This is a genomic window from Streptococcus canis, assembly GCF_900636575.1.
GTDB lineage: Bacteria > Bacillota > Bacilli > Lactobacillales > Streptococcaceae > Streptococcus > Streptococcus canis.
This window is the reverse complement of the sequence record NZ_LR134293.1, coordinates 954,795-1,012,465: the sequence shown is the minus strand read 5'-3', so window position 1 is coordinate 1,012,465 and position 57,671 is coordinate 954,795. Positions and strand designations below refer to the sequence as shown.

General features: G+C 41.5%; 54 protein-coding genes and 2 pseudogenes (2 of these 56 cut by a window edge). 8 read left to right on the top strand and 48 right to left on the bottom strand.

The window, feature by feature from the left end:
* From lytR to EL097_RS05240, 4 genes are all read right to left on the bottom strand, one after another.
* Positions 1 to 785, bottom strand: partial view of a glycopolymer--peptidoglycan transferase LytR gene (lytR, locus tag EL097_RS05255; RefSeq protein WP_003044969.1) — the 5' portion only. Its footprint begins 487 nt before the window's first position; only the first 785 of its 1,272 coding nucleotides appear in the window; its start codon is at positions 783 to 785; the stop codon falls past the left edge of the window.
* Positions 786 to 793: 8 nt separating this feature from the next.
* A complete protein-coding gene (locus EL097_RS05250; RefSeq protein ID WP_003044971.1) occupies positions 794 to 1,318 on the bottom strand; it encodes a GNAT family N-acetyltransferase in 525 nt (174 codons plus the stop codon).
* On the bottom strand, positions 1,311 to 1,754 hold the full coding sequence (tsaE, locus tag EL097_RS05245) for a tRNA (adenosine(37)-N6)-threonylcarbamoyltransferase complex ATPase subunit type 1 TsaE (protein WP_039994873.1): 444 nt from the start codon (positions 1,752 to 1,754) through the stop codon (positions 1,311 to 1,313). Before tsaE ends, EL097_RS05250 begins: the two co-directional genes overlap by 8 nt.
* A 186-nt stretch (positions 1,755 to 1,940) precedes the next feature.
* On the bottom strand, positions 1,941 to 3,401 hold the full coding sequence (locus EL097_RS05240) for an NCS2 family permease (RefSeq protein ID WP_003044979.1): 1,461 nt from the start codon (positions 3,399 to 3,401) through the stop codon (positions 1,941 to 1,943).
* Between the two features lie 252 nt (positions 3,402 to 3,653).
* Here EL097_RS05240 and EL097_RS05235 point away from each other — a divergent pair, with 252 nt between their 5' ends.
* From EL097_RS05235 to EL097_RS05215, 5 genes are all read left to right on the top strand, one after another.
* The gene (locus EL097_RS05235) at positions 3,654 to 4,466 is read left to right on the top strand and encodes a Cof-type HAD-IIB family hydrolase (protein ID WP_003044981.1); all 813 of its coding nucleotides are present in this window, start codon (positions 3,654 to 3,656) and stop codon (positions 4,464 to 4,466) included.
* A gap of 355 nt (positions 4,467 to 4,821) precedes the next feature.
* A complete protein-coding gene (locus EL097_RS05230; protein ID WP_003044984.1) occupies positions 4,822 to 5,814 on the top strand; it encodes a PTS sugar transporter subunit IIB in 993 nt (330 codons plus the stop codon).
* 88 nt (positions 5,815 to 5,902) lie between these two features.
* Positions 5,903 to 6,712: a PTS mannose/fructose/sorbose transporter subunit IIC gene (locus tag EL097_RS05225; protein WP_003044987.1), complete on the top strand. Its 810-nt coding sequence runs from the start codon at positions 5,903 to 5,905 to the stop codon at positions 6,710 to 6,712.
* 16 nt (positions 6,713 to 6,728) lie between these two features.
* The gene (locus EL097_RS05220; protein WP_003044991.1) at positions 6,729 to 7,640 is read left to right on the top strand and encodes a PTS system mannose/fructose/sorbose family transporter subunit IID; all 912 of its coding nucleotides are present in this window, start codon (positions 6,729 to 6,731) and stop codon (positions 7,638 to 7,640) included.
* Positions 7,641 to 7,753: 113 nt separating this feature from the next.
* Positions 7,754 to 8,128: a DUF956 family protein gene (locus EL097_RS05215; RefSeq protein WP_003044994.1), complete on the top strand. Its 375-nt coding sequence runs from the start codon at positions 7,754 to 7,756 to the stop codon at positions 8,126 to 8,128.
* Positions 8,129 to 8,235: 107 nt separating this feature from the next.
* On the opposite strand, the pseudogene EL097_RS05210 reads toward EL097_RS05215, so the two are convergent.
* Positions 8,236 to 9,299, bottom strand: a pseudogene (locus EL097_RS05210) (acyltransferase family protein).
* Between the two features lie 402 nt (positions 9,300 to 9,701).
* Here EL097_RS05210 and serS point away from each other — a divergent pair.
* The gene (serS, locus tag EL097_RS05205) at positions 9,702 to 10,979 is read left to right on the top strand and encodes a serine--tRNA ligase (RefSeq protein WP_003044997.1); all 1,278 of its coding nucleotides are present in this window, start codon (positions 9,702 to 9,704) and stop codon (positions 10,977 to 10,979) included.
* 223 nt (positions 10,980 to 11,202) lie between these two features.
* Here the strand turns inward: serS and EL097_RS05200 are convergent, their stop codons facing one another.
* The 33 genes from EL097_RS05200 to EL097_RS05035 all read right to left on the bottom strand — a co-directional run bounded on the left by EL097_RS05200 (position 11,203) and on the right by EL097_RS05035 (position 44,378).
* Positions 11,203 to 11,973, bottom strand: coding sequence for an acetyl-CoA carboxylase carboxyl transferase subunit alpha (locus EL097_RS05200; RefSeq protein ID WP_003044998.1), 771 nt, complete (start codon positions 11,971 to 11,973; stop codon positions 11,203 to 11,205).
* Positions 11,970 to 12,836, bottom strand: coding sequence for an acetyl-CoA carboxylase, carboxyltransferase subunit beta (accD, locus tag EL097_RS05195; protein WP_003045001.1), 867 nt, complete (start codon positions 12,834 to 12,836; stop codon positions 11,970 to 11,972). Before accD ends, EL097_RS05200 begins: the two co-directional genes overlap by 4 nt.
* Before the next feature lie 8 nt (positions 12,837 to 12,844).
* Positions 12,845 to 14,209 (bottom strand): acetyl-CoA carboxylase biotin carboxylase subunit, encoded by a 1,365-nt coding sequence (gene accC, locus EL097_RS05190; RefSeq protein ID WP_003045004.1) that lies wholly within the window; start codon positions 14,207 to 14,209, stop codon positions 12,845 to 12,847.
* A gap of 31 nt (positions 14,210 to 14,240) precedes the next feature.
* The gene (fabZ, locus tag EL097_RS05185) at positions 14,241 to 14,663 is read right to left on the bottom strand and encodes a 3-hydroxyacyl-ACP dehydratase FabZ (protein ID WP_003045007.1); all 423 of its coding nucleotides are present in this window, start codon (positions 14,661 to 14,663) and stop codon (positions 14,241 to 14,243) included.
* Positions 14,660 to 15,166 carry an acetyl-CoA carboxylase biotin carboxyl carrier protein gene (accB, locus tag EL097_RS05180; protein WP_003045009.1) on the bottom strand — a complete coding sequence of 169 codons (507 nt, stop codon included), beginning with the start codon at positions 15,164 to 15,166 and terminating at the stop codon, positions 14,660 to 14,662. Before accB ends, fabZ begins: the two co-directional genes overlap by 4 nt.
* A gap of 1 nt (position 15,167) precedes the next feature.
* Positions 15,168 to 16,400: a beta-ketoacyl-ACP synthase II gene (gene fabF / locus EL097_RS05175; RefSeq protein WP_003045011.1), complete on the bottom strand. Its 1,233-nt coding sequence runs from the start codon at positions 16,398 to 16,400 to the stop codon at positions 15,168 to 15,170.
* Between the two features lie 14 nt (positions 16,401 to 16,414).
* On the bottom strand, positions 16,415 to 17,149 hold the full coding sequence (fabG, locus tag EL097_RS05170; protein WP_003045015.1) for a 3-oxoacyl-[acyl-carrier-protein] reductase: 735 nt from the start codon (positions 17,147 to 17,149) through the stop codon (positions 16,415 to 16,417).
* 11 nt (positions 17,150 to 17,160) lie between these two features.
* Positions 17,161 to 18,081, bottom strand: coding sequence for an ACP S-malonyltransferase (fabD, locus tag EL097_RS05165; RefSeq protein WP_003045019.1), 921 nt, complete (start codon positions 18,079 to 18,081; stop codon positions 17,161 to 17,163).
* A gap of 25 nt (positions 18,082 to 18,106) precedes the next feature.
* Positions 18,107 to 19,078 carry an enoyl-[acyl-carrier-protein] reductase FabK gene (gene fabK, locus EL097_RS05160; RefSeq protein WP_003045021.1) on the bottom strand — a complete coding sequence of 324 codons (972 nt, stop codon included), beginning with the start codon at positions 19,076 to 19,078 and terminating at the stop codon, positions 18,107 to 18,109.
* Between the two features lie 197 nt (positions 19,079 to 19,275).
* Positions 19,276 to 19,500 carry an acyl carrier protein gene (locus EL097_RS05155; RefSeq protein WP_003045024.1) on the bottom strand — a complete coding sequence of 75 codons (225 nt, stop codon included), beginning with the start codon at positions 19,498 to 19,500 and terminating at the stop codon, positions 19,276 to 19,278.
* A 61-nt stretch (positions 19,501 to 19,561) separates the two neighbouring features.
* A complete protein-coding gene (locus EL097_RS05150; RefSeq protein WP_003045027.1) occupies positions 19,562 to 20,536 on the bottom strand; it encodes a beta-ketoacyl-ACP synthase III in 975 nt (324 codons plus the stop codon).
* On the bottom strand, positions 20,537 to 20,971 hold the full coding sequence (gene fabT, locus EL097_RS05145) for a fatty acid biosynthesis transcriptional regulator FabT (protein WP_003045030.1): 435 nt from the start codon (positions 20,969 to 20,971) through the stop codon (positions 20,537 to 20,539).
* Positions 20,972 to 21,046: 75 nt separating this feature from the next.
* Complete coding sequence (locus EL097_RS05140) at positions 21,047 to 21,838, bottom strand: enoyl-CoA hydratase (protein ID WP_093998803.1); 792 nt, start codon at positions 21,836 to 21,838, stop codon at positions 21,047 to 21,049.
* Positions 21,839 to 22,042: 204 nt separating this feature from the next.
* On the bottom strand, positions 22,043 to 23,179 hold the full coding sequence (dnaJ, locus tag EL097_RS05135) for a molecular chaperone DnaJ (RefSeq protein WP_003045038.1): 1,137 nt from the start codon (positions 23,177 to 23,179) through the stop codon (positions 22,043 to 22,045).
* A 781-nt stretch (positions 23,180 to 23,960) separates the two neighbouring features.
* Entirely contained in the window at positions 23,961 to 25,787 is a 1,827-nt protein-coding gene (gene dnaK / locus EL097_RS05130) for a molecular chaperone DnaK (RefSeq protein ID WP_003045041.1), read from the bottom strand.
* Between the two features lie 375 nt (positions 25,788 to 26,162).
* Positions 26,163 to 26,705 (bottom strand): nucleotide exchange factor GrpE, encoded by a 543-nt coding sequence (gene grpE / locus EL097_RS05125; protein ID WP_003045044.1) that lies wholly within the window; start codon positions 26,703 to 26,705, stop codon positions 26,163 to 26,165.
* Positions 26,706 to 26,746: 41 nt separating this feature from the next.
* Positions 26,747 to 27,781: a heat-inducible transcriptional repressor HrcA gene (gene hrcA, locus EL097_RS05120; protein ID WP_129545037.1), complete on the bottom strand. Its 1,035-nt coding sequence runs from the start codon at positions 27,779 to 27,781 to the stop codon at positions 26,747 to 26,749.
* 132 nt (positions 27,782 to 27,913) lie between these two features.
* Entirely contained in the window at positions 27,914 to 28,486 is a 573-nt protein-coding gene (locus EL097_RS05115; RefSeq protein ID WP_003045049.1) for a glucosaminidase domain-containing protein, read from the bottom strand.
* Positions 28,486 to 29,226 carry a M15 family metallopeptidase gene (locus tag EL097_RS05110; protein WP_003045052.1) on the bottom strand — a complete coding sequence of 247 codons (741 nt, stop codon included), beginning with the start codon at positions 29,224 to 29,226 and terminating at the stop codon, positions 28,486 to 28,488. Before EL097_RS05110 ends, EL097_RS05115 begins: the two co-directional genes overlap by 1 nt.
* Positions 29,216 to 29,923: a histidine phosphatase family protein gene (locus EL097_RS05105; protein ID WP_003045055.1), complete on the bottom strand. Its 708-nt coding sequence runs from the start codon at positions 29,921 to 29,923 to the stop codon at positions 29,216 to 29,218. The genes EL097_RS05110 and EL097_RS05105 overlap by 11 nt, the downstream gene beginning before the upstream one ends.
* A gap of 439 nt (positions 29,924 to 30,362) precedes the next feature.
* Entirely contained in the window at positions 30,363 to 31,091 is a 729-nt protein-coding gene (locus EL097_RS05095; RefSeq protein ID WP_129544987.1) for a KxYKxGKxW signal peptide domain-containing protein, read from the bottom strand.
* Positions 31,092 to 31,337: 246 nt separating this feature from the next.
* The gene (locus tag EL097_RS05090) at positions 31,338 to 31,574 is read right to left on the bottom strand and encodes a GlsB/YeaQ/YmgE family stress response membrane protein (RefSeq protein ID WP_003045062.1); all 237 of its coding nucleotides are present in this window, start codon (positions 31,572 to 31,574) and stop codon (positions 31,338 to 31,340) included.
* A gap of 35 nt (positions 31,575 to 31,609) precedes the next feature.
* Positions 31,610 to 32,578: a DMT family transporter gene (locus EL097_RS05085; RefSeq protein WP_003045067.1), complete on the bottom strand. Its 969-nt coding sequence runs from the start codon at positions 32,576 to 32,578 to the stop codon at positions 31,610 to 31,612.
* A gap of 268 nt (positions 32,579 to 32,846) precedes the next feature.
* Positions 32,847 to 34,286, bottom strand: a complete 1,440-nt coding sequence (gene gatB, locus EL097_RS05080; protein ID WP_003045071.1) for an Asp-tRNA(Asn)/Glu-tRNA(Gln) amidotransferase subunit GatB — start codon at positions 34,284 to 34,286, stop codon at positions 32,847 to 32,849.
* Positions 34,286 to 35,752: an Asp-tRNA(Asn)/Glu-tRNA(Gln) amidotransferase subunit GatA gene (gene gatA / locus EL097_RS05075; RefSeq protein WP_003045074.1), complete on the bottom strand. Its 1,467-nt coding sequence runs from the start codon at positions 35,750 to 35,752 to the stop codon at positions 34,286 to 34,288. Before gatA ends, gatB begins: the two co-directional genes overlap by 1 nt.
* Positions 35,752 to 36,054 (bottom strand): Asp-tRNA(Asn)/Glu-tRNA(Gln) amidotransferase subunit GatC, encoded by a 303-nt coding sequence (gene gatC, locus EL097_RS05070; protein ID WP_003045078.1) that lies wholly within the window; start codon positions 36,052 to 36,054, stop codon positions 35,752 to 35,754. Before gatC ends, gatA begins: the two co-directional genes overlap by 1 nt.
* 231 nt (positions 36,055 to 36,285) lie before the next feature.
* Positions 36,286 to 38,931, bottom strand: a complete 2,646-nt coding sequence (gene ppdK, locus EL097_RS05065) for a pyruvate, phosphate dikinase (RefSeq protein ID WP_003045080.1) — start codon at positions 38,929 to 38,931, stop codon at positions 36,286 to 36,288.
* A gap of 13 nt (positions 38,932 to 38,944) precedes the next feature.
* On the bottom strand, positions 38,945 to 39,784 hold the full coding sequence (locus tag EL097_RS05060) for a pyruvate, water dikinase regulatory protein (protein ID WP_003045083.1): 840 nt from the start codon (positions 39,782 to 39,784) through the stop codon (positions 38,945 to 38,947).
* 20 nt (positions 39,785 to 39,804) lie between these two features.
* The gene (locus tag EL097_RS05055; RefSeq protein ID WP_039994702.1) at positions 39,805 to 40,425 is read right to left on the bottom strand and encodes a helix-turn-helix transcriptional regulator; all 621 of its coding nucleotides are present in this window, start codon (positions 40,423 to 40,425) and stop codon (positions 39,805 to 39,807) included.
* Between the two features lie 437 nt (positions 40,426 to 40,862).
* Positions 40,863 to 41,174 (bottom strand): rhodanese-like domain-containing protein, encoded by a 312-nt coding sequence (locus EL097_RS05050; protein WP_003045089.1) that lies wholly within the window; start codon positions 41,172 to 41,174, stop codon positions 40,863 to 40,865.
* A gap of 275 nt (positions 41,175 to 41,449) precedes the next feature.
* Positions 41,450 to 42,001, bottom strand: a complete 552-nt coding sequence (locus tag EL097_RS05045) for a cysteine hydrolase family protein (protein ID WP_003045093.1) — start codon at positions 41,999 to 42,001, stop codon at positions 41,450 to 41,452.
* 126 nt (positions 42,002 to 42,127) lie between these two features.
* Entirely contained in the window at positions 42,128 to 42,910 is a 783-nt protein-coding gene (gene codY, locus EL097_RS05040; protein WP_003045096.1) for a GTP-sensing pleiotropic transcriptional regulator CodY, read from the bottom strand.
* Positions 42,911 to 43,163: 253 nt separating this feature from the next.
* The gene (locus tag EL097_RS05035; protein ID WP_003045099.1) at positions 43,164 to 44,378 is read right to left on the bottom strand and encodes a pyridoxal phosphate-dependent aminotransferase; all 1,215 of its coding nucleotides are present in this window, start codon (positions 44,376 to 44,378) and stop codon (positions 43,164 to 43,166) included.
* 327 nt (positions 44,379 to 44,705) lie between these two features.
* Between EL097_RS05035 and EL097_RS05030 the strand changes: the two genes are divergently transcribed.
* On the top strand, positions 44,706 to 45,158 hold the full coding sequence (locus EL097_RS05030; protein WP_003045102.1) for a universal stress protein: 453 nt from the start codon (positions 44,706 to 44,708) through the stop codon (positions 45,156 to 45,158).
* Positions 45,159 to 45,492: 334 nt separating this feature from the next.
* On the opposite strand, the gene EL097_RS05020 is transcribed toward EL097_RS05030, so the two are convergent.
* Positions 45,493 to 46,881: a Cof-type HAD-IIB family hydrolase gene (locus EL097_RS05020; RefSeq protein ID WP_003045103.1), complete on the bottom strand. Its 1,389-nt coding sequence runs from the start codon at positions 46,879 to 46,881 to the stop codon at positions 45,493 to 45,495.
* Positions 46,882 to 46,953: 72 nt separating this feature from the next.
* Between EL097_RS05020 and EL097_RS05015 the strand changes: the two genes are divergently transcribed.
* On the top strand, positions 46,954 to 47,919 hold the full coding sequence (locus EL097_RS05015) for an asparaginase (protein ID WP_003045108.1): 966 nt from the start codon (positions 46,954 to 46,956) through the stop codon (positions 47,917 to 47,919).
* Positions 47,920 to 48,081: 162 nt separating this feature from the next.
* Here EL097_RS05015 and EL097_RS10880 read toward each other — a convergent pair.
* The 9 genes and pseudogenes from EL097_RS10880 to EL097_RS04975 all read right to left on the bottom strand — a co-directional run.
* Positions 48,082 to 48,233, bottom strand: a pseudogene (locus tag EL097_RS10880) (aldo/keto reductase); the annotation flags it as partial.
* Between the two features lie 207 nt (positions 48,234 to 48,440).
* Positions 48,441 to 50,456, bottom strand: a complete 2,016-nt coding sequence (gene recG / locus EL097_RS05010) for an ATP-dependent DNA helicase RecG (protein ID WP_003045114.1) — start codon at positions 50,454 to 50,456, stop codon at positions 48,441 to 48,443.
* 100 nt (positions 50,457 to 50,556) lie between these two features.
* Positions 50,557 to 51,951 (bottom strand): ATP-binding cassette domain-containing protein, encoded by a 1,395-nt coding sequence (locus EL097_RS05005; protein ID WP_003045117.1) that lies wholly within the window; start codon positions 51,949 to 51,951, stop codon positions 50,557 to 50,559.
* On the bottom strand, positions 51,948 to 52,628 hold the full coding sequence (locus EL097_RS05000) for an energy-coupling factor transporter transmembrane component T (protein ID WP_003045122.1): 681 nt from the start codon (positions 52,626 to 52,628) through the stop codon (positions 51,948 to 51,950). The genes EL097_RS05005 and EL097_RS05000 overlap by 4 nt, the downstream gene beginning before the upstream one ends.
* On the bottom strand, positions 52,625 to 53,218 hold the full coding sequence (locus tag EL097_RS04995; RefSeq protein ID WP_003045124.1) for an MptD family putative ECF transporter S component: 594 nt from the start codon (positions 53,216 to 53,218) through the stop codon (positions 52,625 to 52,627). The genes EL097_RS05000 and EL097_RS04995 overlap by 4 nt, the downstream gene beginning before the upstream one ends.
* Positions 53,215 to 54,885, bottom strand: coding sequence for an amino acid ABC transporter ATP-binding/permease protein (locus tag EL097_RS04990; protein WP_003045127.1), 1,671 nt, complete (start codon positions 54,883 to 54,885; stop codon positions 53,215 to 53,217). Before EL097_RS04990 ends, EL097_RS04995 begins: the two co-directional genes overlap by 4 nt.
* Positions 54,878 to 56,641, bottom strand: coding sequence for an ABC transporter ATP-binding protein/permease (locus tag EL097_RS04985; RefSeq protein WP_003045128.1), 1,764 nt, complete (start codon positions 56,639 to 56,641; stop codon positions 54,878 to 54,880). The genes EL097_RS04990 and EL097_RS04985 overlap by 8 nt, the downstream gene beginning before the upstream one ends.
* Positions 56,638 to 57,474 (bottom strand): ABC transporter ATP-binding protein, encoded by an 837-nt coding sequence (locus EL097_RS04980; RefSeq protein ID WP_003045130.1) that lies wholly within the window; start codon positions 57,472 to 57,474, stop codon positions 56,638 to 56,640. Before EL097_RS04980 ends, EL097_RS04985 begins: the two co-directional genes overlap by 4 nt.
* Positions 57,471 to 57,671, bottom strand: partial view of a FecCD family ABC transporter permease gene (locus tag EL097_RS04975; protein WP_129544986.1) — the 3' portion only. 822 nt of this gene lie beyond the right edge of the window; the window shows 201 of its 1,023 coding nt (coding positions 823–1,023); its start codon lies beyond the right edge, outside the window — the gene reads right to left on this strand; the stop codon is at positions 57,471 to 57,473. The genes EL097_RS04980 and EL097_RS04975 overlap by 4 nt, the downstream gene beginning before the upstream one ends.

Below are 57,671 nucleotides of genomic sequence, written 5' to 3'. Positions count from 1 at the left end.
TCAATATTGGTTTGCATATTGTCACTAACAGCAGATAAAATCTTCCGATAAGAGCTAATGCTATCTAAAGCAAGGATTTTTTTCAATACCTTCTGAATCACTTCACGCTGGCGTTTTTGACGACCGTAGTCACCCTCAGGATCATCGTAACGCATACGGGCATAAACCAAGGCTTGTTCCCCATTAACCTTGTGAGTTCCAGGGGCAACAGTCGCTTGATATTCTGGTTCATTTTCTGCAATCGAGATTGGGAAATCAAACTCATTGGTCACAGTAATCCCACCAACAGCATCTACCAAGTCAATCAATCCCTGCATATTGATCTGAACGTAATTGTCAATGGTAATATTCAAAAGATCCTGAACAGTCATGATAGCCATCTGAGCACCTCCAGCTGCATAAGCAGCATTCAGTTTGGCTTCAGCACCATTCATGTCATTGTTTTTAGGGCCAGACAAGGTGATTAAAATATCTCGCTCTAAACTTGTCATGGTTGTTTTTTTAGTTTCAGGATTGACCGTCACCAAAATCATGGAATCGCTATTTCCTTCCCATTGAGACTGACGTTCTGAAGATCCTGTATCTACCCCCATTAAGAGAATAGAAAAAGATTTTGTCTGCTTGATAGCATCACTCTTCTTTGAAGATGTCGAAAAATCTTTAAAGGTTTTTGACAATTCTCCCGTTGAAAAAGTATAAGCACTCGTTAAATAAACACCTAGTGCCAAGACAGTTGTTAATACAATCGCCGTCAGCATTAAAATTATTTTTTTTCCAATTTTCATTAATTCACTTATTGACCTAGGAGCATACGCATAGCGTAAACATCCAAGTCATCTCCATCTTTTGATTTAACATCATTTTTCCTGATGCCGTCAATATAAAAGCCATATTTTTCGTAAAGGTGAATCGCTCTGCTATTCCTTACCTGAACATCCAACTTAAGGCTGTGAATGTAAGAGTTTTCTCTGGCCCAGTCAAGAGCAACCTCTAACAAAAGCTGGCCAATACCGTAACCACGATAAGGTGCCGCAACTAGCATAAATAAATCTGCCACAACCTCTTCTTGGGGTGTCACTTCCCCAGAAAGATTTAAAAGACCCACTATTTTATCATCTAACTTAGCCAGCAGGCAAAAATCAATAAAAGATTCCTGACTCCTTACTAAAAAAGTTGCCAATTCTTGAGGAGTGACCTCTAACATGTCCTCAACCCCTGTGATAAAATCTGTTTCGTCAGCAGCTGTTGTCACTAAGGAGAGTACTGCTTCTGCATCTTGGGGCAGACCTTCTTCGATCACAAGAGTTTGTTCAACCATGTGTCATTGCCTCTAGAAGCTGCTGAGAACGCTCACCATGCGCTAACAAGTCCAGTTGACGACCTTCATCTTGCTTGGTAATAATAATTTCCAAATAATCTTCCAATACGCCTTGGCCTAGTAGTTCTCCCCATTCAATAACAGTAACACCATTACCAAAAAGAAAATCATCGAGGTCGATAGAGTCAGGGTCATCACCAATGCGGTACACATCTAAATGGTAAAGAGGAAGGCATCCTTGATATTCTCTCACAATAGTATAGGTAGGACTCTTAATCATTTGATTAATGCCTAATCCTTTAGCAATCCCTTTTGTTAAAGTTGTCTTGCCTGCCCCTAGATCGCCTGTCAAAACAATCACATGACCAGCTGACAAATGACTGCCAATCATTTGCCCATAGGCAATAAGGGTATTCTCATTTTCACTATAAAACATAGCCATATTATATCAGAAAAGAAAGAGACTTCCAAGCGCCACCCTGAGATCAGTCAAATAAACAACTCAAAGAACCTCTTCCAATTCCTTTTTGGTAGAAAATTCAAGAAACTAAAAACACTCCTTCAAGTGGGAAACAAACCAACTAAAGAAGTGCTTGTATGATGAACACTTTATTTTTTGCGCCTAAAGAACAGCGAGAATAATAAAGTTCAAGATAAATAAGAAAGTTGCTCCCCACAGAATTGGGTGAATCTCTTTGGCATTTCCTTTAACGATTTTGACTAAACAGTAGAAGATAAAGGCCGCTGCGATACCGTATGAAATCGAATAGCAAAGCGCCATAAAGAAAGCTGCAAAGAAAGCTGGCAGGGCATCTTCAAAGTTACTCCAATCCACATCAAGGAAGGAAGAAACCATCATTACCCCAACAATAATCAAAGCCGGTGCCGTTGCTGCCGCTGGTACAATCCCAACAAGTGGCAATAATAGAGTTGATAAGAGGAAGCAAAGTGCAGTTGATACTGCTGTTAAACCTGTGCGACCACCTTCAGCAATCCCTGCTGCTGATTCGACATAAGTAGTGGTATTTGACGTTCCAAACAAGGCTCCAATGGAGGTACCAATAGCATCGGCAAAAAGGGCACGATCCATTTTAGAACTAAAGCCTGTGCTATTTTCTAGAGCTTCTTCATCTTCTGCTGAGAAAATCCCTGTACGACGCCCAGTACCAATAAAAGTACCAATGGTATCAAAGGTGTCAGAAAGACTAAAAGCAAAAATAGTCATTAAAACAAGTGGTAAACGACTAGAATCATTAAAGAGTGATAACATACCACCAAAAGCAGCTAAGAAGGTTGTTCCAAGTTCTGAAAAGGCAGATCCTATATGATTATCAGCAAAGTTAACAGTTGATAAATCAACTACTCCAAAAGGAATTCCTACAAGCGTTGTTACAACTATCCCAATCAAAATCGCACCACGAACATTTCGAATAACCAAAACAGCCGTCAGTAACAAGCCAAAAATAGCTAGTAAAACACTTGGATCAGTAAAGCTTGAAATGGCTGGTACGACACCACCATTAGCATTAACAGAGAAAATTCCTTCAGCAAAGGTCTTCGCGGTTGCCTTAGCGGGCTCCACACCATTTACAGTCACAATATTAGCTGCTGAAGCAGAAAAAGTGATGATGTTGGCAGTTTTAAATCCTAAATAAGCTACAAAGACCCCAATTCCTCCACCGATAGCATGTTGAAGGCTAACCGGAATAGCCTTGATAATACTCTTACGGAATTTGGTTACCGTAATGAAAATATTAAACAAGCCACAGATGAAAACCATTGCCAAAGCTTCCTGCCATGAAAATCCCAGTCCAAAAACAACTGTATAAGTGAAGAAGGCATTGAGCCCCATCCCTGGTGCCAACGCATAAGGCACATTGGCAAACAGACCCATGATTAAGGTTGAAATAGCCGCTGCGATAATGGTGGCCAAAAAGACAGCCTTAGAAGGCATCCCTGCAGCACTCAAAATACTTGGATTAACAAATAAGATATAGGACATGGCAAAGAAAGTCGTTAAACCAGCCATAATCTCAGTTGAGACACTTGTTCCATTTTCTTTTAACTTAAAAAACTTTTCCATTTGAATGGAGTCTCCTTAACTAGTATATAGGTAAAATCAAAAAAGCCCTTATCTAAACCATAGATAAGCTTTTTAGCAATTATTGTTCGTATTTTTCGAACTATATAAATATAGTATCATTTTATTGTTCTTATTTCAATGTTTTTTCTTATTTTTTTGATTAAAAAGTTAAATTCCAACGGAATTTCCTAATGACTGCGCTTAATCTATCTTTTCTCTTTATCTTGGGGCAAAATTTGCTATAATCTAACTATGATAAAAAAAATGATTGCTATTGATTTAGATGGAACTTTATTACACCATGACAACACCATCTCTACCTATACTCAAAAAACCATCAAAGCTGTCCAAGACAAGGGCCACCACGTCATTATTTCAACTGGTCGTCCTTACCGTATGGCACTAGACTACTATCTGCAGCTCAATTTAAAGACTCCAATCATTACTTTTAATGGGGCCTTGACCCACCTTCCTGAACAAAAATGGGCCTATGAACATAATGTCACTTTGGACAAAGACTACCTATTAAAATTACTAAAACATCAGGATGATTTCCAGATGGATTTTATTGCCAGTGAGTATCGAAAAAATTTCTACATCACCATGACCAATCCAGAAAGCATCGATCCGCAACTCTTTGGTGTAGACGAAATCACACAAGACATGGCTTTAGAGATCACTAAAATCACACGAAATCCAAATGCCTTATTGATGCAAACTCACCACGAAGACAAGTATGCCTTAGCTAAAAGTATGCGGGCCTTCTTCAAAGATGAGATTGAAATTGACTCTTGGGGAGGTCCTCTCAACATTCTTGAGATTTCCTCAAAAAATATTAATAAGGCTTACGCTTTAAATTACCTGCTTGGGATTTTCAATATGGATAAAAATGATTTGATTGCCTTTGGAGATGAACATAACGACACAGAGATGTTAGCCTATGCAGGAACGGGTTATGCCATGAAAAATGCTAGCCCTGTGCTACTTCCTTATGCTGATCAACAGCTTGATTTTTCAAACGAAGAAGACGGTGTCGCCAAAAAATTGGAAGAACTTTTTTTATGATAGCAAACGAAACCGCTATTTTTCAGAAAATGGTGGTTTTTCTTCTGTCAATAGCTGTCAAAAAATGAAAATCATTCTAATGATTTCAACATTTTTCAGTATATTTTCTGTTTTATACAGCATGAAAATACCTTTAATATCAATAATCTGTCTATTTAATCCTAAATTCTGAAAATTTTTTCATGTTTTGTAATATTTTTCCGAAAGGGCTTGATTTTTTAGTGAAAACGTTTTAAAATAGAGACGTTCTTGAATTTCGTTTAAGTGAAAAAGAATTGCCAAAATTTATCGTTTTGGAAGGAGATTATTCTTCTTCATTTCAACGAAAAATATTTTATAAGGAGGAAGAACAAGAATGGGTATCGGTATTATTATTGCCAGCCATGGTAAATTTGCTGAAGGTATTCATCAATCTGGTTCTATGATTTTTGGTGAACAAGAGAAAGTTCAAGTTGTTACTTTCATGCCAAACGAAGGACCAGATGATTTATACGGACACTTCAACAATGCTATCGCACAATTTGATGCTGATGATGAAATCCTTGTACTAGCTGACCTTTGGAGCGGATCTCCATTTAACCAAGCTAGTCGTGTGGCAGGAGAAAATCCTGACCGCAAAATGGCAATCATCACTGGTCTCAACTTGCCTATGCTTATTCAAGCTTACACTGAACGTCTTATGGATGCTAGTGCAGGTGTTGAACAAGTTGCCGCAAACATCATCAAGGAATCTAAGGACGGTATCAAAGCCCTTCCTGAAGACCTTAATCCAGTTGAAGAAACTGCTGCGACTGAAAAAGTTGTTAACACACTTCAAGGAGCTATTCCTGCTGGAACTGTCATCGGAGATGGCAAATTGAAAATCAATCTTGCTCGTGTTGACACTCGTCTTCTACATGGTCAAGTTGCAACAGCGTGGACTCCAGCTTCTAAGGCTAACCGTATCATTGTTGTTTCTGATGAGGTTGCTCAAGATGACCTTCGCAAACAATTAATCAAACAAGCTGCACCTGGTGGTGTTAAAGCTAACGTTGTTCCAATCAGCAAATTGATTGAAGCTTCTAAAGATCCTCGTTTTGGTAACACACACGCACTTATTCTTTTCCAAACCCCTCAAGACGCCCTTCGTGCGGTTGAAGGTGGTGTTGAAATCAAAGAATTGAACGTTGGTTCAATGGCTCATTCAACTGGTAAAACAATGGTTAACAACGTTTTATCAATGGACAAAGAAGACGTTGCTACTTTTGAAAAATTACGCGACCTAGGTGTTACATTCGACGTCCGTAAAGTTCCTAACGATTCTAAGAAAAACTTATTTGAGCTTATCCAAAAAGCTAACGTTAAATAAGTTTCAAACACTATAAGTTTTTAAAACGATGGCTAGTTAACCTGTTAGCAGAAAGTCCTCGTTTACTATACTTTGAAAGGATTACAAAATGTCAGATATTTCAATTATTTCTGCAATTTTGGTCGTTGTTGTTGCCTTCTTCGCTGGTCTTGAAGGTATCCTCGACCAATTCCAATTCCATCAACCACTTGTTGCATGTACCTTAATCGGTCTTGTAACTGGTCACCTCGAAGCTGGTATCATCCTTGGTGGTACACTTCAAATGCTTGCTCTTGGTTGGGCAAACATCGGTGCTGCCGTTGCCCCCGATGCTGCGCTTGCTTCTGTAGCGGCTGCTATCATCATGGTTAAAGGTGGCGACTTCACTCAAAAAGGAATTACCTTTGCTTACTCAACAGCTATCCCACTTGCAGTTGCGGGTCTTTTCCTTACAATGATCGTTCGTACTTTGTCAACTGCCCTTGTACACGCTGGTGACAAAGCTGCCTCTGAAGGTAACTTCGCAGGAGTTGAACGTTTCCACTTTGTTGCTCTTCTCCTTCAAGGATTGCGTATCGCTATCCCTGCTGCTCTTCTTGTTGCTGTTCCTACTTCAGTAGTACAATCTGTTTTGAATGCTATGCCAAACTGGTTGAACGAAGGTATGCAAATCGGTGGTGCGATGGTTGTTGCTGTAGGTTACGCTATGGTTATCAACATGATGGCTACTCGTGAAGTATGGCCTTTCTTTGCCCTTGGTTTTGCTCTTGCAGCTATCAGCCAGTTAACCCTTATCGCTATGGGTGTTATCGGTGTTGCAATCGCCTTCATCTACCTTAACCTTTCTAAAAAAGGTGGCAACGGTGGTGGCTCAGCAGGTTCAGCTGACCCAATCGGCGACATCTTAGAAGACTACTAGAAAGGGGTAAGACCAAATGACTGAACAAATCAAATTAACTAAATCAGACCGTCAACGTGTTTGGTGGCGTTCACAATTCTTACAAGGTTCTTGGAACTACGAACGTATGCAAAACATGGGGTGGGCTTATGCACTTATCCCTGCTCTTAAAAAATTGTATGCCTCTCCTGAAGACCGTGCTGCTGCTCTTGAGCGTCACATGGAATTCTTTAATACTCACCCATACGTTGCTGCTCCAATCATCGGTGTAACTCTTGCCCTTGAAGAAGAACGCGCAAACGGCACTCCAATCGATGACAAAGCTATCCAAGGGGTTAAAATCGGTATGATGGGACCTCTTGCTGGTATCGGTGACCCAGTATTCTGGTTTACAGTACGCCCTATCCTTGGTGCTCTTGGGGCTTCATTAGCCCAATCTGGCAACATCGTTGGTCCACTTCTCTTCTTCTTTGGATGGAACATCATCCGTATGGCCTTCTTATGGTATACCCAAGAATTTGGTTACAAAGCTGGTTCTGAAATTACTAAAGACATGTCAGGTGGTATCCTTCAAGACATCACTAAAGGGGCTTCAATCCTTGGTATGTTTATCCTTGCCGTACTTGTTCAACGTTGGGTATCCATCAACTTCACTATCGATCTTCCTGGTAAACAATTATCAGAAGGGGCTTATGTGGTCTTCCCAGACGGCGCTGTTAAAGGTGCTGAGTTGAAAACAATCCTTGGCCAAGCAATTAGTGGTATGAGTCTTGATAAAGTTCAAGCTCAAACCCTTCAAGGTCAGTTGAACTCACTTATCCCAGGTTTAGCTGGACTATTGCTTACATTCCTTTGCATGTGGTTATTGAAGAAAAAAGTTTCTCCAATCGCAATCATCATCGGCTTGTTTGCATTTGGTATCCTTGCTCACCTTGCAGGTATTATGTAATCAACCAATGGAAGTCTGAGATGAACTCAGGCTTCTTTTTTATTGACCACACAGGTTAAAAGCCGCTTAAAATATGATATAATAACTACAACTAAGCAGTGAAAGGAACTCAAATGGCTCAATCTTTAAACACAAGTGTCGAATACAAGACAAAGGCCGTCTCCTACCTTGGAATGGGAGGTAAAGTCGGTCACATCTTACTTGGTGACAAGGCCCTTGAATTTTACAACGATAAAAACGTGAATGATTATATTCAAATCCCTTGGACAGCTATTAATCAAATTGGTGCCAATGTGTCAGGAAAAAAAATCAGTCGCCACTTTGAAATTTTTACCGACCAAGGCAAGTTTTTATTTGCTTCCAAAGAATCTGGAAAAATCTTAAAAATCACCCGCCAGCATATTGGCAATGAGAAAGTGATCAAATTACCAACCTTGATTCAGACACTTATCAAGAAAATCTTTCGCAAATCAAAAAAATCAGAGTAGCCTAGCTAGCTCTGATTTTTTAATAGAAACTCTTAACTTTGTTTGAAAAATAGCAGAGCTGAACTCTTTTTTTCCAAAAGTTGTCACTCAGACATATTCTTCATCTTTTATTCTTCAAATGGAAAGGTAGTATCACCCCAAGCTAAGTCCCTATGAAAACCAAGGCATTTGAAGAGGAGGATTCGTCCCTTTTCAAGGACAAAAGCAAGGACGTAAATTAGAAAACTGACACCAAAAGATAAAGGAGGATAGGAGCATTAACAAGAGGTTCGGCACCCCCCCGAATAAGAACCTTCACTAGCAAGGGAGGAAGATACTCCAAATAGACTCCCAAGGTAGTGGGTGACACCATAAGAATAAAGGACAAAAGCAAACTATTAGGTTTAAACGTCATTTTAGCAAAAAGAATAAAGAGAGCAATAGATCCCAAAGTTAAGGTTGGTGAAACCTACCAGTACCAAATATCCCCTACCATAAATGTCATGGTATAGGTTGCGACTAAGGACAATACATAAGTTAGCATCAAATAGTTTATTTTTAAGGCATCTAGATTAATCCTTCTCAGGTAAACTCCAATAATATAGAAAATCATTAACCAAGTCATTTCAAAACTCTTGCTCAGTGAGAACTCTGCTACTCTGTTATTCATGTGAGAGCAGGCACCAGTGAAAAAACCAGTAACATTAAAATCACTAAATGCTTTAATTGGTGATTAGACATGGCTCTTAGACCGCCATCGATTATTGGCATAACAGTTAAGAAACCAAAATAGGTAGTCATATACCAATAGTTACCACTGACAATTGGGAACAAGGCTTGACACCAGTTACTTGCTGTAACAGGAAATCCGAGTAAGGCAAAAACCAAAGTCGTCCCAAATGTATAAAAAAAAACTTGAATCCAAATGGCTAATAATTGGAATACCTCTAATAAGACTACAAACCCATATAACCACTAATAAGAGCATAACAAGTAACCGCACCATAGACAAAAATCTGAATAGCCCAAATCGTGATAAAATAAGCATCTGTTTGCCCTTCAACGGTCGATCTTAAATCACCCTACCCTTTCCTAGGACATGCGTAATCACGATCATAAACGTGGAAATAATACATAAGAGATTCAAGCCGTAATGGTGTTTTTGAGAGGATACTTCTTTCTTCTGTAACATCATTTTAGTGTACCATAAGTTTTTTTCTAAAAAACCACTAATAAGTTATCTTACCTTTTTTCTTACCTGATGGATTTTTAGGAGAAAAGATAAGCTGATTTGAGTTTACTTTTTCCTAATTTTTGTTATAATAGTGCTAACGGATAAGTAATATCCTTTTTCCTTACAGAAAGTCTGTGGTCGCTGTGAACAGATAGGAAATCTGATATGAAATTCTACCGTGTTGCAAACAGAATAAGGATTAAGTGCACAGATTGTGAAGCTGGATGGAACCGCGCCAAAGCGCTCCAGCATCTTCATAAGCTGTGCTTTTTCTATCGTCAGAGAATCACAAGGTCCAACGGTCTCACTCAGCCTTGCTTCACTGACAGCTACTAATAACGATCTTAAAGGAGTTTATTTATGCTAGATCTTAAACGTATCCGTACCGATTTTGACGCTGTCGCTGCCAAATTAAAAACTCGCGGTGTTTCTGAAAACACCCTGACCCATCTCAAAGAACTTGATGAAAAACGCCGTGCCCTGTTGGTCCAATCAGAAGAATTAAAAGCTGAGCGTAATATTGCTTCTGCTGCGATTGCGCAAGCTAAACGTCAAAAAGAAGATGCCAGCCAACAAATTGCTGACATGCAAAAAGTCTCTGCTGACATCAAAGCCATTGACAATCAACTAGCTGATATTGACCAACAAGTGACTGAGATTATCACAGTCTTACCTAATACTCCTCATGATTCTGTTCCCCTAGGAGCTGATGAAGAGGATAATGTGGAAGTTCGCCGTTGGGGAACGCCTCGTGATTTTGATTTTGACATCAAGGCTCATTGGGATATTGGTGAGGACCTTGATCTTTTAGACTGGGAACGTGGGGCAAAGGTAACCGGTGCTCGTTTCTTATTCTATAAAAATCTTGGTGCTCGTTTGGAGCGTGCCCTTTACAACTTCATGCTTGATGAGCATATCAAAGAAGGTTATCAAGAAATCATCACGCCATACATGGTCAATCATGATTCCATGTTTGGAACTGGACAATATCCAAAATTCAAAGAAGACACCTTTGAACTAGCAGACACCAACTTTGTCCTTATTCCAACTGCCGAAGTGCCTTTGACTAATTATTACCGTGGAGAAATTCTAGAAGGCAAAGAATTACCAATTTACTTTACTGCAATGAGCCCATCTTTCCGTTCTGAAGCGGGATCTGCTGGTCGTGACACACGTGGTCTTATTCGCCTTCACCAATTCCATAAGGTTGAAATGGTTAAATTTGCTAAGCCAGAAGAATCTTACCAAGAATTAGAAAAAATGACAACTAATGCTGAAAATATTTTGCAAAAACTTGGCTTGCCATACCGTGTCATTACCCTTTGCACTGGTGACATGGGCTTCTCAGCTGCTAAAACCTATGACTTGGAAGTTTGGATTCCTGCACAAAACACCTACCGTGAAATTTCATCCTGTTCAAATACAGAAGACTTCCAAGCACGACGCGCTCAAATCCGTTACCGTGATGAAGCCGATGGCAAAGTCAAACTTCTTCATACCCTCAATGGTTCTGGACTTGCGGTTGGACGTACCGTTGCTGCCATTTTAGAAAACTACCAAAATGAAGATGGTTCTGTTACCATTCCCGAAGTTCTTCGTCCTTATATGGGAGGTCAAGACCTTATTTCACCAAAATAATGAAGGCATAGAGCTCATTGTTATCTGCAAAAGGTGTCAATGGATCCTTTATTTTACCTATAATCTAAAAATAACAAGTCCAAAAAGCTGAGATACACTCAGCTTTTTTCGTATGAAGTTTTTAAATTATAACCTCTGTTGTCAAACACAATGCAAAAAATCCTATTGAGTCTTCCCCTAATTAATAACACAGACTAAGGGAAAGAAGCTCAAAAGGATGTTGTTAATATTTACGAAAGCGTTGGTAGCGCTCATCCAATAATTGGTCCAATGGTTTGGCTTGCAAGTTAGCCAGTTGTTCGACGAGGTTAGCTTTAATCATGTCAACGATTTCACTTGAAAAGTAACCATGTTCTGGAATAATACGATCTACTATTCCCATTTGATACAGTTCGCCTGCTGTAATCTTCATCAATTCAGCAGCTTCTGTCGCCCTTGAACCGTCCTTCCATAAAATAGAAGCAAAACCTTCTGGACTAAGGACTGCATACATAGTATTTTCAAGCATCCAAACTTGGTCTGCAACAGCCAAGGCTAGGGCACCACCCGATCCGCCTTCTCCAATAATGATGGCAATAATAGGAACCTTGAGGTCACTCATTTCCATCAAATTCTTAGCGATGGCTTCCCCTTGACCACGTTCCTCCGCACCAACTCCCGGATAAGCTCCTGCTGTATTGATAAAGGTGACAACAGGACGTCCAAATTTTTCCGCCTGTTTCATTAAGCGTAGGGCTTTTCGATAACCTTCTGGATTGGGCTGACCAAAATTCCTTGCCAAATTATCCTGCAAATTCTTACCTTTTTGAACACCAATGACCGTAACAGGTTGTCCCGCCAGGTAAGCCAAACCACCTACAATAGCACCATCATCTGAAAAATGACGATCCCCATGCAATTCTATAAAGTCATCAAAAACAAGACTTGCATAATCCAAAGTCGTTAAACGCCCTTGATCGCGCGCTTCTTTTAGAACTTTTGATACAACTGTCATTGGCTACCTCCATGAAATGCTACCAAATGGGCAATCTTGTCTCGCAACTCTGTTCGTTTCACAATAGCATCTACAAAACCATGATCTTGTAGAAATTCTGCTTTTTGGAAATCATCTGGCAAGTTCTCGCGAACTGTAGTCTCGATGACACGACGACCTGCAAAACCAACCAAGGATTGAGGCTCTGCCAGAATAATATCCCCTTCCATGGCAAAACTAGCTGTTACCCCACCAGTGGTTGGGTCTGTCAAAATAGTCAAGTAAAACAAACCTGCATTAGAATGCCGTTTCACAGCTGCAGAGACTTTGGCCATTTGCATGAGGCTCATGATACCCTCTTGCATACGAGCGCCTCCTGAAGCTGTAAAAATCACCACTGGCAAGTTTTCTTCAATAGCCAATTCAAACAATCGGGTAATCTTTTCCCCGACAACTGTTCCCATACTAGCCATAATAAAATGAGAATCCATAATGGCAAGGGCAATTTGTTGTCCTTTTACCATTGCCTTCCCTGTCAAGACAGCCTCATGCAGGCCAGTTGTTTCCTTGGCTTTTTGTAATTTTTCCTGATAACCTGGAAAATGTAAAGGATCTTTAGTTTCAATACTGGTAAATAGTTCTTGGAAAGAGCCTTCATCAACTGTTAACGCCAATCGCTCTTGGGCAGAAATCCTAAAATTGTAAGAACAGGTTGGGCAAATCTTTGCCAAACCCAAGTCTTTCTTGTAAATCATGTGCTTACAAGCTGGGCATTTGGCAAAGAGTTCATCAGGAACTTCTGGGATATTGTGGCTAACGGAACCTTTGAGCGAATTATTGGGAGTAATACGGATGTATTTATCTTTTTTACGAAATAAGGCCATATTTTCTCCTAATCTTTATTGTAATGTGGCAAGAATGTTTCCATTAAGAAAGAGGTATCATAATCTCCTGCAATCACTCGCTTATCTGAAATCAAATCTAGCTGGAAATCTGTGTTGGTGATAATGCCTTCAATTTCCAATTCAAATAAGGCACGTTGCATTTTCATCAGGGCATCAAAACGATTATCTCCATGAACGATGATTTTAGCAATCATGCTGTCATAATAAGGAGGAATGGCATAGCCATTGTAAACAGCTGAATCGACTCGTAAGCCTACACCGCCACTTGGTAAGTACAAATCTGTAATCTTCCCCGGACTTGGTGCAAAATTAAAGGCAGGATTTTCTGCATTGATACGGCATTCAATGGCATGTCCTGTGATGGTGACCTCTTCCTGAGAAACCGAAAGTGGGTGTCCTGCAGCAATTCGAATTTGTTCTTTGACAATATCCACACCTGTCACAAATTCAGTTACAGGATGCTCAACTTGAACCCGAGTATTCATTTCCATGAAATAGAATTCCCCACTATCTTCGTCCAACAAGAACTCAACAGTCCCTGCATTTTCATAGGCCACAGCTTGGGCTGCTCGAACAGCAGCTTGTCCCATTTTCTGTCGAAGGGTATTTCCAATAGCAATTGATGGACTTTCTTCCAAAACTTTTTGATTATTACGCTGTAACGAACAGTCCCGTTCTCCCAAGTGAATAATCGTTCCATGGGAATCACCTAAAATCTGCACCTCAATATGTCTAGCTGGGTAAATCACTTTTTCCAGATACATAGCACCATTTCCGAAAGCACCCAAGGCTTCTTGACTAGCAGCATTGAAAGCTGCCTCTAAATCCGCCTCTGTTTCCACTTTCCGAATACCTTTACCACCACCACCTGCTGATGCTTTTAACATAACAGGATAGCCAATCTTATTAGCAATAATCAAGGCTTCTTGGGCATTGAAAACTTCACCATCTGAACCAGGAATAACGGGTACACCTGCCTTAATCATTTCAGAACGGGCATTGATTTTATCCCCCATTTTGTCCATAACCGATGCAGATGGACCGATAAATTTAATATTCATCTCTTCACACATGGTAGCGAACTTTGAGTTTTCACTTAAAAAACCAAACCCTGGGTGAATCGCTTGGGCTCCTGTCACAATAGCTGCTGACAAGACCGAATTCATATTAAGATAGGATTCCTTGGAACGGGCAGGCCCAATACAGATGGCTTCGTCTGCCAAAATCGTGTGCAGAGCTTCCTTATCCGCTTCTGAATAAACGGCAACTGTGGAAATCCCTAATTCTCGTGCAGCACGAATGATACGCACTGCAATTTCACCACGATTGGCAATTAAGATTTTTTTAAACATAAGGGTTTCTTCCTCCGCAGAACAGTCATTCTCATTGTCCGAAAGCAAAGGTCAATGTTCCGCTTGCCGCTAGCTTGCCATCAACTTCTGCCTTAGCTTCAACGACAGCAATGGTACCGCGACGCTTGATAAGGGTCGCTGTCATCACAAGCTGATCACCTGGAACAACTTGTTTTTTGAACTTCACTTTATCCATTCCAGCGTAAAAGACCAACTTGCCTTTATTTTCTTCTTTTGACAATTCTAAGACACCAGCCGTCTGTGCTAGAGCTTCCATAATAAGAACGCCTGGCATCACTGGATACTGGGGGAAATGCCCGTTGAAAAAAGGCTCATTGATGGTGACATTTTTAATGGCAACAATGTGGTCGTCTGAAACGTCTAACACTCGATCAACCAATAACATTGGGTAACGATGAGGCAAAGCTGCTTGAATTTCTCTAATATCCATCATTTAATCCGCACCAATCCTTGTCCAAACTCAATAACATCCTCGTTTGCCACCAAGATTTCTGTAACCACACCATCACATGGAGCAGGTACTTCATTCATGACCTTCATAGCTTCGATAATCACAAGGGTTTGCCCCTTTTTAACCATATCACCTACCGCCACAAATGGTGGCTTATCTGGAGCGGATGCCAAATAAGCTACCCCAACCAGTGGACTTTCAACAATATCTCCCTCAGCTGCAAGAGGTTCAGCCTGTGACTGCTTCTCGACAAGTACCTCCTTAACTGGTGTTGAGACTTGAGTAGAAACTTCCGAAGCTACTGGATTCGGAGCAAGGGGTAGCTGTGGTGCAGGTATTACTTGCTCTTGGCTGGGTGCAGATTGAACGAAGTGTTGTTCATTTTTACTAAAGGCTAACTCGCCTTCACTTGTTTTGAATGAAAATTCACGTAGACTTGAGCTATCAAATTGAGCCATCAAATCCTTGATTTCTTGAATATTCACTTTAGTCCTCCCAACGCTTGAATGCTAGTACCGCATTGTGACCACCAAAACCAAAGGTATTTGAAATGGCATACTTGATAGCTGCTTCTTTTCCTTGCCCAAAGATGACATTTGCTTCAATATCTTCTGACAAGGCTTGAGTACCAGCCGTCATTGGAACATAGTTATGACGTATAGCTTCAATAGTTGCAATAGCTTCCACAGCTCCTGCAGCACCAAGAAGATGACCTGTAAATGATTTGGTTGAAGACACTGGAACGTCCTTACCAAGAACAGCTACAATCGCTTGGCTCTCGCCTTTTTCATTAGCTGGCGTTGATGTTCCGTGCGCATTAACATAGTCAATGTCATCAGCTTCAATACCGGCTTCTTGCAAGGCTAAATGAATGGCTTTACGAGCTCCCAAGCCTTCTGGATGTGGTGAGGTCATGTGATAAGCATCGCAGGTATTGCCATAACCAACAATCTCTGCTAAGATTGTTGCCCCACGTTTTTGAGCATGTTCAAGACTTTCTAAAACAAGCATTCCTGACCCTTCTCCCATGATAAAGCCATTGCGGTCTTTATCAAATGGAATAGAACTTCTACTTGGATCCTCAGTTGTTGATAAGGCTGTCAGGCTTTGGAAACCAGCAATGGCAAATTTTGTAATGGCCGCTTCGGAGCCACCAACCATCATGACATCTTGAATTCCAAATTTAATAGCGCGGAAGGCATCTCCAATTGCATCATTTGAAGAAGCGCAGGCAGTATTAATTGATTTACATACTCCTTGTGCTTTCAATTTCATGGCAACATTACCTGCAGCCATATTTGGCAAGGCTTTTGGCAAGGTCATTGGTTTCACACGTTTTGGCCCTTTTTCATGTAGGCGAATGACTTGTTCTTCAATCTCTTGGATACCACCAATCCCTGAAGCAACAATGACTCCAAAACGGTCAGCATCAATAGTGTCAATATCTAAACCAGCATGCTCAACAGCTTCCATAGCCGCATAAAGAGCATATAAGGAATACCTGTCGAAACGGTTTAGATCTTTTTTTACAAAGTACTTATCAAAAGGAAAATCTTGAATTTCAGCTGCATTTTTGACCGCATAATCGGTTGTGTCAAATTTGGTAATAGGGCCAATACCGATTTGACCAGTTTTCAGATTGTTCCAAAATGTTTCAGGATCATGCCCGATTGGAGATGTTAAGCCATAACCTGTTACAACTACTCTTTTAAATGTCATTTCACTACGTCTCCTTATTGCATTGTCATTCCGCCATCAATAGCGATAACTTGTCCTGTAATATAATCTTGTTCAGCCAAGAAACTCGCTAGTTGAGCAACCTCTTGCGCTTTTCCGATACGTTTCATTGGGATTTGACCTAAAATTTGCTCCTGCATTTTTTCAGGGAGGACACCTGTCATATCAGACTCGATAAAACCTGGTGCAATAGCATTCACTCGAATGTTACGAGCAGCAACTTCACGGGCAACAGATTTGGTAAAGCCAATCAATCCTGCTTTAGAAGCTGCATAGTTCGCTTGTCCAACATTACCTGTTAAACCAACCACACTAGAGACATTAATGATAGCTCCTTGGCGAGCCTTAGTCATTGGTTTTAGTACCGACTGAGTCATGTTAAAAGCACCAGTCAAATTGATTTTCAAGACACGTTCAAAATCTTCTTCCGTCATTTTGAGCATCAATTTATCATTGGTAATACCAGCATTGTTCACTAAAACATCAATCGAACCTAAGCTCTCAATCGCTTCATTAACCATACGTTTGGCATCTGATGATTCTGAAACATCTCCAGAAATAGCAACAACTGTTACACCATAATCGGCAAAGCTGGCGATAAGCTCTTCAGAAATAGCAGAGCGACCATTCAAGACAATATTAGCCCCTAAGCTAGCAAATTGATGAGCCATCGCTAAACCGATACCTCTTGTTGAACCTGTAATAAAGATATTTTTTCCTTTAATTTCCATGAGTTTCCTCTCTATCTATTTAAAAATGAGCGTAGGCCTACCATATCCTCAATACTGTTACATGGCAACTGCTTGTCAATTTTTTTTACAAAACCTGTCAAAACCTTGCCTGGGCCAATCTCAATAGCCTGAGTTACCCCATTTGCTGTCAAGGTAGCTATGCTGTCATAGAAACGAACAGGTTCCATCACCTGACGGGCCAACAATTCGGGGATACGGTCTTTTTCCATAATACTAGCTTCGGTATTACCAACAAGGGGAATTTTGAAGTCATTGAAGTTATACCGTTCCAATTCCCAAGCTAATAAACGACTGGCTGGTTTTAACAAAGCCGTGTGGAAGGGACCTGACACGTTTAAGGGAATCAGTCGTTTGACACCTCTTTCCTTTAATAATTCAACCGCAACATTTACAGCATCTGTTTGACCACCAATCACAATTTGACTAGGAGTATTATAGTTTGCTGGAGCAACCACTCCATGTTCAGCAGCTATTTGACAGACTTCTTCAATCACTTTGGCGTCCGTATTCATGACCGCAACCATTTTCCCAGAACCTACTGGAGCAGCATCTTCCATCAAGCGACCTCTCTTAGCAACCAGAGCCAAGGTGTCTTCAAAAGAAAGCGCTCCTGATGCCACCAATGCTGAATATTCTCCTAGAGAAAGACCTGCTACCATGTCTGGCTTAATGTGATGCAAGCCCAAAACACGATAGATGGCAATTGATGATGTCAAAATAGCTGGTTGAGTGTAGCTGGTTTGATTTAATTTTTCTTGGTTACTATCAATCAAACGGCGTAAATCATACCCTAATACTTGACTAGCTTGATCAAAAGTGTCACGGACAATAGCAAAATTATCATAGAAATCTCTTGCCATCCCTAATTTTTGAGCACCTTGACCAGCGAATAAAAAGGCTGTTTTTGTCATTGTCATCATCCTTTATTTTGTTAATTTAGTTATCTAAAGAAATAGATTGCCAGCGCTTGGACTCTTCTTGAATAACTTGAGCTGCACCATAATAAATATCTTTTAAAATGGCCTCACAACTTTCTTCTTCCTTAACAAGACCAGCAATCTGACCTGCCATAACCGAACCATTGACCACATCACCATCAACAACTGCATTGCGAAGTGAGCCCGCCCCCATTTCTTCAATATCATCTGCTGTCTTTTGGTCGGTCAAAAATTCTTTTTCAGCCTTGGCATAAGCTGAGGTCAATTTGTTTTTTATAGAACGAACAGGATGACCTACAACCTGAGCAGAAATCACCGTATCAATATCTTTAGCTTTCAAGATTTTGTCTTTGAAGTTTTGGTGCGCATTAGATTCTTTGGCGACAACAAAGCGAGTTCCGACCTGGACAGCTTCTGCACCTAGCATAAAGGCTGCTGCTGCTCCGTGGCCATCAGCAATCCCTCCTGCTGCAACAACAGGAATAGATACTGCTTCAACCACTTGTCTCACAAGAGTCATGGTCGTTAATTTACCAATGTGTCCTCCAGCTTCCATACCTTCAGCGATCACTGCATCAACACCTAATTTTTCCATCCGTTTCGCAAGAGCCACACTTGGAACAACTGGAATAACAATTATTCCCGCCTGATGCAACCGCTCCATGTACTTCCCTGGATTTCCTGCACCTGTTGTGACAACTTTGACACCTTCTTCAATAACCAAATCAACAATATCATCGGCAAAAGGTGACAAGAGCATAATATTTACACCAAAGGGTTTGTCAGTAATGGCCTTGACGCGATCAATATTGGCTTTAACAACTTCTTTTGGAGCATTACCACCGCCAATGATTCCTAAACCACCGGCATTGGATACTGCACCTGCTAGGTCTCCATCAGCAACCCAAGCCATACCTCCTTGAAAAATGGGATAATCAATATTAAGTAATTCTGTAATATGTGTTTTCATAATAACTTTCTATAAACAATAAGGAGAATAATTTGATAATCAAACTATCATGGTAAGAAGAAAGAGCGAGTTAGATCCCAAAAAGAGTCTAATCTCACCCCAACGGTTTGACTAATGCCTATTATCTTGTCCAGTTATGATAGGGACATGGGCAGCTAACATTTAACACGTTGCTGCTATATCAGTCATTCCTAGATTTATTTTGTTTTCTCTTCAACGTAAGCAACAAGGTCACCAACAGTGTTCAAGCCTTCTTCAGTTTCAATTTGGATATCAAAGGCATCTTCAATCTCTGAGATAACTTGGAAAACATCAAGTGAATCTGCGTCAAGATCATCAAAAGTTGTTTCCAAAGTCACTTCTTCTGTTTCCTTACCAAGTTCCTCAACGATAATTTCTTGTACTTTTTCAAATACTGCCATTTTTATTTCTCCTTAAAAAATATAAATTTATTTTTATAAATGTGCTAGGCACATGATATAACTAGATTTTAACAATTAGACTTCCCCATGTCAAACCTCCACCAAAACCGGAAAATAAGACCTTTTGGCTACCATCTAATTTAATCTGCCCCTTTTGGACAGCCTCTGACAAGAGAATTGGGATACTCGCTGCACTTGTATTTCCGTAATGCATCATGTTTTCAAGAAATTTCTCTCGAGGGAGGTCGATTTTACGAGCCATTTTGTCAAGAATACGACGATTGGCTTGGTGCAAGAGCAGATAATCCAAGTCTTCTTTGGCTAGACCTGACTGTTCAATGATTGATGAAATATTTTTGGACACATCTCTAATCGCAAAATCAAAGATGGCACGTCCATCCATTTGAATGGTAGTTCTTGCTTCTTCGCTAATGGAAAAGGGAGAGGATAGACTAGTCTGACCAGAAGTCAAACTCCGTCCACGAGCCCCATCAGTATGTAAGGCTTCTGCTAATACATGCTTGTCTTGACTGGCTTCTAGCAAGATACCCCCTGCCCCATCTCCGAAGAGAACAGCTGTACTTCTATCCTCCCAGTCAAGCAATTTTGATAAAGTCTCTGCCCCAATCACCATTCCCTTCTGATAAGCACCCGATGAAATAAGTTTATCAGCCATGGCCAAAGCAAAGACAAATCCACTACAAGCAGCTGTCATATCAAAGGCAAAGGCTCTCGTAGCACCAATAGTCGCTTGAACTTTTGCCGCTGTTGAAGGCATTGTAGCATCTGAACTAATAGTAGCAACGATAATAAAATCAATAAGATCCGCCTCTAAACCAGACCTTGCCAAGAGTTGCTCTGCAACTCGACTAGCCAAATCACTGGTCATTTCATCCCTGGTAATATGTCGCTGTGCAATTCCTGTCCGAGAAAAAATCCACTCATGACTGGTATCCATTATGTTTGCTAAATCATCATTGGTCACTAGCTGTTCAGGAACGTAGTGAGCCACCTGACTGATTTTCGAAAAGACCATTTAAACCAAATCCTCCAAAAATTGATGTAGGTTGCCTAGTCCGCGCATCAGCGCTTGCATCTCTTCGTCACTCATATCAGCAATCACATGACCAACCATGTTTTTGTGAAACTTAGCATGAAGGCGATCCAAAAGGCGACCTTTTTTTGTTAGTGACAGGTAAACAACCCGTCTGTCTGAACTTGACCGCCTTCTTTCGATGTAGCCTTTTGCTTCCAGTTTATTCAAGCTAGTGGTTACCGTTCCTAATGTTACCATTAGTTCTCTGGCAATGTCACTTGGCGTCACCTGATCATATTTTCCAATAATCTCAATGGTGTGCATCTCTTTTAATGAGACATCACTAAACTGACTCGTCTTTAGGCTCATTTCTTCAATAACCAAGATACGATTGAAAATATCAACCAAGTATTGGTTAATTTTGTCATATTCCAAGTAAACACCTCCTAGCAATAAACTTTGACAATCAAAGTATATCAAAGGTCAAAGCTTTTTGCAAGCATTGATGTCTTACTTTCCTTGGAAATTCGGTCGTCGTCTCTCTCCATAAGCTCTAACACCTTCTTTGAAATCTTCTTTGAAGGCTAGTTCTTCTTGAATATCAAGTTCTTTCTTAGCATAATCTTCCCAGCCTGTAAAAAAACTCTGCCATACCAAAGTCTTCATTCCAGCGTAGGAATTGGAAGACCCGCGTCTCAACCGTTTTAAGAGTTGAAGACAAGCTTTGTCTAACTTATCGGATTCGGCTGTACGATAAACAAAGCCATAGTCAAGACCTTTTTCTGCTGTTACTCCCTCACCAGTCATGACAAGATGGGTGGCGCGGTTCAGTCCAACTGCACGTGTTAGCAAGAAGAGACCACCCGCATCAGGTGCCAAGCCAACATTAACAAAGGCTTGAATAAATTTTGTTTGCGAGCTAGCAATGCAAAAATCGACTGCTAAAGCAATATTAAATGCTGCACCAGCTACTGCACCATCAGCACAAAGAATAACTGGTTTAGGCAGCTGCTTAATTGCAAATGAAATTTCTTGAACCAGCTCAGCAATTTTAACCAATGACTGGACATCATCCTTTTCAACAGCAGCTTGCATCTCAACCAAATCCCCACCAACTGAAAAAATTTTCCCATTGGCTTTAATCAGTAAAAAGCGCACAGAAGACTGCTGCTTAACTTCCACCAATGCTTCTAAAATTTCTTGACAGATCGGAATGTTAAACCCATTAGATACCTCTGGACGGTTTAAGGTTAGAGTCGCAAGGTCGTCTTCAATGTCAAAGATGATATGTTTAAACTGCATAACAGCCCTCTTTTCTGATAACTTATTTGAAAACAAAATTATTTTATTTTAAAATGATTTGATAATCAAATTAATTACCTAAATATGATACACCAGATTGAGGACTTTGGCAAGAAAAAAATGAGTTTTAACATCAAAAATGCCTCCCACCTTGATTTTAATAAGAAAAAACGCAGCTTTCAAAAAAGCATTCGTTTAATTCTTTTAAATATCTTCTAAAGCATCTTTGACCTTATCAAAGAATCCTTTTTTCTTGGGATGGAGAGGTTGCTCACCACTTGCCTCAGCAAAAGCCCTTAAAGCTTCTTTTTGAGCTTCATTGAGTTTGGTTGGAGTGACAATATTGACTGTCACATGCTGATCACCTTGGCCACCACCACGGAGCTTTGGTGCCCCTTTGCCTTTGAGACGGAAGGTTTTACCTGTTTGTGTTCCTGCTGGGATAGCCATTTCAACATCGCCATGGACTGTTGGAATATCTACAGTATCCCCTAAGGCTGCCTGAGTGAAAGTGATATTCAGACTGTAATAAATCGTCGAACCATTTCGCTCAAATTTCTTACTTGGTAAGACATTTAAAATGACAAATAGATCACCATAAGGTCCACCATTAAAACCAGCCTCACCTTGTCCTTGAAGACGAATTTGCTGACCAGTTTCCACACCTGCTGGAATTTTGACGGAAACTTTGTGGACTTTCTTTTCATGACCAGTCCCATGACAGGTTGGACACGGTTCTTTAATTTCTTGTCCACTACCATGACAGACATCACAAGTCACTTGACGACGCATCATACCTAGGGGTGTTTGTGTATCAACCGTCATCACACCTGAACCGTGACACTTACGACAGGTCACTGGACTAGTACCAGGTTTTGCACCTGACCCTGCACAGGTGCCACAAGTTGCTTCACGGTTATAGCTAACTTCTTTTTCAACACCAAAAACAGCCTCTTCAAAAGACAAATTGACACGGTACTGTAAGTCATCGCCTTGACGAGGAGCATTAGGGTTGCGCATGCCACCGCCACCAAAGAAACTTGAGAAAATGTCTTCAAAGCCGCCAAAGCCAGCACCATCAAAGCCACCAAAACCGCCCGCTCCACTACCGAAGCCACCATTAGCACCCGCAGCTCCATATTGGTCATAAGCGGCACGTTTTTGAGAGTCGCTTAGCGTTTCATAGGCCTCTTGGACATCCTTATATTTTTGCTCTGCACCTGCTTCTTTATTGATGTCTGGATGGTATTTTTTGGACATCTTACGGTAAGCTTTTTTAATGTCGTCTTGGGAGGCATCCTTAGAAACCCCCAAACGATCGTAAAATTCAGTATTGTTCATAATTAAGATACCAAGCCCGAAAAAAGCAAAGTGACAATAGGAAATCGACAGAAAATCCTGATTTTCTAAACGATTCATCTTTTTCACACAGCTTTTAGGGCGGGTTCGTTTCCTTTCTATATAAAGGTTCTTCTCTCGATAAATTCCTAAGAAATAGGAGTTTTGACGTCAGACGACTTGCGTCCAAAGAAAAACAATCTTTTTAGCACAGTCCGTAGCTCATGTTCAATTAAGAACACTTGCCTTCCTTTCTGTGAGTTTCATCTTTTTTCAACAAACTCCTTAAGTGGCGTGATCGTCAGCAGTCGCTTATTGCCTATCATGACTTATAATCAAGCCCTAAGGTCTTTCCCCATCAAATAACACAACTGTCATCTGACCTTCACCACGTTGGAGTTGCCCATATCTGCGGTCTCCGACCCCGTCGCTTTCGCTTTTCCCACGACCTAATACATCTTTTTTACAGTCTTCGGTCGCTTTCTAGCCAAAAACAGAGGCTGGGGCAACCTCTGAATTTGTAGCTTATTATGACGCGTGTCATGTGATTCGATAGTAACCACTTTTCGAATTAACATGAATTCGAGCTCTCCAATTTCTTGGCTTGAGATAAAAAGGTCCCCCGAACCTTAACCGTCCGCTCTCTGTCTCTAGGTTCACAGGCTAAAATAGTCCATAGAGCCTACTACTCGATTGGCATTTCCATCTCATGGGATAAAACAGTTCAGTGGACGGCATCACTTTTTGTTTCAGGGTTCGGGATAAAAATGTCTAGTAGACATTTTTATTTTTCCGTAAATTCGCCATCTACAACGCCGTCATCATTTGATGAATCACTTGCTTGAGCACCTTCTGCACCTTGTGCTGCTTGTTGAGCTGCAGCAGCTTGTTCGTACATTTTAACGGCTAAGGCTTGTGCTTTTTCATTAAGGGCTTCAAGTTTAGCCTTCATGTCGTCAAGGTTGCCAGATTCTTGAGCTTTCTTCAAGTCATCAAGAGCTGCTTGAGCGGCATCACGCTCTGTATCAAAACCTTTACCTTCAGTTTCTTTGATGGTTTTTTCAGTAGCAAAGATAGCTTGGTCAACTTCGTTTTTAAGATCAACTTCCTCTTTACGTTTTGCATCTGCTTCAGCATTTGCTTCTGCGTCTTTCATCATACGGTCAATTTCTTCTTCTGAAAGACCGTCATTTGACTTGATAACGATGTGTTGTTCTTTTTGCGTACCAAGGTCTTTTGCTTTTACAGAAACAATACCATTTTTATCAATATCAAAGGTTACTTCGATTTGTGGAATACCACGAGGAGCTGCAGGAATATCAGTCAATTGGAAACGTCCAAGAGTCTTGTTATCTGCTGCCATTGGGCGTTCACCTTGAAGAACGTGGATGTCAACAGCTGGTTGGTTGTCCGCTGCTGTTGAGAAGACTTGTGATTTAGATGTTGGGATAGTGGTGTTGCGGTCGATAAGTTTTGTGAAGACACCACCCATGGTTTCGATACCAAGTGACAATGGTGTCACGTCAAGAAGCACAACGTCTTTGACATCACCAGTAATGACACCACCTTGGATAGCAGCACCCATAGCAACCACTTCATCAGGGTTAACTGATTTGTTTGGTTCTTTACCTGTTTCAGCTTTAACCGCTTCAACAACTGCTGGGATACGTGTTGATCCACCAACAAGGATAACTTCATCAATTTCTGATAATGACAAGCCTGCATCTGAAAGGGCTTGGCGAACTGGTGTTTTCGTACGTTCTACAAGGTCACGAGTAAGGTCATCAAATTTAGCACGTGACAAGCTCATTTCCAAGTGGAGAGGTCCACTTGCACCAGCAGTGATAAATGGCAATGAAATTTGAGTTTGAGTGACACCTGACAAATCTTTCTTAGCTTTTTCAGCAGCATCTTTCAAACGTTGAAGCGCCATTTTGTCTTGAGAAAGGTCAATACCATTTTCTTTTTTGAATTCTTCGACTAAGAAATCAATGATTTTTTGGTCAAAGTCATCACCACCAAGTTTGTTATCACCAGCAGTCGCGAGTACGTCGAAGACACCGTCACCCAGTTCAAGGATAGATACGTCAAAGGTACCACCACCAAGGTCAAATACCAAGATTTTTTCTTCTTTATCTGTTTTGTCAAGACCGTAAGCAAGAGCTGCTGCTGTTGGTTCGTTGACAATACGTTCTACTTCAAGACCAGCAATTTTACCAGCATCTTTAGTCGCTTGACGTTGCGCATCGTTGAAGTAAGCAGGAACTGTGATAACCGCTTTAGTCACTTTTTCACCAAGATAGTCTTCAGCATAACCTTTAAGGTATTGAAGAATCATAGCTGAGATTTCTTGTGGTGTGTATTCTTTACCATTTGCAGCAACTTTTTCAGAAGTACCCATTTTTGATTTGATTGAGATAATGGTATCTGGGTTTGTGACTGCTTGACGTTTTGCAGCATCACCAACAATGATTTCACCATTTTTGAAAGAGACAACAGATGGTGTTGTACGGTTTCCTTCTGGGTTAGCAATGATTTTTGATTCAGATCCTTCAAGAACTGCGACTGCTGAGTTAGTTGTACCTAAGTCAATACCGATAATTTTACTCATGTTTATTTCCTCTTCTGAATTTTATTTTCTTTTGATTGTTCCCTTAGGAGGTTGGGACACCAGCAAACCTTCGGTTTCATGGCTAACTGTTGAGCCTAGAGTCTCAAAAGTTTCCAAGTAATAGCTCTTTTAAAGGGCTCTTACCCTTACCTCAGCGGGGACAAATCCAATAACACTCACTACGTTCGCTTCATTGCTAGCGCAGTTAAATGAACGTTTTAATATTGTCATTTCTTAGTTTACTGACATTTCGGTCAAGTGAGATAGCTCAATTGAGCAGGCGCTAAAAGCATCGTGATAAAAATAAGTCTTCCTGAGGGTAAACACACATCATTGGTTTCCTATTTTCTTTTCGCTTTTTACGCCCTTTGCATCTTAATTATAAACTACCACCATGGCTGGTCTTAGCAAGCGCTCATGGAGTTTGTAGCCTTTTTGGAAAACTTGTGCAATGCTATCTGCTGGGTGGTCATCGTCTGCTGGCAAGGTTTGAACAGCCATATGGAGATTGTGATCAAAGCTTTCTACAGCCACTTCTTCAATCCCTTCTTCTTTAAGGGCTTGAACAAGGCTCTCTTGAACCATTTCAAGGCCTTTTTTGACATCGTCTGTCAGCCCTTCAACAGCTAAAGCACGTTCTAAATTATCAAGGCTTGGGAGAATTTTTTTCGCTAAGTCTTGCGAACGGTAACGTTGCAAGTTTTGACGTTCTTCGTTGGCACGGCGTTGAATGTTTTGCATCTCAGCGTGAGCGCGGAGGTACTTGTTTTCAAAGTCTTCTGCGCGTTCATTAGCCAATTCCAAGTCTGTTTTCTCAGGAGTTTCTTCAACGACGTTATCTTTTGTCTCTTCAGTTGTCTCAACAACCTCGTCGATAGCTTCTTGCTTGACCTGTTCTTTTTTTTCTTTTTTTGACAAGGGCTATACCTCTTTCTTATATTTTCAATCAATAAGCTGCGCTAGTTAACTTCATAGTGATTACTATTCAAATAACGGTAGTAATCTCTTAATTTAACTGCCAGAATACGTCCGATAACATTCATCAAACTGACACTACGGCGATAATCCATATCAATCGGTCCGATTAGGCTAAGCAGCCCAAAACCACGATAAGGAATTAAAAATTTGTAAGTCAACAGGGTGACATTGGCCAGAGCTGCTTCTCGACTTTCTGCCACTTGAACGATCGCCATATCATCTTCTGCCATGCTCTGCCTAATTGACAGGGCCAACTGTTGCTCATGGTCAAGAAATTGATAGGTAGCTAAGCCAGCATAATCAAGAGAAGCTACCTTTCCTGAAACAAAAATCGTTTCTTGGAAAAGACCAGCAAAGATGTAAGCAAACAGATCCAAGACGTTGTCTGTCACTGTGAAATACTTTTGAACAACCTGTGGAATTTCTGTTCGTAATTTATAATGAACAGCCATCACGTCCCTACCTAATAGACGCTCATCCACAATTTCCTTGAGAACTAAAAGGTCTTTGCTAAGGAAATTTTTGGGAATGGCAAACTGAACGGTTAAGGGTTTTGATTCGTCCAAGGTAAGCACAGCTAAGGCATCATGATTGGACAATTGAACAATATCAAAGGCCGTTAATTTTTGCCTAGCAGGTTCCACATCTAAAATTACAGCCGTATAGCCCGTAATTTCTGCTAAAATTTGACTGGCCTTAGCCAGAAGATCTTCCAGTCTAAAGGCTTCAAAATCAAAGGCTTTGACCATCTGATAGACATCTTGTTCATCAATGCTATCTAAACTTAGTGAGTGTTCCACAAAATACTTAAACCCTGCAGCACTCGGCATCCGTCCGCTAGAAGTATGTGCTTTTTCAAGGAGGCCCAGTTTTTCCAGCTTAGCCATGTCATTTCTGATAGTAGCACTACTAGAATCTATAACAGACTGTAAAGCTTTTGAGCCGACTGGTTCATGGGTCTGCGTAAACAATTCCACAATAAGGTTTAAGATGTCGTTTTGACGCTCGGTAATCACAAACCAACCACTTCCTTTCACTTAGCACTCTATGTATCAGACTGCTAATTTATAATTCCATTATACTCCTTCCAACACGCATGTCAAGGGAAAAACTCAAAAAATTAGCACTCTTTTCAAAGAGTGCTAATTCTATTGATCATAGCTTGTTAAATTCTTGTCCTCAATGACTTGAATCAAACGTTTTGCGTAAGTTTTATCATCGGGGTGAAGATAGTCTTGTAAGCTTTGAGCTGGAATTTTATAGCCTTTTTCTGTTGCTAGACTTCGGTACAAGCCTTTGTCAGCGATGTTCCCTTGGCTAAGCATGCTTAGGTAATCTCTGATAGCACTTTCTCTATCTTTATAAACAGCATACCTAATTTTTCGGTTGTTTTGCTTAGGAGATTTTAATGTAATGGCTGCCTGTCCCACTGCTGCTTCTTTGTTAAAGAGATTATGATACTTAGCAGCTAGCAAGGTCTTGCCATCTTTGGTGTCTAACAGGATTTGGCCAATCAAAACAGAGGGGCTGACTCCATAATACTCTGCCAGAGGCTTCACTTCTGGACCAATGCTTTGAATCAGTTGCTCTTGGGTGTAGCCTACCTTAATCTCTTTGGTGGCGCTAGCCGTTCTTCCATTAACAAGCAGAGGGCCAATCATCAAAATCAAAAAGAAGAGTAGGAGCCCTACAAAATAGGGTAATTTCAGTCGGCTTCTCATCATTTCTCCTTCAAAGCAGTGATATATTCTTCTAGAGTAAGGTTATGCTGGGTCATATAACGGGCTGAGGCCTTCCCCACATAACGGTAATGCCAATCCTCATAACCAACCCCTGTGCTTTGTTTTTTCCCATCTGGAAACCGCAGCACAAAACCATATTCAGGTGCTATTTTTTGAACAGCCTTGGCTACTTGTGGATCGCTAGCATTTAAGCTATCTACGGTACTCATATCAATAGCTAGTCCTGTCTGGTGTTCACTGGCACCTGCTGGCTGAGAATAGGTCTGCACCAAAGCTTCCGCAGCTTCTTGTGTTAAACTAGGATCCTTGGCCATTTCTTGGCTAAGATAAGATTGATAAAGCTCCGCTTGATAGGCTACTGAGCGATAGCCTGAAATAAGGTGTTCTTGAGGGTCAATGGCTTGAGCTGCCGCTAAAAAATCAGCGGTAGCTTGTTCAATGCGTTTGTCAACAGAAATGCCATTCACGTCAACCAATTCTGGGCTCATTTCCTCAGTGATATGGTCACGATTGACCAAGACCAATTCCCAGTCTTTCGGAGACACCTTGGGGAGCCTTGTGGATGATTTCTTTTGCTTGACCACTTGCTGACTGGCTGCCTTGTGTTGGGGTGTGGTCGGTAAGACTTGCTTTTCTGGTTTAATAAAAAGGTAGATACCTCCCAAGAACAGACCAACAACGAGTAATTGGAATAAGGGTTTTAACTGATTATGTTTCATTTGACATTGCTTCTATTATTTCACGACCACGGTAACGGTAACTCATGTCTCCAATAGTTTTAATGGTAAATTCCCCATCTTCAAATTCGACAACCGTAACACTACCATTATCAATATATTGTTTTTCACGATCTGGATCGATTAGCCACATAAAAGTACCAATCGTCATGCCATGACTCACCACAAGGGCGTTGCCACCACCAGCATTTTGAATAGATAGGGCGATAGCTTCAAAACCGTCCCAAATACGTTTGCGGAGGACTTCCCATGGTTCTGCCCAGTTAGCCGTATCAACTTCTACGATGCTTTCTGCTAATTCAGAATAAGGGACATCACGCAAGTTGTCACGGTTTTCAAAGACTTTTGTTCTTGGAAGAACACCTAAGAATAACTCTGAATCATAAGCCCCATCAAGGCTACCAAAGCACCACTCACGAATGCGTTTATCGCGTGTGTAAGGGAGAAATTCGTTTTCCGATTCTCTCAAAATAATGTCCATGGTTTGCATGGTTCGCCCTGAATCACTTGAAAAAGCGGCTTTAAAAGGAACACCAGCATCTTTCAGTCCCAAGCCTAATTCTCGGATACCCTCTTCTCCTTTTTTCGTAAGAGGTGTATCACTCCAACCTTGAGCACGACCAATGGTGTTAAACATGGTTTTGCCGTGTCTAGCAATATACAGTCTTGTTTTTGTCATTTCAACCTCCAAAAATCTCTTCTTATTATTATAGCATTTAAAGAAAACACTTGCAAAAACAGACAAGTGCTAGCCATTAATTCTTAAAGCTGTGGACAGGAGCTGGCATCTGCCCAGCACAAGCAATAAAGTCAGCCGATGAATGCGGATTAGCAGCCATGACCGGAACTGTCTCTAAAAGACCACCAAAAGTTGTCAGTATCTACCAGAAAAAGAAGAGTTGTTATTCAATTGACACTATTTCTTAATGTTGAGACTTTATAATATAATGGTAGCTAATAAAAGATAAGATGTTTGAAGCTGCCAAAAAAGCTGGTATCCTTTCAGGACCAGCTTTTTTGTGCTTGCTCATTGGCATCTGAATAAAGAGAGATAGGGTAAGGCTTAAAGAAAATTAAAGTCTATAGTAACAGTTCCTCCACCAGACAAATCTATGGTTTCACCCTTCTTCGCCTGAAAGTCGGCCTCCGTTATCTCCGCTTAGACCTGGAAGTCGGCCGCCGTTATCTCCGCTTAGACCTGGAAGTCGGCCGCCATTATCTCCGCTTAGACCTGGACGTTGAGAACCGCCATTATCTCCGCTTAGACCTAGAAGTCGGCCTCCATTATCTCCGCTTAGACCTGGACGTTGAGAACCGCCGTTATCTCCGCTTAGACCTGGAAGTCGGCCTCCGTTATCTCCGCTTAGACCTGAAAGTCGGCCTCCATTATCTCCGCTTAGACCTGAAAGTCGGCCTCCATTATCTCCGCTTAGACCTGGACGTTGAGAACCGCCGTTATCTCCGCTTAGACCTGAAAGTCGGCCTCCGTTATCTCCGCTTAGACCTGGACGTTGAGAACCGCCGTTATCTCCGCTTAGACCTGGAAGTCGGCCTCCGTTATCTCCGCTTAGACCTGGAAGTCGGCCGCCGTTATCTCCGCTTAGACCTGGACGTTGAGAACCGCCATTATCTCCGCTTAGACCTGGACGTTGAGAACCGCCATTATCTCCGCTCAAGGCTACTTGGCGATTATCTGGATCTTTAACTTGCCGAGGCCCAGCACCTGAGCCTAAAAAAAGGGCTGAGACCAGTGCAGAGAGCAGTAAGCCACTCGTCACTACTCCACCCGCAAATAGCCATTGCTTTTTGGATTTCCATGTTCTGAATTTCCCTTTTGATTGGTTCATTAAATTAACTATACCTCACTTTTATATAATTATTTTTTAATTAGAAAACAATTATATATATATATATTGTCAAGCCTTTTTTATAAAAAATTGTGATGTAGAAGGAACCTTAAAAATAAACGCAACCAAAAGAGCAATCAGACAAAAATAGAGACTCACCAGAAGTGAATCCCTATTTTTTCTGTGCTGAGAACTCATTTTATCTCAGACCTTTTTCTTATCTGAGCACTACTAGAGCTCGTCTTATCATTTGTTACCAAAAATAGCTGACGCAAGAACAATCACAATGGCTGCTCCCATGATGGAGGGGAAAATAGCCATGCCTGCCAACTGAATGCCCCAATCCCCAAAAAGCCTTTGACCAACGGCCGACCCAATAAGGCCGGCAACACTATTAGTAAAACAGCCCATAGACTGCCCTTTTTCGGTGATTTTACCTGCAATCATGCCGATGATAGCACCTACTATTAAAGACCAAATCATCTCACTACCTCTTTCTCTTATCTCGTCTATTATAGCTACCTTAATAAATCGCAACCCTTCTTACGCTTGATGTTCTGTCTCACAGCTGCTTTCATCAACCGTTTTTCTTTTTGGTAAATCAGCAAATCTCTAAAAGAAATCAGCAAAACAGCCACTAAAATCAAAACCATTCCTAAAAGATCAATGGCGTAAAAAAACTCTTTCAGGAGCACAATGGCAAAGAAAACAGAGGCCACTGGCTCAATAGATGCTAGCAGGCTTGCCTTAACAGGCCCAATGAGAGAAGCACCTTTGAGAAAAAAAGTATAGGCAAAAAGGGTTCCTACCCCAATAATACCGACTAGAGCAATCAAGTTGCCGACTGTTAAAACTAGAGGGTATCTCCAGGCTCTGGTCACTACTGGAAAGACGATCCCCCCCATTAGCATAGCCAGTCCAATGACCAGCAAACTTCCCCACTCCTCAATTAATTTAACCGGCTTAATGACGCAATAGGCATAAGTGAGGGCCGAAAAAATACCCCAAAACAATCCTATCGGACTAATGGCCAAATGAGCTAAATCCCCATGAAAGGCCATAATAGCAGTACCTACGATAGCCAGTATAATAGCCAGCGTTTCGGATAGACTGGGCAGACGTTTAGCCTTCAAAGAAACAAAAACCAATACCAAAATGGGAGATAAGTACTGTAAAACGGTGGCTGTACCAGCATTGGAGTAGCGTATTGCCAAAAGGTAGGCGTATTGGTTAAGTCCCAGACCAAGTAAGCTATAAATCAAAAGTTCTCTTAACTGTTTTTGAGAAGTAATAAGTGCTACAACCTGTTCTTTTTGACGCCAACAAGCTAGAGCCGATAAAATCAGACCAGATATGATCAGGCGAAGGGAGGTCAATAAATGAACGTCCATGCCATGTCCCATTAAATATTGACCAGAAACACCTGAAATTCCCCAAGCCACTCCTGCCAATAGAACCATTAGACTTCCTTTAAGCGTTTTTGACATAGCACCACCCTTTTTCCATCTCTTTAAAAATTAGTTTAACACCGTTAAGCAGGCTTAGCTAGCCTAAATAGGCTACTTTGAGAAGTCTTTTTTAAGCTCTTAGACAATCCTTCATAAACTAGTCGCCGCGTCTGAGTTAACGATGCACGCTCTATCAGTCCTTACGATTATACTACTCTGGTTACAAATGAGCGAACTTTAAGAAAAGCACTCGTCAATCAATCACTTTTTGATATTAAAGTCTCTCATCAGCTATTGGTGATAAGGACTAATCTAATAGTTTTTGCAATTCTTGCGCCAATAATTGTTGAGCGACTTGTGGATTTGCTTGACCTTTGGTTGCCTTCATCAAGAAGCCTGTGAAAGCCTTGTCGGCATTGCGTTTACCTGATTTGAAATCAGCCACTGCAGCTTCATTATCAGCAAAGACTTGGTGAATAATTGGTACCAGAACAGCTGGATCAGAAATCTGAACAAGCCCTGCCTTTTCCACGTAAGCGCGAGCTGAACCGCCGTTTTTAGCCAAATGTACAAAGACTTTCTTAGCGATTTTAGAAGAAATAGTGCCATCAGCAATGATGCCAATCATTTCCACTAAGTTGTCAGGCGTCAAGCCAATTTCTTCGATGGTTTTGCTTTCAGCATTAAGAAATTGGGCAACTTCTCCTTGTAGCCAATTAGAGACTTGCTTAGCATCGCCTCCAAGAGCCACTGCAGCTTCAAAGAAGTCTGACAAGGCTTTGGTAGCGGTTAGCTGGCTAGCATCATAAGCTGAGAGACCAAGTTCCTCTTCATATTTTGCACGACGCTGAGCTGGAAATTGTGGTAATTGGGCACGCATCTCGTCAATCCAAGCATCATCAATCTCATATAATGGTAGGTCTGGTTCTGGGAAATACCGGTAATCCGCTGCTCCTTCTTTGACCCGCATCAAAATAGTCCCCTTATTTGCTTCGTCATAGCGGCGCGTTTCTTGGCGAATCACCCCACCTGAACGCAAGATTTTGGCTTGACGTTCCACCTCAAATTCGAGCCCTTTGCGGACATTTGAGAAGGAGTTCAAGTTTTTCAATTCGGTCTTTGTTCCAAATTGTTCTTGCCCGTAAGGACGAAGGGAAATATTGGCATCCACCCGCATGGAGCCTTCTTCCATCTTGACATCAGAAATACCCGTGTACTGGATGATTTCTTTCAGAGCTGTCAAATAAGCATAAGCTTCTTCTGGGGAACGCATGTCTGCTTCTGACACAATCTCAATCAGAGGAACTCCTTGGCGGTTAAGGTCCACATAAGAATAACCATCTGTGCCATGAGTATTTTTACCAGCGTCTTCTTCTAAGTGTGCGCGTTCAATACGAATTTTCTTGGTTGAGCCATCTTCTAATTTAATCTCAATCCAGCCGTTGTAGCCAATCGGCTCGTCAAACTGTGAAATTTGATAAGCTTTAGGATTATCTGGGTAGAAATAATTTTTGCGGTCGAAATGCATCTCTTTATGGATATCCATATTGAGGGCAAGCGCCGCTTTTATGCCCGCATCAATAACCCCTTTGTTCATGACTGGCAAAACTCCCGGGAAAGACCAATCAACTACATTCGTGTTGGCATTTGGATCCTCACCAAAGTGAGCTGACGAAGGTGAGAAAATTTTGGAATTGGTATTTAATTCCACATGGACTTCAAGCCCAATAATGGTTTCAAAATTCATTACTTGTCACCTCCAAAAATAATCGGTTGTTGCTTATGATAATCTGTTACCGCTTCAAAGGCTGCGGCTGCTTGATAGATGGTTTCTTCGGCGTATTTCGGACCAATCAATTGAAGCCCTACTGGCAAGCCATCGACGAAACCTGCTGGGATAGAAATCCCGGGTAGACCAGCCAAGTTAACCGGAATGGTCAATAAATCAGCCAAATACATGGCAACAGGATCGTCATTGAGGGTATCTAGTCCAAAGGCAACCGTCGGTGTTGTTGGACCTAAAATAAGATCATAGTCCGCAAAAACCTTGTCAAAATCTTGGATAATCAAGGTACGCACTTGTCCAGCCTTTTTAAAATAAGCGTCATAATAACCCGATGATAAGCTAAAAGTTCCAAGCATGATACGACGTTTAACCTCATCACCAAAGCCTTGACTACGAGTGTTAACATAGATTTCGTCCAAGGTTTTAGCATCGTCAGCACGGAAACCATAGCGAATGCCATCAAAACGTTGTAAGTTTGAGGACGCTTCTGACGACGCAATAATATAATACACCGCCACACCATACTTGCTATGTGGAAGGCTAACTTCCTCAACAGTAGCTCCTAAGGCTTCAAATTGTTTAGCGGCCGCAAGAACCGTTTCCTTAATCTCAGGATCAATCCCTTCTCCGAGGTATTCTTTAGGAAGGGCAATCTTCATGCCTTTAATGTCACGACCAATTTTAGACGTGTAGTCTGCAATGCGGACAGGTGCTGAAGTAGCATCCTTGACATCGCTACTTGCAATCACATTTAATAATTGGGCGTTCTCTTTAACTGTCGGAGCAAAAGGTCCAATCTGATCAAGTGAGCTGCCAAAAGCAATCAAACCATAGCGAGAAACAGTACCATAGGTCGGTTTCAAACCGACAACACCATTAAAGGCAGCTGGCTGCCGAATAGAACCACCGGTATCTGAACCAAGAGACAAACGAACTTGTCCTGAAGCCACTGCTGTTGCTGAGCCACCTGATGAGCCACCAGGTACTTTTGTGTGGTCCCAAGCATTTTTCGTTTTCTTGAAATATGACGTTTCGGTTGAACCACCCATGGCAAATTCGTCCATGTTGGTTTTCCCGATGACAATCATGTCTTTAGCGTAGGCATTAGCTACTGATGTGGCATCAAAAATCGGCTCATAGTTATACAACATTTTTGAAGCGGCTGTGGTTAGGATTCCCTTGGTTGAGATATTATCTTTAACAGCTAGTGGAATACCTGACATGAGGTTCTCAGCATCAATACCTTTGGCATCAATTGCCGCAGCTTGTTCAAGAGCAGCTTCCTCTGAAACAGTGATAAATGACCCAACAGCCTCCTCACGAGACTTGATGTCTGCAAGCGTTGCTTGGGTCAATTCTGTTGCTGAAATCTCCTTAGCCACAAGGAGGTCATGCAACTCTTCAATGGTTTTATGATTAAAAGACATTAGGCATCTCCTCCGTCATCCAAAATAGCAGGTACCTTGATAAAGTGATTTTCTTTTTCAGGAACATTTTTAAAGAGCAAGGCACGGTCTGTTCCTTCTTCGGCGACATCTTGACGCATCACATTTTTCTTATCTGCCATGGTTGTTGTAATGGCAACACCTTCGGTATCAACTTCGTTCAGCAATTCAACCATGTCAACGATTTTAGATAAGGTCGTTGCAAAGGCTCTTGTCTCACTTTCTGAAAATGATAATTTTGATAGTTTCGCGACATGGCGAACTTCTTCTTCAGAAATTTTCATGATTTCTCCCATCCAAGATGATCAGAAGTATTCCAATGCCAAAGAACAGCTCTGCCATTCTCCAAAGGTCCGGAAAAACTTCTCACATCATTTTTACATAGTCTCAATTATTATATCACAATTGCTCCCATTTACCATAGATGACCGATGCAATTCTAGAAAGCTATACAGCAAAAAAACTCCCTGACTAAGGTCAGAAAACCTTAGTCAAGAAGTTTGATAGACTCAGTTCTATTTGTCTTGGGTAAAACTGTAGCTTGAAGCTTTGATAGCCGCCTGAGCAGCCGCTAAGCGAGCAAGCGGCACTCTAAATGGCGAACAAGAAACGTAGGTTAGACCTTGACTGTGGCAAAAGGCAATGGCAGCTGGGTCGCCACCATGTTCCCCACAAATACCAAGTTTCAACTCAGGCTTAGCCGAACGACCTAATGCAACTGCGGTGCTAAAGAGACGACCAATTCCTTTCTGATCAAAGGTCTGGAATGGATCCTTATCAAAAATTCCCCTGTCAACGTATTCCCCCAAGAATTTTCCAGCATCGTCTCGGGAAAAACCAAAGCCCATTTGTGTTAGGTCATTTGTGCCAAAACTAAAGAAATCAGCATACTGAGCGATGTCATCAGCTGTCACACAGGCTCTTGGAATTTCAATCATCGTCCCAATGGTGTAAGCCAACTCTTGATCTAGGGCTGTCAATTCTTCTTGCATGGTTTGCTCAATGAGGGGACGTAACATAGCCAGTTCCTTGGCACTACTAATCAGAGGAACCATAATTTCGGGTCTCACTTCATACCCTTCTTGCAAGGCCTTGATAGCACCTTGAGCAATGGCTTTGACCTGCATTTGATAAATTTCTGGGTAAGTAATGGCTAAACGACAACCACGGTGTCCCAACATAGGGTTAAATTCTTCCAAGTCAGCAATGCGTTTGTGAAGGTAATCTAGGGGATAACCCAGCTGCTCTGCCAAATCCTTAATCGCTTTTTCCTCATGCGGCAGAAATTCATGTAATGGTGGGTCTAAGAGACGAATGGTGCAGGCTCTGCCATTCAATACTTTAAAAATCTCATAAAAATCCTGACGTTGGAAAGGCAGGAGCTTGTCCAAGGCCTTGAGACGATCATCTAAGCCGTCCGCTAAAATCATTTCACGAACAGCTGGAATCCTGTCTTCCTCAAAGAACATGTGTTCTGTCCGACACAAGCCTATACCTTCTGCGCCAAAGTCAATCCCTTTTTGGGCGTCACGAGGATTGTCAGCATTGGTTCTGACCAACATATCACGCGCCTCATCGACCCAGCTCATAAAGGTTGTATAAGTGTCGTCAACTGTTACGGAGGTCATGGCGAGTTCTCCCAGATAAACAGCACCTGTGCTGCCATCAATAGAAAGATAGTCTCCCTCATGAATCTGTCTACCGTCTACTTCAATGCTTTTTGCTACTTCATTAACCCGTAATTGACTACAACCAGCCACACAGGTTTTCCCCATACCTCTTGCAACCACTGCTGCGTGAGAAGTCATGCCCCCGCGAGCCGTTAAAATACCAACTGAACTCACCATCCCTTCAATATCTTCTGGTGACGTCTCTTGACGAACTAAAAGACATGGTTCACCTTGTTTGGCATGAGCCACCACATCCTCTGCTTGGAAATAAACACGACCCGAAGCAGCTCCTGGTGAGGCTGGTAATCCCTTAGTCAGACACAAGGCCTCTTGACGGGCTTTGGGGTCAAAGGTTGGGTGAAGCAACTGATCCAGCTGACTAGGGTCAATGCGTAAAATAGCTTCTTCTTTGCTAATCAAACCTTCTGTCACCAAATCAACGGCAATCTTGATAGCGGCCTTGGCAGTGCGTTTCCCATTACGGGTCTGCAGCATATAAAGCTTGCCTTTTTCTATGGTGAATTCCACATCTTGCATGTCACGGTAGTGTTTTTCCAGAAGCTTGGTGATAGCAACAAATTGGGCATAAATAGCTGGCATTTCTTTTTCTAGAGTGGCTATACTTTGTGGCGTCCGAATGCCTGCCACCACATCTTCTCCCTGGGCATTGATCAAATATTCTCCAAAAATAACAGCCTCTCCTGTGGCGGGATTGCGGGTAAAGGCAACTCCCGTACCACTATCTGCTCCCATATTCCCAAAAACCATGGACTGGATAGTCACCGCTGTTCCCAATTGGTCCGAAATATCATTGAGTTGACGGTAAACACGAGCCCTTGGATTATTCCAAGACCGAAAAACAGCCTTAATCGCAAGCAATAATTGCTCTTTGGGATTTTGGGGAAAAGCCTTGCCAATCTCACTTTGATAAATAGCCTTGTATTCAGTCACGATAGCCAGTAAATCGTCTGTTGTTAATTCCGTATCATTTTGATACCCCTTGACTTCTTTGATACGGTCAAGGACAGCTTCAAATTTGTACTTGGGAATCTCCATAGCCACGTCCGAAAACATTTGAATGAAACGGCGGTAGCTATCATAAGCAAAACGTTCATTTTGTGTGCTTGCGGCAAGGCCAAGCACACTCTTATCATTTAATCCGAGATTTAAAATGGTATCCATCATGCCAGGCATGGAAAAAACAGCACCTGAACGGACTGAAACCAATAACGGGCTGTCGTCACTGCCTAATACCTTCCCCTGAACCTGCTCCAATTCCAGCAAAGCCTGATCAATTTGTTCTAACACCAGCGAACTGATCTGACCGTTTTTTTCATAATAATCATTACAGGCTTCTGTCGTAATGGTAAACCCTTGCGGCACAGGCAGGCCAATAGCTGTCATTTCAGCCAAATTTGCTCCCTTGCCTCCTAATAAATCGCACATGTCTTTGTGACCTTGATCAAACCGATAAACAAATGTCTTTCCCATGATAAGCCTCCTATTACCTGTCGTAATCTTTAACGACAGCTACACCATTTGACGTCAACAACTCTAAAATAATACTTGCTGTTTCCTCAATCGCCTTATGAGCCACATTGATGACTGGACACTTGAGAGTTTTCATCAGCTTATCAGCATAGTCCAGTTCTTCCAAAATGCGGTCCATTTTAGCATAATTAGCTGCGCCCGAGACACCCAGCGTCTTCAGGCGTTCGCTTCGAATATGATTGAGTTTTTCCGGCGAGTTAGTCAATCCGATAATTCGCTTAGGAGACACCTGACTCAATTCCTTGGGAATTGGAATTTCAGGTACCAAGGGGATATTGACTACCTTTAATTGCTTGTCGGCAAGGTACATGCTAAGAGGCGTTTTAGAGGTTCTTGATACTCCCAGCAAAATCACGTCAGCTTTCAGAATTCCCCTAGGATCCTTGCCATCATCATATTTAACTGCAAATTCAATGGCATCCACCCGTTTGAAATAATGATTGTCCAAACGCCGTAACATACCTGGCTGCCCCAAAGGCTTAGCCCCTGAAATGCTAGCCATAGCCTTAATGACATTAGTCAGCAAATCAACATAGACAAACCCTTCTTCCTGACAACGTTTTTCAGCATAGCTAGCCAGCTTCTCGTCAACCAGACTAAACATCAAAAAGGCTGTTGTTTGGCTAGCCTCCTCAAACACCTTGTCAAGCAAATCAGTCCTATTGATATAGGAAAAACGGCGAAATTCCCAATGGTCATGATTAGGAAACTGGTAAATACAGGCCTTAGCTAGAGCCCTTGCTGTCTCTCCTAGAGAATCAGAGATAATGAAAATTGATAGTTGGTCTTCCATAAACACTTCCTCCAGTGAAGCTATAACTCGAGAAAAAGACGGCTGATGATTGTTTTAGATAATTTTCCAACCACAGTCATTTTATCAGGAAAATCAGGATCTAACCGAACCACCGGTAGGCTATCCACCTCTCGTTTGACCAGTAAATCCGCCGCCTGACTCACTGAAGTATCTTCTAAAACAGTGGTTACATTAGGAACCCGAGTCATGACCACACCAATCGGTATTTTTGTTAAATCCCCACCGCCTATCGCAGCCTTGAGCAAATCCTTTCGTGACACCAAGCCACAAAGGTAATTGTTCTTATCCAAAATAAATACCCCTCCACTATCTTCCATAAAAATACTAACAATCACATCATAAACTGAATCGTCCTGATGAGCTGTTAGCGGGATACCCATGACGTCTGACACCTTGGTTTCTCTGATAGAAGAATGGGCAGCCATCAAAATGCCCTCTCCTTGATAAAAATAGCCCACTTTAGGCTTAGCATCTAAAATCCCCAACATGGTCAGAACAACCAAATCAGCTCTCAAAGCTGCCCGCGTAACTTTGAGCAAATCTGCAATATGCTCTCCTGTAATAGGTTCCTCTTTTTTAACAATGGCAACAATAGCTTCCTGCCTCTGCGTTAATTGAATACGATCACACCCTCTCTTAATTGTGTTATACCATTTACAATATATGCTATATTATATAACATAATAAAAGCGATTTCAATTAAAAAGTTAGCCTTTACTGCTAAAAAATACTCACATAGGTCTTGATATTATTCTAATTCCATCACTTTTTCTTCCAAATTTTCTCCCTATATAAGGCAAAAATCACTTACCATAATTAAGCAATAAAAGAAAACAAAAAAGAATCAGACCAATCGTCTAATTCCCCATCAAAAACCTGTAAAAAACTACCTTTCGACTAAAGCACCTAGTGCTTCTCTTTTTCGATTGTTAATACCACTGGACGGCTCTAATGAGCTAACAAAAAACAAAATTGACAGACTTTTTAACCTCCTAAAAAGCATGCATCTCGGCTCTTTTTTACTGTACTCATTGCAACTTCTTTTGACCAAGGCAATCTATGACTTAGAAGGTTCCACGTTTAGGTTGCCTTTCCATGCTTTCATGCCCCCTTCAACTGTAATAGCTGGAAAGCCCTTTTCTTCTAAAAAAGCTACAGCCTGCGCCGAACGTACACCAGTCTGGCAAATGACATGAATTTCTTGCTCAAATTCAAGTTCTTGGTAGTGGTCAGAAAAGGTTGATAATGGCATATTAATGGCCGCCGGGATATGCCCTTTCTGATATTCCTCTGGCTCACGGACATCTACTACCAAGACATGCCCTTGGTCAATGGCGACTCTTAAGGTCTCTGGCGATTCAGTTTGCATCTCAAATGCTCCCTTCTATGATGTAAAAACTAACCTTTCAAGGAAATGACCTTCCCCTTACATCCTTTCCAAGCTATTTCAAAAATAGCACAAGATTTGACCAAATGCAATTTAAATCTCCCTCAAGACTGCATGATGAAAAAAGAGTGGCGGAACCTCTTACCTTTAGAGGTTGCAAAACTCTGTTACCTCTGGCCTCAGCAGCAAAAACACTAGCATTAACTCAATTAAAATTACCTCTCAATATCGTCTGCCGTAGCTAAGCTCTCAGTTACCTAATCAGCAATTATCTTGGCACCAAGTACCTGTTCAAAATGGCTTAAGGCCCACTCATGTGACGCAATCGATACACTAGCAACTGCTGAACGAACAACCTCCAGTTGGTAACCCAGATTGTAGGCGTCAATGGCAGTATGTAAGACACAAATATCGGTCAACACACCTATCAAGACTAGCCTGTTAACCCCACGCTCCCTTAGTCGAATATCCAGATCAGTCCCTGAAAAGGCAGAATAATAGCGTTTATCTATCCAAAAAACCTTAGGGTCTTGCTTGATGTTATCATAAACCTGAGCCAAGGGACCGTAAAGGTCACGACCTTTTGTCCCTTTTATATTATGAGCTGGAAACAACTTACTTTCAGGATGCCAAGGATCATCTTGATCGTGGCAATCAATGGCAAAGAAAATATAATCCCCTTGATCAAAGGCTTTTTGAGTAACCTCCGCCATCTTATCAGCAATCGCCTGAGCTGGTTTCCCTGCACTCAGTTTGCCATCATCTGCTATGAAATCATAGGTATAATCAATAGAAATCAATGCTCTCATCTGTGTCTCCTAAACAGGTTGTTCCTCATTATTTTTCCCATTGTAACAACTATATTTACAGGTGTCAAGACAAGTGAACCAACAACTCCATCAAAAAACACCTCTCAACAAGGAGGTGCTTCCAGCTTAAAATTCTTTTAATTTATCAAAAATACCTTCGTTGATAACTTTGAGATAGGTTCCCTTCATTCCAAGCGAACGGCTCTCAATAATCCCAGCACTTTCTAATTTACGAAGGGCATTGACGATAACAGAACGGGTAATGCCAATACGGTCAGCAATAACAGAAGCGGTTAAGCGACCTTCGTTACCATCTAATTCTCCCAGAATAGCTGCGACAGCTTTCATTTCGGAATAAGATAAGGTATTAATAGCCATATTGATAGCCGTTTGTTTACGGATGGTCTCTTCCAAGTTTTCTGTTTGAAGGTTCAATAATTGAATCCCTACAACAGTGCTTGAAATTTCCACCAAAATCAAATCATCATCGCTAAACTCATTGTCATTTCGCCAGATAATCAGAGAACCAAGACGCATCCCACCACCGTAAATTGGAGCAATGGTGGTCAAGCCATCAGGGTAAATGTCCTTAGATTCTACTGGGAAAATGGTTAATTCATTTTCAACTGAAAGATTGGCTTCCGTGTCGTAAACTCGACTAGCCGCCTTTACATAAGTATCTGGAAATTGTTTTGCTTCAAAAAATTCTTCCACACGGTCAGTGTTGGTTCTATATTTCATGGCATAACCAAGTAGGGTTCCGCCACCGTTAATAATACAAGCATTACAGTCAATAATATCTGCTAAGCGAGATGCCATGGCATTGTATGGGAGTTCTGTCTCCAAGCTATCTACGGAACGCTGCAGAATAGACGTAATTTGACGAGTTTTTTCTAATAAGTTAGGCATTTTCTTCCTTTTCCTTTGAATGATTTGCGTTTCAATTATAACAAAGCCTGCTTGCTTTTGCAAGGAATTATCAGAAAATTGTTTATTGTTTTGACAATTCCAACCAATAAAGTCCTTACCTACCAAAAGTGACCACATCATTTCAAGTAGTTAGGACTAAGCAATCTAGATAGCTAGACAGCCACATCAAAAAGAGAGACCACATGCCTTGCTATCTCCCTTGCTTTTTGATTAATCTGATATGAGAAAAATATTAACGCTTATACTGTTGTAAAACGCGCGTGATTTTTTCTTGTACATCTTCAAGTTCTTCTACCGTTGGCAAATAAACAATACGGAAATGATCTGGATCTTTCCAGTTAAAGCCACGGCCATGCACCAGCATCACTTTTTCTTGTTTTAATAATTGCAAGACAAACTCTTCATCATCATCAATACGATACATCTGACGGTCAATTTTAGGAAAAAGATAGAGCCCTGCCTTAGGCTTGACCGCTGATAAACCAGGAATATCGTTGATAGCCCTATGAATAAAGTTGCGCTGTTCAAAAATGCGCCCCCCCGGCAGTAAGAGGTCATCAACAGACTGACGTCCTCCTAAAGAAGTTTGCACCACTTGTTGGGCTAAAACGTTTGAACAAAGGCGCATATTGGCTAACATGTTTAAGCCTTCGATATAACCTTTAACATGGTCTTTAGGACCCGATAGCACCATCCAACCCACTCGAAAACCAGCAATTCGGTGGGATTTTGACAAACCATTCATGGATACACAAAAAACATCTGGTGCCAAGCTAGCAATAGCGACATGCTCCTTGCCATCCATTACCAAGCGGTCATAAATTTCATCTGCAAAAATAATCAGCTGGTACTCTCTAGCCAGAGCAACGATGTCTTCTAAAATCTCCTTGGGATAAAGGGCTCCTGTTGGGTTATTAGGATTGATGACCACAATGGCTTTGGTACGATCAGTAATCTTTGATTTTATGTCGGCAATATCTGGGTACCAGTCAGCTTCTTCATCACAAAGATAATGCACAGCCTTTCCACCGCCCAGACTGACACAAGCCGTCCAAAGAGGGTAATCTGGCATGGGAACCAAAACCTCATCACCATTATCAAGCAAGGCTTGAAGAGACATGGAAATCAGTTCTGACACACCATTTCCTAAATAAATATCCTCAATATCAACCTCTGGAAAATCCTTGAGCTGGCAGTACTGCATGATAGCCTTACGAGCTGAAAAAATCCCTTTACTATCAGAATAGCCCTCACTTAACCTAGCGTTCACAATTAAATCGCGAATCACTTCATCGGGTGCTTCAAATCCAAAGGCAGCTGGGTTGCCAGTATTCAAGCGCAGAATTTTTTCACCATTCGCAATCATACGGTTAGCCTCGTCCAAAACAGGCCCTCGAATATCATAGGCAACATCTTCTAATTTTGATGATTTTTCAATAATTTTCATAGTCTCATATACCTCGTATCCCATATTATAAACCAAAACCAGTAAAATAGAAAGAATTTATCCAGCAAGGCATAGCCCACTTAGCTACTACTAGCAAGTCAATTTCCCCTCACTTTATGCCTTAGGTGAGTGAACTCTTCTTTAGCTTATCTAAGAACCGTTGTCCGATGACTTCCCTTGTGCTGTCCTAGTTAGGATAGCTAGTCATCATATCAGCTTTTATTTCAGTAAATATAATGAAACGCTTTCATAAACACAAGAAAAGGAGTATAATAAAAGTAACAACAAAAGCTATTGGTTGACAAACTGTTAAAGGAGGGCACTCTTATGTCACAAAAATACGAACGTATCCTCGTCGCCATCGATGGTTCTTACGAGTCCGAACTAGCATTTAATAAAGGGGTCAATGTTGCTTTACGTAATGGAGCTTCCCTATTTTTAGCCCATGTTATTGATACACGCGCCTTGCAAAGCGTTGCCACATTTGATACCTATATCTATGAAAAGCTGGAACAAGAAGCCAAACATGTGTTAGATGATTTTGAAAAACAAGCACGGGCGGCTGGCATTGAAACGGTGAAACAAATTATTGAATTTGGCAATCCAAAAACTTTACTAGCTCATGATATTCCAGACCGTGAAAAGGTGGATTTAATCATGGTTGGAGCAACTGGTCTTAATACCTTTGAACGTCTCCTTATTGGCTCATCTTCTGAATATATTATGCGTAATGCCAAAGTAGACTTGCTCGTGGTTCGTGATAGCACTAAAACCTTTTAACAATTGAGGATAATAATGGGCAGTATTAACTCCTTAACTGTCAAAATAACATGACCTTAATAATGGGAAAAAGAGGCTGGGATAAAAGTCCTTGCCTCTTTCCTTTTTAAATACTTAGCACTTTGACGCAATGGTTGATTAGAGGATCTCATTCCTTGCCGCGCAAGTGACAACGACCCTCCTAATCAACTGTGCGGGGGTGGGACTACAAAATCGATTGCTACACAATACCGATTTTTGTCCCACTCTCTTTTGATTTCAGTCATATCCATGACCTCCCAAATAGTTACCCTTTTCTTCCGTCGTTTTGGGTAAGCAAGTTGTTCGTTTCATTTTATTTCTCAAGTCGTTGCAGGGATTTTTGTAACTGTTTGTCTAATTCCTTTTTAATAGCTGACTCAGGTGCATAGCGTTCTTCCCAATCAGCAGGTTTTTGAATCTTATGGGTCACTGGATCAAAATGAGCCTTACCATCAGGAAAAATCTTACCCATATTAGCTTCATGCACCGTCTCAAAAATAGGCTGTGGGTCCACTCCCATTAGCACAAAAGAACCGTAAGTAAAGTATAACAAATCTGCCAAGGCATCCACTTGCCCAACCAGAGGTGACTCAGTATGTTCTTTAGCTTGTACCTTGCTAGCTGCCTTATCAATGGCTGCATGTAAATTAAGGACGGATTGTGTGAACTGCTGCTTGTCTCCCTTGCTGGCTGCATAAAGGAATTCTACAATTTCTTCCACTTTAAAATCAGCACGGTGACCCGCTTCTGCAAGCACATAACTTCTTGGAGTCTCAATTGTATCTCCGTCCATCAGACGATGGAAATCCTTAACCTTATTGAAGTTTTCATCACGACTCTTGAAGCTTTTTTCCACATCAAAATGAATAAGCCCATAGTGAGACAAAGCTTTCGAAATCCCATCATTGTTATTAGAAGCCGTTGTAAAATGAGCCCCATTTTTGACCACAGCTTCCGCATTGCCCATGGCAACACCGACACCAACACCTGATAACATTTCCAAGTCATTATCGGAGTCCCCAAAAGCCATGACCTCTGATAATTCAAAACCAAACATCTGACCTAAGCGCTCAATCCCCTTGATTTTAGACTGATCTACAGAAATCAGGTCCAAAGAGTAAGGGCTACTTCGTGTGATTTTGATATGCGGGAATTTTTCTTGAATCTTACTGGTTTCATCCGCCGAGGCCACCAAAACAATTTGATAAATAGGTTCACGCATAATGGTTACCAAATTGCTAAAACTTTGAGGCTTGACGCGACGAATCAGGTGCTTAAAACTTCCCTCAACCGTCTTAACCCAGCTTTTGGGCACAATACTACTAACCATCTGACCAAACTGGCTAGTTCCCATGTCAATAATCCGCGAACCCGCCAGACCAGAGGCCGTTCCCAAGGAAACCTCTCGTTTTTTATCACTAGCATACCGAATAATCTTGTAAATCATGGATTTGGGTAATTGATTTTGGTAAAGAACCTTATCACGCGTTAAAATGTATTGCCCGTTATAGGTAACTGCAAAATCAAGTCCAAAATTTTCTAAAAAAGGCTGCACAAAACCAGGCCCACGACCAGTCGCTAAACCAACCATAATCCCTTGTTTTTTTAACTGTTGAATGGCTTTTTGTGTCGTTTTTTGGACATTTTTACGATCGTTGAGGAGGGTTCCATCAATGTCGAAAAAGACTGCTTTTATTGTCAAAACCTTCTGTTCTCTCTTCTGTTTATGATAGAATAGATTATATCACAAAATTAAAGGAAGTATGCCAATTAAATGAAAGAAATCCTTGTCTTACACACTGGTGGAACCATCTCTATGCAGGCGGATGATTCTGGTAAAGTTACCCCAAATCAAAACAATCCGATGACCCAAATTGGCTTGACGCCCCAAGACATTCACCTTACTGTGGTGGATTTTTTAAACCTTCCAAGCCCTCACATTACCCCTTACCACATGCTGAGTATTTATCATTATATCCAAGAGAAGGCAGCTGAGGTTGATGCCGTAGTCATTACCCATGGTACCGATACTCTGGAAGAAACTGCTTATTTTTTGGATACCATGGCTCTGCCTGCGAATTTTCCAATCGTTATCACAGGAGCTATGAGGTCTTCTAATGAAATTGGAAGCGATGGTGTTTACAATTACCTTACTGCCCTTAGAGTAGCAAGCAGTGACAAAGCTAAAGACAAAGGTGTTTTGGTGGTTATGAACGATGAAATCCATGCTGCCAAATACGTCACAAAGACCCATACAACGAATATTTCCACCTTCCAAACACCAACTCATGGGCCATTGGGTATCGTCATGAAAAATGACCTGCTCTTTTTCAAAACTGCTGAGCCTCGTGTGCGTTTTGACCTTCGCAGTATTTCTGGAACAGTTCCTATTATTAAAGCCTATGCTGGAATGGGGGATGGGAGTATTTTAAGCCTTCTAACGCCTGATAGCATTCAAGGGCTGGTCATCGAAGCTCTTGGAGCTGGTAATGTGTCTCCTCTAGCAGTAACTGAAATTGAACGCCTGATTGCCCTAGGTATCCCAGTGGTTCTTGTTTCGCGATGCTTCAATGGCATGGCTGAACCAGTCTATGCCTATCAAGGAGGTGGAGCCATGCTGCAAGAAGCAGGGGTCATGTTCGTTAAAGAATTAAATGCTCCCAAGGCTCGACTAAAATTGTTAATTGCTCTCAATGCTGGCCTTAGCGGCAAAGCTTTAAAAGATTACATTGAGGGATAAAAATAGCCACCTTATCAAAAAACTCCCACTAGCTGTGATACTGCCCCCAAAAGTTAAAGTTTTTGATATGTACCTAGGATTCTGGGTACATATCATTTTTTGTCTAACTTTTTGGGGTGCGGCTCTAATGATTGTAGGAGTTTTTAATTGGTTAAAGCAACACAGTGCCTGCATTTTTGCTGGGTGCCGCAGAATCCATGCCATTACAATCGCTTCCACAGAAGTTGGTAAGCATCAGCCAAATCAGTCAAGATTTTAGTTAACTCTTGGTAATTAGGGTGCCCTATAAATAGGCCCTTGCCCAAATCAATTTGGAGGCAATCCTTTCAAAACTTTTTAGAAGGGCTTTGTTCTAGGGCGATAAACTCAAAAATCATAACCAGACAAGCTGATCTTTGAATACTACTAAATAATCTCACATGGAAACTAACGAAAAGGTCAAACAAAAAGTTTTATCTCCCCCTTATCACTATTACTAAAGAGGTTAAGCGGGTTGGCAGACAAGTGATTTTCCATAAGTGCTAATCAAAGTCCCCTTTGATTTCAAGATGACTAACAATGCTCTGCCATTTTGCTTGCTGCTGCCAATTAGGCTCAGAAACAATGGCTACTGCTACCTTGCGAGCCTCTTCTAAAATGGCATAATCTTCGACAATATCTGCAGTCTTAAATTCTGGAATACCAGACTGACGGGTTCCAAAAATTTCCCCAGCCCCTCTCATTTTGAGGTCTGCTTCAGCCAGAACAAAGCCATCATTAGTTTTTGTCATAATGGTCATGCGTTCCTTACCCGATTCCGTCTTAGGATTGGCCACCAGCACCGCATAAGACTGTTTGTGTCCACGGCCTACGCGCCCACGTAGCTGATGCAGTTGACTAAGGCCAAAACGGTCGGCATCCATAATCAGCATGATACTAGCGTTAGGCACATTGACACCGACTTCAATAACTGTTGTTGAGACCAAGAGATCAATTTCCTGTGCTTTGAAAGCTTGCATGATGGCTTCTTTTTCGTCGGTCTTCATCTTACCATGCATCAGAGCAATGCGGGCGGATTTCTTAAAATAGGCCTTTAATTCAGCTTCCAAGGCAACAGCATTTTTAAGGTCCAAGGCTTCAGATTCCTCAATCAAAGGAGAAATCACATAGGCTTGTGCTCCTTGTTCCAGTTCAGTTTTCATCCAAGCTAAAACGGTGTTCAATTGTTGATGCTTGACCCAGCGCGTGACAATGGGTTTTCGACCAGCTGGTAATTCGTCAATAATGGACACATCCATTTCCCCATAGGCTGTAATAGCTAAGGTTCTTGGAATAGGAGTTGCTGTCATCATAAGGACATCTGGATTATCGCCTTTTTCACGGAAAATACGGCGCTGTTTAACCCCAAATCGGTGCTGTTCATCTGTAATGACAAGACCTAACTTGTGGTATTGAACCGCATCCTGAATCAGCGCGTGAGTCCCCACAATCATATCCACCGATCCATCTGCAATAGTCGCTAAAGCTGTGCGTTTTTCAGGAACCTTCATGCCTGAGGTCAGAATAGCAATAGAAAGGTCAGGAAAGAGCTGGCTCAGACTATCATAATGTTGCTCGGCAAGAATTTCTGTGGGCACCATCAGGGCTGATTGGAGGCCAGCAGTATAGGCAGCATACATGGCAAGGCTAGCAATAACTGTTTTCCCAGATCCAACATCTCCTTGCAAGAGCCGATTCATGTGGGCACCTGAACGCATATCCTTTAAAATTTCCTTTAGACTTTGTTCCTGAGCTTGGGTCAAGGGGAATGGCAGAGCAGCAATTTTGTGATCAAGCTTTTCTTGATCAAAGGCAATAGCCAGTCCATTACTCTCTGATTTGTTTGCTCGCTTCAATACCTGCAACTGCATTTGAAAATAAAAGAGTTCCTCAAATTTAATGCGTCTCAAGGCCTGCTTGTACTCACTCAAGGTTTTGGGAAAATGCATGGCATAAACCGCTTCTTGCCTTGGCATTAATCGGTATTTAGCAAGGAGGTGATCAGGCAGATTTTCCTTTAGACTTGCTAAAGCTCCGCTATCAAAAGCTGCTTTGATAGCTTTTATCAGGGCCGTTTGACTAATGCCCTGAGCCACATGATAAACTGGCTGCAAATCATCTTCCAAGGTCATGAGTAATTTCATCCCTGTCAAGGCCGTTTTTTTCTGATCCCATTTTCCAAAAATAGCGACCTCATTACCTAAAATCAATTTGTCCTGTAAATAAGGCTGGTTAAAAAAACTAACCCCTATGACCACTTCGCCTTGTTTCAATTTAAAAGTCAACCGATTCCGCTTAAAGCCATAATATTGCACACTGGGTGGCGTCACAATGGTACCTGTGAGCACAGCCTTTTCACCATCTAAAAGCTCAACAATAGACTTGCTCTTAAAATCCTCGTAACGAAACGGGTAATAGAGCAAGAGGTCTTTCACTTGATAAATAGCTAATTTTTGAAATTTTTCTGCTGACTTAGGGCCTAAGCCTTTTAAGCTAGCAATGGGGGCTGTTAATAACATCTTTCTTCCCTTCACAAAAACTCTTGCATCTATTATACAAGAGTTTTAAGTTATTTTCAGATAAAAGCTTGTGAGCAAGCTAAAAAGTCATGTTAATTCTTTACGGGCTCATGTGGTAAATGCTGTCGCAGACATCAGTTAAGAGTTCCTCATCATGTGAAATCAGGATAACCACCTTATCTTGGGATTTTACATCTTTAAGAAGACTAGACAAGGCCTGCATTTGTCGTAAATCAAGCCCGCTGCTTGGCTCATCAAAAATCAAAATCTCTTTTCCAGATAACAGACTGGCTGCAATCATGACTCTTTGTTGTTCACCTCCTGATAAGCTGGCAGGATGCCGCTCCAAAAGGTCTGTCAAGGCTAAACGTTCTAGCACCACTGCTGTCTCTGGGTGTTGCTCATGTCCTAAATTGACTTCTTCCAAAACCGATTCCGAAAATAACTGAAGCCCGACATCTTGCAAGACAAGACTCGTCTTTGCCAGGCGCTCCTTAGCAGATAAGGTCTGCCCCTGAAAACGAATCGTAGCTTGCTTATCTTCCAAGATACCTGACAGATAAGCCACTAGTTGGGATTTCCCCAAACCATTTGGCCCTGTGATTCCGGATACCTTTCCTGCAGCAAAACTAAGCTGGTCAATTCGTCTAAGGATTTTGGAGCCAGCTCGGACAGTCAAATTGTAAATACAAAGGTCATCCTTATCACTATAATGCTGACTGCTGCTTTTTTTTGTTAGAGTAGGAATTAAATCAGATAGGTCCAAGCGGCGCAAGCCCATATCTTGACGATCTTGGTCTGGCAAAGCTAGTAAGGTCTCAGCAGTCATCACTTGAGACAAGTAGCCTTGTTGGAAATAGAAAAACGCATCAGCCAAATCGGTCAAGTAATGTAGGCGATGTTCTGCCACAATAATAGTCTTTCCTGCCGCTTTTAGCTGACACAGGTAGGTTTTGACTACCTCTATTCCTGCCTGATCTAGGTTAGCTGTTGGCTCATCAAAAACCATAATATCCGTCCCTTGCATGATTGCCGTGGCAATAGCAACCCTTTGCTTTTGCCCTCCAGATAGATGAAACATGTCTCTACCAAGCAAGTCTTGAAAGTCAAAATCCTGCGCCAAGCCGTTGAGACGTTCCATAATCAGCTCAGAAGCAAGTCCTTGGTTTTCACAGGGGAAAACCAATTCGTGTTGGACTTCGCGATAGAAAAACTGGCTGGCTGGGTTTTGAAAAACGGAGGCCACAGACCTAGAGAAACTTTCAACACTGTCTCTGCCTGCTTGACAATCAGCAACTTTTAAACTGCCCTGCAATTCTCCGGCGTAATAATCGGGAATCAGGCCATTGAGTAGTTTCAAAAACGTCGATTTCCCAGAACCTGACTGGCCACAAAGGACAATTAGTTGCCCTGCTCTAACCTGACAATCAGCCACTTGGCAGGCTGCTTTTTGACTCTGCTGATAAGTAAAGCATAGGTCCTTGGCTGAAATCACTGAAGCACCATGATGGTGATGATGATGAGAATCCACAGTTGTACCCCCCAATCTTTCCAAGTTAGGTGTGATCCAAAACATTCGCTGGTGCCTCTTTGGACGGCCAACCCTTTGGTTAAACTAGCAATGGTTAAATCTTGACTACTCCGTATCAAAGAGAAAAGCAAGGGCACCAATAAATATTCCAGATAGTGTTTGGGTTTGATTAATATAGACCACTTGTCCAAGAAAATGCCTCTAATTTTTAAGGAGCGGTGAATCACCCGACTTTCTTGCTTAATGGTTGGCAAAAAACGAAACATGACTGCAAAGGTCAATAACCAAACTTCTGGAACATGCCATTTGCGTAAACCATGAACCAATTCGTAAATGGTGGTGGTTTTAATAGCAATCAAAGCCGCCAGCAAGGAAGGGTAAATCAATTTCCCTGCAACAGGTACAAAGGTCAGCAAGCGGTAAAAATAGGTCGGCAGCACCGCTAAGGGAACAAAAGACAAACCAACAAGCCACAAGTAAATCAGAGCCAGCTTAAAGGTCAAACCTTTTTTGCCCAAGGCATATAAAAGCATTAGTAAACCAGCGACTACCAGCATTTCTAGCCAACCATCAATACGGAAAAAGAAGCAGGCGTTGGCAAGTACCAACAAGAGTAGTTTGGTGCGAACATCAAGCCTCATGATAACAATCCCGATTTGGCAAAATGTTTTCTTAGCAAGTAATGGGCAAAAGCTGACCCCAATAAGGCTCCTACAAGAACTGTCCCAACAAACCACGTCACATGACTCAGACTAAAGTCATACATGACACGGTTGACATAGGCCATGTCCTTACCACGCGCCAACAAGCTTTCCACATAAGCATCTTTCAACAACCACATCAACAGAATTGGACCACTGTTGACAAAGGCAAACACCAGATAAGACAAGTTGTTGAAAACTCGTGACTTGTATTTACCTAGAGAAGCAATGACATCTGCTAGGAAGCCAAAAACAATACTTGGAAACATAGCCGCAAAAAAATGGCCACTGAGAAAAAAGAAACCTCCCATAATCAAGCCTAACAAGGTTACTGGTCCAAATTTTTGCAGTTTAGCAATCAGAAGAAAATAAACCGTTCCCCCTAATAAGGCAGCAAAAGCTGGCGCATATAACATATTTCCCGAATGATCAAAAAAGATGCCAATCAAAGTGCCCATACCGACACAAATAAAATAGAGGGCAGCAAAGGCGCCTGTTGTCATAATATCTTTAATTCGTAACTGTTTCATATTTCCTTTACCTCTTTTAGAGAACCATTTCTGACGTAAAATAATTGGTCAGCACAAGCTAAAGTTGATGGCCTGTGCGAAATTAAAAAGACCAGCCCTTGACAATGTGTTTTTATTAAATCAATGAGTATCGCTTCGTTAAGGGAATCTAGATTGGATGTTGGTTCGTCAAAAATATAACAACTGGCATTTTTCAGCAGTGCCCGCATCAGCTCTAAACGTTGCCCCTCACCCGCTGAAAAATCAGCTGGGCTCTTAATAACTGTATCCAAACCTTGTTCACAAGCCAACAAGCGTTCTTTCATATCACAAGCCTCAGCCAAATTCCAAATGGACTCATCTGAAATATCCTGACGGCCAAAGGTCAGATTTTCACGGATAGTTTGTTGGAAAAGCTGCGCTGTTTGTGGCACATAGGCAATATTAGACTGTAAGTTGGCTGCACTAAGCAACTGACTATCCACATCATTCAAGAAGATGTCCCCAGCCTTCCAATTATACCATTTCATGATTAATTTCACCAAGGTTGACTTCCCAGAGCCTGATTCCCCTTGGATACCAATGATGCCTTGCTTTTGGAATGCCACCGATAAATGATTGAAAACCAGTTCTCGACGGTCAGGGTAGGCAAAGCTAAGATCCTTAATCACAATATCTGTCAAGTCTTCTAACTGCTCTGTTCCTTTATCTGCCACAACTGTCTTATCTAAAAGACTAAACATATTTCTAGCGGCATTCATAGCACGTTTAAATCCTAAGGGCAGACGACCTAATTCTAAAAAAGGAGCAAACGAAGCCGTAAAAGCCACAAAAGCAAGGAGTCCCTTGTCAAAGGATAAACTGCCTTGCCGAATGCTATCAAAAACAATATAAGCAAAGGCTAAGATGGTTAAACCAAGCCAGAAAAAGGTCAAAGCCATTTGTAAAAATTGTGCCTGTGCCACTTTTCGATCAAGGGCATTGACCTGCTTGCTTTTTTGACTTAAGTGGTCAAATTGTTCTTCCAAAATCTGAAATTGCAATAAATCCTTGACTGATCGTAAGCTCTCTAAGAAATATGACAGGTAAGCCTTGCGTCCCTCATTTTGGTTTTTCAGTAATAATTGCAAAATATTAGCAAAGTAAATAGGAATAAGAATGGCTAAGCAGGCATAGGTTAGTAAGGCCAAAAAGGCTAGTTTCCAGCTGCTCTGCCAAAAAAAGCCAAACATCAATCCCGCTGATAAAATGGCTGTGCAAATAGGCGCAATGGTGTGGGCAAAGAAGACTTCTAGCGCTTCAATATCCTCCCCAATCATTTTTAGCAAGTGGCCACTGTCTTGTTGGTCGAGACGAGCTGGTGAAAGAGCTCTTAATTTCTTAAAGATCATATTTCTAAAAGCAGCTAAACTGTGAAAGGCAACAAAATGACCAAAATAGTGTTCCCCATAACGAACAAGTCCTCGTAGAAAGGCCAAAGCAAGCAACAGATATAAATCAGTTATTGAAATAGCATCTTGCTTAAGAGCCAATAGCCCCAAATAAGCTAGACTAGTTGGAATGCTTACCGTGATGAGGAAGCCCATAACAGCAAAGGTCACTGCTAAGGCAATCCAAGGAAGCAATGCCTTCATCAAAGTTAATAAACGTCCAATGAGGGTTAAGGTAGATGTGTTAGATTTAGCCATAAATACTTGCCTCCAGTCTTGCCTGAGTGTCAACCAGTTGACGATAAGATGCTTGGTTTCGGTAAAGGTCTTGAGGCCTACCTAAGCAAGCAGCTTGGCCTGGACTTAAAAAGAGAATCTGATCAGCCCTTTTCAGGCGAGACATCTTGTGAGTAATGACAACGACCATAGCTGTCTTAGCTAACTGGCTCATCAAATCATAGATGATGCTCTCATTTTCAGCATCTAAACTCGAAGTGGCTTCATCAAAAATATAGAGGGAGCGTTGACTTAAGAAAGCTCTGGCACAAATGACCTGTTGCCTTTGGCCAGGTGACAAGAGATTGCCGTTTTCTCCAACCAGCGTATCAATCCCATCTGGCAGCCAATTAATGAAACTCAATAACCCATGCTGATCAATCCAATCCAAGACTTCTTTTTTAGAGAGATCTGCTGCCAGCCTTAAATTATCGTAAATGCTACGGTTCAACAAGGTAGATTGGTCCGATACATAAAGAACCTGCTGATTGATGCTTTCTTGCGATAAACTTTCGCTGTCTAAATCATCAAAGAGAATATGACCACTCGTTGCTTGCTGACGTTTCAAGAGCAGTTGAGCTAGACTTGTCTTCCCCTGTCCTGACACTCCCGCAATAGCTGTTAGTTGCCCCTTAGTCAGGGTCATCGTAATCCCATTAAGCACTGTTTTTTCCCCATAAGCCAAGGTCAGATGTTGAATGTCAACCCGGCTAAAGCTAGTTGCTAGTTTACTCTTGTCATCTTTTCTTGCTGGAACACTATCCAAGAAAGTAAAGATACGGTCAGCCATTTTGGTATTCATCATAACCAAGTGCATGCCATAGCCCTGCTCACGAATAGGGGCAAAAAATTCTGTGGCAATCAAGAGAAAGAAGAGGAAACTAAAGAACGATAACTGGCCTGTTGCCAAAGCTTGAACAGCTAAAAATCCTGACAAACCAATTCCTAGATACATGACTGCATCCATATAACCAACTGCTTGTAGTTGAAAGCCGAGCAAGGACATGGTAGCCTTGCGAAACTGCTCTGCCTTACCAGCAAATTGTTGCTCGTAACGTTCTGCTGCTTGATAAGAATACAGGGTATTAAGGCCTTTAAGATCATCCATAAATAAATTGCCAACATCCATATAAGAAGACCAATAATGATTCATGATTTGCTTAGACCGCTTTTGCATAGCCATAATAGAAATAGGAATAAGAGGCAGAGCTAATAAAAAGACTAAACCTGCCAAGGGATAACTTAAAAAAACCAAGAGCATAACCGTTGTACAATTCCATTTGGTTCGCATAGATAAGGACAAATAATAGGCATAATAGGTGTCCAAACTGTCAATCCCTTGCGAAGCCAGCGTCAAAATATCAGCATTGCTGGAATTAAGATCAAATTGCCCATCCAAGGCAACAAAAGCCTCAAAGAAAGATTCTTTGAGTGAGTCTCTAGCAAATTGTGAAGCAATCCCTTGCAATTGCTTGCCTAACATAGCAAGGGCAAAGCCTACCACATTTAAAAGCAAGAGTAAGCCTACCAAATGCCCTAGAACAACGACTTGTCCTGAGACAAAGGCCGCAAAGGTTTTAGCGATGAGGTAAAAACTGATAATCCTCATCAAAAATTGTAACCAAGATAAAAAGGCTGACATATAAAGCAAATAGTTTTTCGGTGCAATGCGCTCTCGTAATCGCTTTAGCAGCTTTTTTCTTTTTTTCCTTGATATTGTATCTCCTGTTGCCGTCATCTGTTCTTGTTCCTATCTCTCCTTTGACTTCTAGTATCATTGGTTTTGTTGACCAATGAGGTGAGGACAAACTGTTGACCATTTTTCTCAACAAAGGGCAATTCAACACCAAAGACATCTCCGATAAATTGTTGATCAAGGAGTTCTCTTGGCTGACCTTGGGCATAAAGCCGCCCATCTTTCAGTCCAATAAGATGGTCTGAAAGAGACAAGGCCTGATTGATATCATGTAATACTAAAACAATTGTTAGCCCTAGTTCTTGGTTGATTTTAGCAATCAGCTTGAGAATGTCAAGCTGGTACCTAATATCCAAATAAGTCGTTGGTTCATCTAAAAAAATAATATCTGTTTCCTGAGCAAGAGCCATGGCAATCCAAACCCTCTGCTGCTCACCACCAGAAAGGTGTTGGATGTCACGATAAACATAATCACTCAAAGCCGTTACCTCTAAGGCCCAAGCAAGACGTTCTTCATCTTCTTTGGTAGTCGTTCTAAAAAAAGAACGACGGGCAAGCCTAGCCATGGCTACCAATTCACCCACTAACAAACCTTCGGCCACTTGATGGTATTGGTGTACCACTGCCACTTTTTTCGCAAAAGCCTTAAGAGAAATAGTTGCTAATTCTTCCTGCTCAAGCCAAACCTGCCCTTGTTTTAATGGAAGATTTTTGGTTAATAATTGTAATAAGGTCGACTTGCCACTGCCATTTGCCCCCATAATAGTGGTAATTTTCCCCTTTGGAATGCTAAAGGTCAGGTTATCTAAAACAAGATTTTCCCCATAAGCAAAGGAAAGGTTTTGCACCTTAATATGACTGCTGTTCTTGCTCATATAATATCAGACCTCCTTAACAGGTAGATAAAGTAAGGCCCGCCTACAATACTCATTATAATCGCAGGGCTAATTTCCAATGGGTAAGCAAGACTTCTTCCTAAGGTATCGGCTAGCAAAAAGACAAAGGCTCCAAGCAAAGCTGAAAAAGGAATTAAGATTTGGTGCTTACTTCCAACCAGCAAGCGGCTAATATG

What these genes read in the sequence shown, in the direction of transcription:
- EL097_RS05250 (WP_003044971.1), bottom strand. Translation starts at nt 1,318, where the DNA reads ATGGTTGAACAAACTCTTGTGATCGAAGAAGGTCTGCCCCAAGATGCA.
- tsaE (WP_039994873.1), bottom strand. Translation starts at nt 1,754, where the DNA reads ATGTTTTATAGTGAAAATGAGAATACCCTTATTGCCTATGGGCAAATG.
- EL097_RS05240 (WP_003044979.1), bottom strand. Translation starts at nt 3,401, where the DNA reads ATGGAAAAGTTTTTTAAGTTAAAAGAAAATGGAACAAGTGTCTCAACT.
- EL097_RS05235 (WP_003044981.1), top strand. Translation starts at nt 3,654, where the DNA reads ATGATAAAAAAAATGATTGCTATTGATTTAGATGGAACTTTATTACAC.
- EL097_RS05230 (WP_003044984.1), top strand. Translation starts at nt 4,822, where the DNA reads ATGGGTATCGGTATTATTATTGCCAGCCATGGTAAATTTGCTGAAGGT.
- EL097_RS05225 (WP_003044987.1), top strand. Translation starts at nt 5,903, where the DNA reads ATGTCAGATATTTCAATTATTTCTGCAATTTTGGTCGTTGTTGTTGCC.
- EL097_RS05220 (WP_003044991.1), top strand. Translation starts at nt 6,729, where the DNA reads ATGACTGAACAAATCAAATTAACTAAATCAGACCGTCAACGTGTTTGG.
- EL097_RS05215 (WP_003044994.1), top strand. Translation starts at nt 7,754, where the DNA reads ATGGCTCAATCTTTAAACACAAGTGTCGAATACAAGACAAAGGCCGTC.
- serS (WP_003044997.1), top strand. Translation starts at nt 9,702, where the DNA reads ATGCTAGATCTTAAACGTATCCGTACCGATTTTGACGCTGTCGCTGCC.
- EL097_RS05200 (WP_003044998.1), bottom strand. Translation starts at nt 11,973, where the DNA reads ATGACAGTTGTATCAAAAGTTCTAAAAGAAGCGCGCGATCAAGGGCGT.
- accD (WP_003045001.1), bottom strand. Translation starts at nt 12,836, where the DNA reads ATGGCCTTATTTCGTAAAAAAGATAAATACATCCGTATTACTCCCAAT.
- accC (WP_003045004.1), bottom strand. Translation starts at nt 14,209, where the DNA reads ATGTTTAAAAAAATCTTAATTGCCAATCGTGGTGAAATTGCAGTGCGT.
- fabZ (WP_003045007.1), bottom strand. Translation starts at nt 14,663, where the DNA reads ATGATGGATATTAGAGAAATTCAAGCAGCTTTGCCTCATCGTTACCCA.
- fabF (WP_003045011.1), bottom strand. Translation starts at nt 16,400, where the DNA reads ATGACATTTAAAAGAGTAGTTGTAACAGGTTATGGCTTAACATCTCCA.
- fabG (WP_003045015.1), bottom strand. Translation starts at nt 17,149, where the DNA reads ATGGAAATTAAAGGAAAAAATATCTTTATTACAGGTTCAACAAGAGGT.
- fabD (WP_003045019.1), bottom strand. Translation starts at nt 18,081, where the DNA reads ATGACAAAAACAGCCTTTTTATTCGCTGGTCAAGGTGCTCAAAAATTA.
- fabK (WP_003045021.1), bottom strand. Translation starts at nt 19,078, where the DNA reads ATGAAAACACATATTACAGAATTACTTAATATTGATTATCCCATTTTT.
- EL097_RS05155 (WP_003045024.1), bottom strand. Translation starts at nt 19,500, where the DNA reads ATGGCAGTATTTGAAAAAGTACAAGAAATTATCGTTGAGGAACTTGGT.
- EL097_RS05150 (WP_003045027.1), bottom strand. Translation starts at nt 20,536, where the DNA reads ATGGTCTTTTCGAAAATCAGTCAGGTGGCTCACTACGTTCCTGAACAG.
- EL097_RS05140 (WP_093998803.1), bottom strand. Translation starts at nt 21,838, where the DNA reads ATGCAGTTTAAACATATCATCTTTGACATTGAAGACGACCTTGCGACT.
- dnaJ (WP_003045038.1), bottom strand. Translation starts at nt 23,179, where the DNA reads ATGAACAATACTGAATTTTACGATCGTTTGGGGGTTTCTAAGGATGCC.
- dnaK (WP_003045041.1), bottom strand. Translation starts at nt 25,787, where the DNA reads ATGAGTAAAATTATCGGTATTGACTTAGGTACAACTAACTCAGCAGTC.
- EL097_RS05115 (WP_003045049.1), bottom strand. Translation starts at nt 28,486, where the DNA reads ATGAGAAGCCGACTGAAATTACCCTATTTTGTAGGGCTCCTACTCTTC.
- EL097_RS05110 (WP_003045052.1), bottom strand. Translation starts at nt 29,226, where the DNA reads ATGAAACATAATCAGTTAAAACCCTTATTCCAATTACTCGTTGTTGGT.
- EL097_RS05105 (WP_003045055.1), bottom strand. Translation starts at nt 29,923, where the DNA reads ATGACAAAAACAAGACTGTATATTGCTAGACACGGCAAAACCATGTTT.
- EL097_RS05095 (WP_129544987.1), bottom strand. Translation starts at nt 31,091, where the DNA reads ATGAACCAATCAAAAGGGAAATTCAGAACATGGAAATCCAAAAAGCAA.
- EL097_RS05090 (WP_003045062.1), bottom strand. Translation starts at nt 31,574, where the DNA reads ATGATTTGGTCTTTAATAGTAGGTGCTATCATCGGCATGATTGCAGGT.
- EL097_RS05085 (WP_003045067.1), bottom strand. Translation starts at nt 32,578, where the DNA reads ATGTCAAAAACGCTTAAAGGAAGTCTAATGGTTCTATTGGCAGGAGTG.
- gatB (WP_003045071.1), bottom strand. Translation starts at nt 34,286, where the DNA reads ATGAATTTTGAAACCATTATTGGGCTTGAAGTCCATGTGGAATTAAAT.
- gatA (WP_003045074.1), bottom strand. Translation starts at nt 35,752, where the DNA reads ATGTCTTTTAATCATAAAACCATTGAAGAGTTGCATGACCTCCTTGTG.
- gatC (WP_003045078.1), bottom strand. Translation starts at nt 36,054, where the DNA reads ATGAAAATTTCTGAAGAAGAAGTTCGCCATGTCGCGAAACTATCAAAA.
- ppdK (WP_003045080.1), bottom strand. Translation starts at nt 38,931, where the DNA reads ATGGGAAAGACATTTGTTTATCGGTTTGATCAAGGTCACAAAGACATG.
- EL097_RS05060 (WP_003045083.1), bottom strand. Translation starts at nt 39,784, where the DNA reads ATGGAAGACCAACTATCAATTTTCATTATCTCTGATTCTCTAGGAGAG.
- EL097_RS05050 (WP_003045089.1), bottom strand. Translation starts at nt 41,174, where the DNA reads ATGCAAACTGAATCGCCAGAGACCTTAAGAGTCGCCATTGACCAAGGG.
- EL097_RS05045 (WP_003045093.1), bottom strand. Translation starts at nt 42,001, where the DNA reads ATGAGAGCATTGATTTCTATTGATTATACCTATGATTTCATAGCAGAT.
- codY (WP_003045096.1), bottom strand. Translation starts at nt 42,910, where the DNA reads ATGCCTAACTTATTAGAAAAAACTCGTCAAATTACGTCTATTCTGCAG.
- EL097_RS05035 (WP_003045099.1), bottom strand. Translation starts at nt 44,378, where the DNA reads ATGAAAATTATTGAAAAATCATCAAAATTAGAAGATGTTGCCTATGAT.
- EL097_RS05030 (WP_003045102.1), top strand. Translation starts at nt 44,706, where the DNA reads ATGTCACAAAAATACGAACGTATCCTCGTCGCCATCGATGGTTCTTAC.
- EL097_RS05015 (WP_003045108.1), top strand. Translation starts at nt 46,954, where the DNA reads ATGAAAGAAATCCTTGTCTTACACACTGGTGGAACCATCTCTATGCAG.
- recG (WP_003045114.1), bottom strand. Translation starts at nt 50,456, where the DNA reads ATGTTATTAACAGCCCCCATTGCTAGCTTAAAAGGCTTAGGCCCTAAG.
- EL097_RS05000 (WP_003045122.1), bottom strand. Translation starts at nt 52,628, where the DNA reads ATGAGGCTTGATGTTCGCACCAAACTACTCTTGTTGGTACTTGCCAAC.
- EL097_RS04995 (WP_003045124.1), bottom strand. Translation starts at nt 53,218, where the DNA reads ATGAAACAGTTACGAATTAAAGATATTATGACAACAGGCGCCTTTGCT.
- EL097_RS04990 (WP_003045127.1), bottom strand. Translation starts at nt 54,885, where the DNA reads ATGGCTAAATCTAACACATCTACCTTAACCCTCATTGGACGTTTATTA.
- EL097_RS04985 (WP_003045128.1), bottom strand. Translation starts at nt 56,641, where the DNA reads ATGACGGCAACAGGAGATACAATATCAAGGAAAAAAAGAAAAAAGCTG.
- EL097_RS04980 (WP_003045130.1), bottom strand. Translation starts at nt 57,474, where the DNA reads ATGAGCAAGAACAGCAGTCATATTAAGGTGCAAAACCTTTCCTTTGCT.